Origin of the sequence: Winogradskyella pacifica (assembly GCF_013403915.1) — a bacterium.
GTDB lineage: Bacteria > Bacteroidota > Bacteroidia > Flavobacteriales > Flavobacteriaceae > Winogradskyella > Winogradskyella pacifica.
Genome location: NZ_JABFDI010000013.1, coordinates 1 through 57,671 on the forward strand (window position 1 = coordinate 1; position 57,671 = coordinate 57,671).

Annotated in this window: 49 protein-coding genes and 3 tRNA genes (1 of these 52 running past the window's edge); 21 read left to right on the forward strand and 31 right to left on the reverse strand. The window is 33.1% G+C overall.

The genetic code is table 11. The features are described 5' to 3' along the window. Nucleotides 1-674 precede the first annotated feature (674 nt). The 6 genes from thrS (at nt 675) to HM984_RS12090 (ending at nt 8,318) form a co-directional block, all read left to right on the forward strand. Nucleotides 675-2,615, forward strand: a complete 1,941-nt coding sequence (thrS, locus tag HM984_RS12065) for a threonine--tRNA ligase (protein ID WP_179349338.1) — start codon at nt 675-677, stop codon at nt 2,613-2,615. A 35-nt stretch (nt 2,616-2,650) separates the two neighbouring features. After that, the gene (gene infC, locus HM984_RS12070; RefSeq protein ID WP_115809705.1) at nt 2,651-3,199 is read left to right on the forward strand and encodes a translation initiation factor IF-3; all 549 of its coding nucleotides are present in this window, start codon (nt 2,651-2,653) and stop codon (nt 3,197-3,199) included. Nucleotides 3,200-3,260: 61 nt separating this feature from the next. Further along, nucleotides 3,261-3,458, forward strand: coding sequence for a 50S ribosomal protein L35 (gene rpmI / locus HM984_RS12075; RefSeq protein ID WP_020897364.1), 198 nt, complete (start codon nt 3,261-3,263; stop codon nt 3,456-3,458). Nucleotides 3,459-3,561: 103 nt separating this feature from the next. Then, nucleotides 3,562-3,906, forward strand: a complete 345-nt coding sequence (rplT, locus tag HM984_RS12080) for a 50S ribosomal protein L20 (protein WP_115809703.1) — start codon at nt 3,562-3,564, stop codon at nt 3,904-3,906. A gap of 167 nt (nt 3,907-4,073) precedes the next feature. Then, a complete protein-coding gene (locus HM984_RS12085; RefSeq protein ID WP_179349339.1) occupies nt 4,074-7,331 on the forward strand; it encodes an amidohydrolase family protein in 3,258 nt (1,085 codons plus the stop codon). A gap of 183 nt (nt 7,332-7,514) precedes the next feature. Further along, nucleotides 7,515-8,318, forward strand: a complete 804-nt coding sequence (locus HM984_RS12090; RefSeq protein WP_179349340.1) for an HAD family hydrolase — start codon at nt 7,515-7,517, stop codon at nt 8,316-8,318. Here the strand turns inward: HM984_RS12090 and HM984_RS12095 are convergent. The 15 genes from HM984_RS12095 to tgt all read right to left on the reverse strand — a co-directional run bounded on the left by HM984_RS12095 (nt 8,292) and on the right by tgt (nt 25,898). Beyond that, nucleotides 8,292-8,714, reverse strand: a complete 423-nt coding sequence (locus tag HM984_RS12095) for a secondary thiamine-phosphate synthase enzyme YjbQ (protein WP_179349341.1) — start codon at nt 8,712-8,714, stop codon at nt 8,292-8,294. The two genes, HM984_RS12090 and HM984_RS12095, sit on opposite strands and share 27 nt — an antisense overlap. A gap of 17 nt (nt 8,715-8,731) precedes the next feature. Beyond that, nucleotides 8,732-9,010: an EF-hand domain-containing protein gene (locus HM984_RS12100; RefSeq protein ID WP_115809695.1), complete on the reverse strand. Its 279-nt coding sequence runs from the start codon at nt 9,008-9,010 to the stop codon at nt 8,732-8,734. A gap of 459 nt (nt 9,011-9,469) precedes the next feature. Further along, nucleotides 9,470-12,193, reverse strand: a complete 2,724-nt coding sequence (locus tag HM984_RS12105) for a LamG-like jellyroll fold domain-containing protein (protein WP_179349342.1) — start codon at nt 12,191-12,193, stop codon at nt 9,470-9,472. Between the two features lie 358 nt (nt 12,194-12,551). Beyond that, nucleotides 12,552-13,220 (reverse strand): LytR/AlgR family response regulator transcription factor, encoded by a 669-nt coding sequence (locus HM984_RS12110; protein ID WP_179349343.1) that lies wholly within the window; start codon nt 13,218-13,220, stop codon nt 12,552-12,554. Next, nucleotides 13,213-14,910 (reverse strand): tetratricopeptide repeat-containing sensor histidine kinase, encoded by a 1,698-nt coding sequence (locus HM984_RS12115; RefSeq protein WP_179349344.1) that lies wholly within the window; start codon nt 14,908-14,910, stop codon nt 13,213-13,215. Before HM984_RS12115 ends, HM984_RS12110 begins: the two co-directional genes overlap by 8 nt. Before the next feature lie 77 nt (nt 14,911-14,987). After that, on the reverse strand, nt 14,988-15,695 hold the full coding sequence (locus tag HM984_RS12120) for a T9SS type A sorting domain-containing protein (protein WP_179349345.1): 708 nt from the start codon (nt 15,693-15,695) through the stop codon (nt 14,988-14,990). An 83-nt stretch (nt 15,696-15,778) separates the two neighbouring features. After that, nucleotides 15,779-16,963: an asparagine synthetase B gene (locus HM984_RS12125; RefSeq protein ID WP_115809761.1), complete on the reverse strand. Its 1,185-nt coding sequence runs from the start codon at nt 16,961-16,963 to the stop codon at nt 15,779-15,781. Between the two features lie 146 nt (nt 16,964-17,109). Continuing rightward, complete coding sequence (locus tag HM984_RS12130; RefSeq protein ID WP_257018496.1) at nt 17,110-17,835, reverse strand: sulfotransferase-like domain-containing protein; 726 nt, start codon at nt 17,833-17,835, stop codon at nt 17,110-17,112. Next, a complete protein-coding gene (locus HM984_RS12135; RefSeq protein ID WP_179349347.1) occupies nt 17,828-18,745 on the reverse strand; it encodes an aminotransferase class IV in 918 nt (305 codons plus the stop codon). Before HM984_RS12135 ends, HM984_RS12130 begins: the two co-directional genes overlap by 8 nt. A gap of 61 nt (nt 18,746-18,806) precedes the next feature. Next, entirely contained in the window at nt 18,807-19,841 is a 1,035-nt protein-coding gene (locus tag HM984_RS12140) for an AI-2E family transporter (protein WP_179349348.1), read from the reverse strand. A gap of 70 nt (nt 19,842-19,911) precedes the next feature. Beyond that, nucleotides 19,912-21,447: a replicative DNA helicase gene (gene dnaB, locus HM984_RS12145; protein ID WP_020896943.1), complete on the reverse strand. Its 1,536-nt coding sequence runs from the start codon at nt 21,445-21,447 to the stop codon at nt 19,912-19,914. A 168-nt stretch (nt 21,448-21,615) separates the two neighbouring features. Next, a complete protein-coding gene (locus HM984_RS12150) occupies nt 21,616-22,569 on the reverse strand; it encodes an acetyl-CoA carboxylase carboxyltransferase subunit alpha (protein ID WP_115809681.1) in 954 nt (317 codons plus the stop codon). Nucleotides 22,570-22,715: 146 nt separating this feature from the next. Next, nucleotides 22,716-23,624 carry a DMT family transporter gene (locus HM984_RS12155; protein ID WP_115809679.1) on the reverse strand — a complete coding sequence of 303 codons (909 nt, stop codon included), beginning with the start codon at nt 23,622-23,624 and terminating at the stop codon, nt 22,716-22,718. Continuing rightward, nucleotides 23,611-24,633 carry an LptF/LptG family permease gene (locus HM984_RS12160; RefSeq protein WP_245940339.1) on the reverse strand — a complete coding sequence of 341 codons (1,023 nt, stop codon included), beginning with the start codon at nt 24,631-24,633 and terminating at the stop codon, nt 23,611-23,613. The genes HM984_RS12155 and HM984_RS12160 overlap by 14 nt, the downstream gene beginning before the upstream one ends. 134 nt (nt 24,634-24,767) lie before the next feature. Continuing rightward, complete coding sequence (gene tgt, locus HM984_RS12165) at nt 24,768-25,898, reverse strand: tRNA guanosine(34) transglycosylase Tgt (protein ID WP_115809675.1); 1,131 nt, start codon at nt 25,896-25,898, stop codon at nt 24,768-24,770. A 293-nt stretch (nt 25,899-26,191) separates the two neighbouring features. On the opposite strand from tgt, the gene HM984_RS12170 reads away from it, so the two are divergent. From HM984_RS12170 to HM984_RS12180, 3 genes are all read left to right on the forward strand, one after another. Next, nucleotides 26,192-27,037 carry a transketolase gene (locus HM984_RS12170; protein ID WP_115809673.1) on the forward strand — a complete coding sequence of 282 codons (846 nt, stop codon included), beginning with the start codon at nt 26,192-26,194 and terminating at the stop codon, nt 27,035-27,037. A 95-nt stretch (nt 27,038-27,132) separates the two neighbouring features. Further along, nucleotides 27,133-28,086, forward strand: a complete 954-nt coding sequence (locus tag HM984_RS12175; protein ID WP_115809671.1) for a transketolase family protein — start codon at nt 27,133-27,135, stop codon at nt 28,084-28,086. 54 nt (nt 28,087-28,140) lie between these two features. Continuing rightward, a complete protein-coding gene (locus HM984_RS12180) occupies nt 28,141-28,740 on the forward strand; it encodes an outer membrane beta-barrel protein (protein ID WP_179349349.1) in 600 nt (199 codons plus the stop codon). Nucleotides 28,741-28,820: 80 nt separating this feature from the next. Here the strand turns inward: HM984_RS12180 and HM984_RS12185 are convergent, their stop codons facing one another. Then, on the reverse strand, nt 28,821-29,876 hold the full coding sequence (locus HM984_RS12185) for an FKBP-type peptidyl-prolyl cis-trans isomerase (RefSeq protein ID WP_179349350.1): 1,056 nt from the start codon (nt 29,874-29,876) through the stop codon (nt 28,821-28,823). Nucleotides 29,877-30,010: 134 nt separating this feature from the next. Here HM984_RS12185 and HM984_RS12190 point away from each other — a divergent pair, with 134 nt between their 5' ends. The 3 genes from HM984_RS12190 to HM984_RS12200 are packed head-to-tail and all read left to right on the forward strand — an operon-like array spanning nt 30,011 to nt 31,507. Further along, the gene (locus HM984_RS12190) at nt 30,011-30,385 is read left to right on the forward strand and encodes an RNA-binding S4 domain-containing protein (RefSeq protein ID WP_115809665.1); all 375 of its coding nucleotides are present in this window, start codon (nt 30,011-30,013) and stop codon (nt 30,383-30,385) included. Nucleotides 30,386-30,416: 31 nt separating this feature from the next. Next, nucleotides 30,417-31,004: a methyltransferase domain-containing protein gene (locus HM984_RS12195; protein ID WP_179349351.1), complete on the forward strand. Its 588-nt coding sequence runs from the start codon at nt 30,417-30,419 to the stop codon at nt 31,002-31,004. Further along, on the forward strand, nt 31,004-31,507 hold the full coding sequence (locus tag HM984_RS12200) for a phosphoribosyltransferase family protein (RefSeq protein WP_115809661.1): 504 nt from the start codon (nt 31,004-31,006) through the stop codon (nt 31,505-31,507). Before HM984_RS12195 ends, HM984_RS12200 begins: the two co-directional genes overlap by 1 nt. On the opposite strand, the gene HM984_RS12205 is transcribed toward HM984_RS12200, so the two are convergent. Further along, nucleotides 31,499-32,020 (reverse strand): shikimate kinase, encoded by a 522-nt coding sequence (locus HM984_RS12205; protein WP_179349352.1) that lies wholly within the window; start codon nt 32,018-32,020, stop codon nt 31,499-31,501. The two genes, HM984_RS12200 and HM984_RS12205, sit on opposite strands and share 9 nt — an antisense overlap. Nucleotides 32,021-32,150: 130 nt before the next feature. On the opposite strand from HM984_RS12205, the gene HM984_RS12210 reads away from it, so the two are divergent. The 7 genes from HM984_RS12210 (at nt 32,151) to HM984_RS12240 (ending at nt 36,556) form a co-directional block, all read left to right on the forward strand. Next, nucleotides 32,151-32,223 (forward strand) — tRNA-Lys (locus HM984_RS12210). Between the two features lie 293 nt (nt 32,224-32,516). Beyond that, a tRNA-Lys gene (locus HM984_RS12215) sits at nt 32,517-32,589 on the forward strand. A 54-nt stretch (nt 32,590-32,643) separates the two neighbouring features. Then, nucleotides 32,644-32,727, forward strand: a tRNA-Leu gene (locus tag HM984_RS12220). A gap of 145 nt (nt 32,728-32,872) precedes the next feature. Further along, complete coding sequence (locus tag HM984_RS12225) at nt 32,873-33,778, forward strand: MerR family transcriptional regulator (RefSeq protein WP_179349353.1); 906 nt, start codon at nt 32,873-32,875, stop codon at nt 33,776-33,778. After that, the gene (crtID, locus tag HM984_RS12230) at nt 33,778-35,238 is read left to right on the forward strand and encodes a bifunctional phytoene desaturase/3,4-desaturase (RefSeq protein ID WP_179349354.1); all 1,461 of its coding nucleotides are present in this window, start codon (nt 33,778-33,780) and stop codon (nt 35,236-35,238) included. Before HM984_RS12225 ends, crtID begins: the two co-directional genes overlap by 1 nt. 19 nt (nt 35,239-35,257) lie before the next feature. Beyond that, nucleotides 35,258-36,097, forward strand: coding sequence for a phytoene/squalene synthase family protein (locus HM984_RS12235; RefSeq protein WP_179349355.1), 840 nt, complete (start codon nt 35,258-35,260; stop codon nt 36,095-36,097). A 12-nt stretch (nt 36,098-36,109) separates the two neighbouring features. Continuing rightward, entirely contained in the window at nt 36,110-36,556 is a 447-nt protein-coding gene (locus HM984_RS12240; RefSeq protein WP_115809651.1) for a sterol desaturase family protein, read from the forward strand. Between the two features lie 5 nt (nt 36,557-36,561). Here HM984_RS12240 and HM984_RS12245 read toward each other — a convergent pair whose 3' ends face one another. From HM984_RS12245 to HM984_RS12290, 10 genes are all read right to left on the reverse strand, one after another. After that, the gene (locus HM984_RS12245) at nt 36,562-37,152 is read right to left on the reverse strand and encodes a TlpA family protein disulfide reductase (protein WP_179349356.1); all 591 of its coding nucleotides are present in this window, start codon (nt 37,150-37,152) and stop codon (nt 36,562-36,564) included. 73 nt (nt 37,153-37,225) lie between these two features. Next, nucleotides 37,226-38,104, reverse strand: a complete 879-nt coding sequence (locus HM984_RS12250) for an anti-sigma factor (RefSeq protein WP_179349357.1) — start codon at nt 38,102-38,104, stop codon at nt 37,226-37,228. Between the two features lie 71 nt (nt 38,105-38,175). Continuing rightward, entirely contained in the window at nt 38,176-38,847 is a 672-nt protein-coding gene (locus HM984_RS12255) for a Crp/Fnr family transcriptional regulator (RefSeq protein WP_179349358.1), read from the reverse strand. A gap of 107 nt (nt 38,848-38,954) precedes the next feature. Next, entirely contained in the window at nt 38,955-41,213 is a 2,259-nt protein-coding gene (locus HM984_RS12260) for a T9SS type A sorting domain-containing protein (protein WP_179349359.1), read from the reverse strand. 118 nt (nt 41,214-41,331) lie between these two features. Then, a complete protein-coding gene (locus HM984_RS12265; protein WP_115809641.1) occupies nt 41,332-43,602 on the reverse strand; it encodes an aconitate hydratase in 2,271 nt (756 codons plus the stop codon). Between the two features lie 206 nt (nt 43,603-43,808). Then, on the reverse strand, nt 43,809-46,586 hold the full coding sequence (locus HM984_RS12270; protein WP_179349360.1) for a bifunctional aconitate hydratase 2/2-methylisocitrate dehydratase: 2,778 nt from the start codon (nt 46,584-46,586) through the stop codon (nt 43,809-43,811). Nucleotides 46,587-46,923: 337 nt separating this feature from the next. Next, on the reverse strand, nt 46,924-47,877 hold the full coding sequence (locus HM984_RS12275) for an AAA family ATPase (protein ID WP_179349361.1): 954 nt from the start codon (nt 47,875-47,877) through the stop codon (nt 46,924-46,926). Between the two features lie 6 nt (nt 47,878-47,883). Then, complete coding sequence (locus HM984_RS12280; protein WP_245940336.1) at nt 47,884-49,323, reverse strand: peptidylprolyl isomerase; 1,440 nt, start codon at nt 49,321-49,323, stop codon at nt 47,884-47,886. Beyond that, entirely contained in the window at nt 49,286-50,137 is an 852-nt protein-coding gene (locus HM984_RS12285) for a peptidyl-prolyl cis-trans isomerase (RefSeq protein WP_179349362.1), read from the reverse strand. Before HM984_RS12285 ends, HM984_RS12280 begins: the two co-directional genes overlap by 38 nt. Before the next feature lie 12 nt (nt 50,138-50,149). After that, nucleotides 50,150-52,093, reverse strand: a complete 1,944-nt coding sequence (locus HM984_RS12290; RefSeq protein ID WP_179349363.1) for a peptidylprolyl isomerase — start codon at nt 52,091-52,093, stop codon at nt 50,150-50,152. A 251-nt stretch (nt 52,094-52,344) separates the two neighbouring features. On the opposite strand from HM984_RS12290, the gene HM984_RS12295 reads away from it, so the two are divergent. Together HM984_RS12295 and HM984_RS12300 are read left to right on the forward strand one after the other, a co-directional pair. Next, nucleotides 52,345-52,803 (forward strand): SRPBCC family protein, encoded by a 459-nt coding sequence (locus tag HM984_RS12295; RefSeq protein ID WP_115809631.1) that lies wholly within the window; start codon nt 52,345-52,347, stop codon nt 52,801-52,803. 39 nt (nt 52,804-52,842) lie between these two features. Continuing rightward, nucleotides 52,843-53,076 carry a hypothetical protein gene (locus HM984_RS12300; protein ID WP_115809629.1) on the forward strand — a complete coding sequence of 78 codons (234 nt, stop codon included), beginning with the start codon at nt 52,843-52,845 and terminating at the stop codon, nt 53,074-53,076. Between the two features lie 39 nt (nt 53,077-53,115). On the opposite strand, the gene HM984_RS12305 is transcribed toward HM984_RS12300, so the two are convergent. From HM984_RS12305 to HM984_RS12320, 4 genes are all read right to left on the reverse strand, one after another. After that, the gene (locus tag HM984_RS12305) at nt 53,116-54,258 is read right to left on the reverse strand and encodes a lycopene cyclase family protein (protein WP_179349364.1); all 1,143 of its coding nucleotides are present in this window, start codon (nt 54,256-54,258) and stop codon (nt 53,116-53,118) included. A gap of 73 nt (nt 54,259-54,331) precedes the next feature. Continuing rightward, nucleotides 54,332-55,216 (reverse strand): patatin-like phospholipase family protein, encoded by an 885-nt coding sequence (locus tag HM984_RS12310; protein WP_115809625.1) that lies wholly within the window; start codon nt 55,214-55,216, stop codon nt 54,332-54,334. Between the two features lie 28 nt (nt 55,217-55,244). Beyond that, complete coding sequence (locus HM984_RS12315; RefSeq protein ID WP_115809623.1) at nt 55,245-56,150, reverse strand: patatin-like phospholipase family protein; 906 nt, start codon at nt 56,148-56,150, stop codon at nt 55,245-55,247. Between the two features lie 5 nt (nt 56,151-56,155). After that, nucleotides 56,156-57,671 carry the 3' portion of a M1 family metallopeptidase gene (locus tag HM984_RS12320; protein ID WP_179349365.1) on the reverse strand. The gene runs 458 nt beyond the window's last position, so only the last 1,516 of its 1,974 coding nucleotides appear in the window; its start codon lies beyond the right edge, outside the window — the gene reads right to left on this strand; its stop codon occupies nt 56,156-56,158.

Consider the following 57,671-nt stretch of genomic DNA (forward strand, 5'->3'; position numbering starts at 1 on the left):
TCTTGTTTTAAATCAACCGTTTCCAGTTGATTCTTACGCTGTCAATTCAATATGTTAATGAACTTTTTCTTTACTTTCTCTTAACGTTGTTTCGCTAAGCGGGTGCAAATATAAAACCCTTTTTTCACTCTCACAAACTTAATTTGAAAAAATATTTAATTCTTTTTTCAAGCTTAATTTTTCTGGAAATGAACGTACGAAACGCAACATATTGTTTTTGTTTCGGGGTGCAAAAATAGAACCCTTTTTCATTTCCACAACACATTTTTGCTTTTTATTTCTATTTTTATTTTAAAACCTTAATTCCGTGCAATTTAACAATATTAAAAAGTTCTTGTTTTATTCTAACCCCTAGCGAATACTATACTTTAATATAAAAAACGGCTTTCAATAGCACAATACCTTTATGAATTACAACTGCATTAGCGGTAGTAGCGGCATCCTTTTTTTAGGTCTATATATAATGACATGATAAGAACATAATACTATGAGACAACATATTCTACACTAAAGTAAACCTAATAAAAAAAGATACAGCGGATGACGCGACGCTTTTGCTACTAAAAAGCAAAAGCGGAATGCCCTAAAAGGACTATACAATATTTATAGAAACTTCACTTTGTCTATTCCTTATATAGGTATATCTTTGTAGGCTAAAATTTATACTATATATAATGATACAAATTACTCTACCAGATGGTTCGGTTAGATCTTTTGAAAAAGATGTAACTCCTTATGAAGTGGCTGTAGACATTAGCGCAGGATTTGCCCGTAATGTTATTTCAGCAAAATTCAATGACACAGTTGTTGAAACTACCACTCCACTAACCACTGATGGTAGTCTTACCTTATATACTTTTAAAGACGATGCAGGTAAAAAAGCATTTTGGCATTCTTCTGCCCATGTGTTGGCACAAGCTTTAGAAGAACTATACCCAAACGTAAAGTTATGGGTTGGCCCAGCTATTGATAATGGTTTTTATTATGATGTTGATTTAGATGAAGGCTCTATTTCTGAAAAGGATTTTAAATCTATCGAAACTAAAATGATAGAAATCGCTAGAGGTAAGCACGACTTTAAAATGCGTGAGGTTTCTAAAGCTGAAGCCTTATCCTATTATAAAGGAAAGAATGACTATAAAGTTGATTTAATTGAAAACCTTGAAGACGGCACTATTAGTTTCTGTGATCACTCAAGTTTTACAGATCTTTGTCGTGGTGGCCACATACCAAATACCGGTATAATAAAAGCTGTTAAAATATTAAGTGTTGCTGGGGCTTATTATAAAGGTGACGAAAAGAATAAGCAACTCACAAGAGTTTATGGTATTTCTTTCCCGAAACAAAAAGAGCTAACAGAATACTTAGAGCTTTTAGAAGAAGCTAAGAAAAGAGACCACAGAAAACTTGGTAAAGAATTAGAGCTTTTTACATTTTCGCAAAAGGTAGGACAAGGTTTACCGTTATGGTTACCTAAAGGTGCTGCATTACGCGAACGTTTAGAGAACTTTTTGAAAGCAGCACAAAAGAAAGCTGGTTATGAAATGGTGGTGACCCCGCATATTGGAAGTAAGGAACTTTATGTAACTTCTGGTCACTATGCAAAATATGGTGCCGATAGTTTTCAGCCTATAACGACTCCTTCTGAGGGTGAGGAATTCCTTTTAAAACCAATGAACTGCCCACATCATTGTGAAATTTATAACACAAAACCATTTTCCTATAAAGAATTACCAAAACGTTATGCGGAATTTGGAACGGTATATCGCTATGAGCAAAGTGGAGAATTACATGGTTTAACACGCGTTAGAGGTTTTACTCAAGATGATGCCCATATTTTCTGTACACCAGATCAGTTAGACAAAGAGTTTAAAGATGTCATAGATTTAGTACTCTATGTTTTTGGATCTTTAGGTTTCGAAAATTTTACAGCTCAGGTTTCATTAAGAGATCCTGAAAATCCGGATAAGTATATCGGAAGCGATGAAAACTGGGAAAAAGCAGAACAAGCTATTTTAAGTGCTGCTAAGGATAAAAATTTAAACTTTGTTGTAGAAACGGGTGAAGCTGCTTTTTATGGTCCAAAGTTAGACTTTATGGTAAAAGATGCCCTTGGACGCCAATGGCAATTAGGAACCATACAAGTAGATTACAACTTACCTGAACGCTTTGATTTGTCTTATAAAGGCAGTGATAACGAGATGCACAGACCGGTTATGATTCACCGTGCTCCTTTTGGAAGTATGGAACGTTTTATAGCGATATTACTAGAGCATACTGGTGGGAATTTCCCGCTTTGGTTAATGCCTGAGCAAGTAATTGTACTCTCTATAAGTGAGAAATATGAAAAATACGCTGAAAAAGTTTTAATTTCGCTAGAAAATGACGAAATTCGCGCCCTCACAGACAACAGAAATGAAACTGTAGGTAAGAAAATTCGCGAAGCTGAAATGCAAAAGTTTCCTTATATGATTATCGTTGGTGAGCAAGAAGAAAAGGATAATACAATAACAGTGCGTCAACATGGTGGTGAAGACCTTGGCACAATTAATGTAGAAGACTTTATAAAAATAGTAAAAGATAGAGTTAGTAAAAGTTTAAAAACTTTTAAATAATATTAAGTTTAATTTAAAATACAGAAGCCATAGCAATACGTAGAAACAGAAAGAATTTTACAAGACGTGTATCTCAAGAAGATAAACACCGTATAAATTCTAAAATCAGATCTGAAGAAGTAAGATTAGTCGGAGATAATGTCGAAATAGGTGTTTATCCTGTTAAACAAGCGTTATCCTTAGCCGACGAACAAGGTTTAGATCTCGTAGAGATTTCGCCAAATGCGAACCCTCCTGTTTGTAAAGTTATGGATTATAAAAAATTCCTTTACGAGCAAAAGAAACGAGAAAAATCATTAAAATCTAAAGCAACAAAAGTAATCGTTAAAGAAATACGTTTCGGTCCTCAAACAGATGATCACGATTACGAGTTTAAAAAGAAGCATGCTGAAAAATTCTTAAAAGATGGAGCGAAATTAAAAGCGTTCGTATTCTTTAAAGGACGATCTATTGTCTTTAAAGAGCAAGGTCAAATTTTATTACTAAAATTGGCTCAAGATCTTGAAGAATATGGAAAGGTTGAGCAAATGCCTAAGCTTGAAGGAAAGCGAATGATTATGTTCATTGCACCTAAGAAGAAGTAATTAAAAGCTGAATTTTCAGCGATACGATAATAAGCGAAACGTAAATTAAAAAGAGGAGAAAATGCCTAAAATGAAAACAAAATCGAGTGCTAAGAAACGTTTCAAACTAACTGGCACTGGTAAGATTAAAAGAAAGCATGCTTTTAAGAGTCATATATTGACAAAAAAATCTAAAAAGCGTAAGCTAAAATTGACTCATGATGGTTTAGTACATAAAGCAGATGAGAACAATATTAAAACAATGTTACGTTTAAAGTAATAGTGTTTTAATCGGTTAAAACAAATTATAAACCCTGGAGTTAGGCAAAACAATTTAGCAAGTGTCAATTTAGACCGCCTACTACAAAAAAACAATTAAGAGAATGCCAAGATCAGTAAATTCAGTAGCAAAAAGAGCCCGAAGAAAAAAGGTTCTTAAGCAAGCAAAAGGTTACTTCGGAAGACGTAAAAACGTTTGGACAGTAGCAAAAAATGCGGTTGACAAAGCGATGCAATATTCGTACAGAGACCGTAGAGTAAAAAAGAGAACATTCCGTTCGTTATGGATTATGCGTATTAACGCAGGTGCAAGACAGCATGGAATGAGCTATTCAAAATTTATGGGAGGATTAAAATCTAATAATATTGACTTGAACCGTAAGGTACTTGCCGATTTAGCGATGAATCACCCAGATGCTTTTGAAACTATAGTAAACAAAGTAAAATAGGCTTTTAGCCAAATTAATAACAACATTTCGCTTATAAAATCCGATTCATTAATTTGAATCGGATTTTTTTATGCCTAAATATTAAAAACTAAACCATTTACATAAGCGCATACTTACACAAAATTCCTTTTTTATTTTTAACTTACGCTTTAATAAAAACCAATTACATGAAGCGTATTCAACTCATTGCAACCCTCATTTTACTTGTTACTTTTAACGCTTATACCCAAGACCAAGAAAACCCCAAACCTTGGGATGTTTCAAACCCAGAAGGGGATTGGAATTTTAAAGACCTAAAACTATCAACTGACGAAGGGACTTGGATGAATTTAGATATCAGTCCTGATGGAAAATCTATTGTTTTCGATTTACTAGGGGACATCTACATCATGGATATCAAAGGTGGTAAATCTAAAATATTAAGAGAAGGTTTGCCTTTTGAAATACAACCACGATTTAGTCCTGATGGTAAACATATTTCATTTACGAGCGATGCAGGTGGTGGCGACAATATATGGGTTATGAATACCGATGGTTCTGATGCAAAACAAATTACAAAAGAAGATTTCAGGTTATTAAACAATGCTATTTGGACACCAGACGGAAATTATCTTATTGCTAGAAAGCATTTTACTTCTGGTCGCTCTTTAGGAGCTGGTGAATTGTGGATGTATCATAAAACTGGTGGTAGTGGCTTACAGCTTACTAAAAAGAAGAATGACCAACAGGATGTTAACGAACCGACCATATCGCCAGACGGGAAGTATTTGTACTATAGCGAAGACGTTTATCCTGGAGGTGCTTTTCAATACAACAAAGATCCTAACAGCCAAATCTATGTCATTAATCGTTATGATATGAAAACAGGAGAAACCATGAGAATTACTGGTGGTCCTGGTGGAGCTGCACGTCCTCAAATTTCTAGAGACGGAAAAAAACTAGCTTTTATAAAACGTATACGTACTAAAACTGTTTTATATATTCATGATTTAGAAACAGGTGAAGAATGGCCTGTTTATGATCAACTTAATAAAGACCAGCAAGAAGCTTGGGCTATTTTTGGAGTGTACACCAACTTTAATTGGATGCCTAATAATGAAGACATCGTGATTTGGTCTGGCGGAAAAATTAATACGATCAATATCAATTCGCTCACAGTATCCGAAATTCCATTTCAAGCTAATGCTACTATTAAAATTGCTAAAGCTGTTGAATTTGACACGCCTGTAGCACCAGATACTTTTGACGCTAAAGTTATTCGTCATGCGACCACGTCACCTGATGGAAAATCAATTGTATTTAATGCGCTTGGGTATTTATATACACAAAAATTACCAAACGGAAAAGCTAAACGATTAACGACAGGCACTGATTTTGAATTTGAACCGACCTTTACACCCGATGGAAACACCATTACTTATGTGACTTGGAATGATCAAAACCTTGGTGCTATTTATTCGATTCCTTCAAATGGTGGAGCTGCTACAAAATTGACTTCAGAAAAAGGCATTTATAGAAACCCATCGTATTCTCATAACGCTAAACATATTGTTTATCGAAAAGAAGGAGGAAACAACGAGCAAGGTCGGACGTTTTCAAAAAAAGCAGGTTTGTATGTGATGAATAGTGACGGCACAAACACCAAATTTGTAACCAAAGAAGGAGATTACCCAATGTTTAATGCCGATGATACACGAATTCTATACCAGAATGGTGGCCAGTTTTTTGGGGCTTTAACTAAAGAATTGAAAAGTGCTAACCTTAATGGTTTTGAGGAACGCACACTTGTCAAATCAAAACATGGCAATATTTTGGTACCGAGTCCTGATAGAAACTGGATTGCTTTTGTTCATTTGCATAAAGTGTATTTGGCTCCTATGCCTAAATCGGGACACACTTTAGACTTAACTGATAAAAGTAAATATGTTCCAATTACACAACTTTCTAAAGATGCAGGTATCAATTTACATTGGTCTAAAGACAGTAAAACATTACATTGGACCTTAGGCAACCAGTATTTTTCAGCTAATGCTTCCGAAGATACCAAACTCGTTGAAAAAGGCATAAAAATTAATTTAGAAGCTAAAACTGATAAACCTTCAGGAAGAATTGCTTTAAAAGGAGCGCGACTGATTACTATGGAAGGTGATGAAATCATAGAAAATGGCACCATCGTTATTAACAACAACACTATTGAATCTATTGGAAATACTTCAGACATCACAATACCTTCCGATGCGAAAGTCTATGATGTTTCAGGAAAAACAATAATGCCAGGAATGGTTGATGCGCATGCACATATTGGTGGCTTTAGATATGGATTAACCACACAAAAGCATTGGCAATTTTATGCTAATTTAGCTTATGGAGTTACAACCTCTCATGATCCATCTGCGCATTCTGAAACGATTTTTGCACTTTCCGAATTACAAAAAACAGGAGAACTTGTTGGGCCACGCCTCTACTCTACTGGGTTTATACTTTATGGAGCTGATGGAGATTTTAAAGCGGTCATCAATAATCTTGAAGATGCACGTTCATCTATTAGAAGAACCAAAGCTTTCGGTGCTTTATCTGTTAAGAGTTATAACCAACCAAGACGAGAGCAACGACAACAAGTATTACAAGCCGCCCGCGAAGAAGGTATTTTTGTTGTTCCGGAAGGAGGCTCAACGTTTTATCACAATATCACCATGGTCATGGATGGCCATACTGGTGTTGAGCACAACATTCCTGTGGCTCCTGTATATAAAGATGTTTTAGAGCTTTGGGGTAACAGTAACGTGGGTTATACACCAACACTTATTGTGAATTATGGTGGTATGAATAGTGAAGTCTATTGGTATCAAAAAACCAATGTATGGGAAAATGAAAAGCTTCTAAAATATACTCCAAGAGCAATTATCGATTCACGTTCTAGACATCGTGTTATGGTTCCGGATGAAGAATATGAAAACGGTCATATTTTGGTTTCTAAAACAACTAAAGCACTTAGTGATGCTGGCGTAAAAGTAAATCTTGGTGCACATGGTCAGTTACAAGGACTCGGAGCACATTGGGAATTATGGTCACTTCAACAAGGTGGTATGACAAATCATGAAACCTTAAAAGCTGCCACTATAAATGGAGCTAATTATATAGGTGCAGGTAATGATATCGGTTCGCTGAAAAAAGGAAAATTAGCCGATTTAATTGTAATGGATAAAAACCCTTTAGAAGACATTAGAAATTCTGAAAGTATTATTTACACCATGATTAATGGTCGATTATATGATACTGAAACTATGAATGAAATAGGAAATCATCCAAAGGAGCGCACTGAGTTCTATTGGGAAAACAATAAATATAACCAAGCGTTTCCTTGGCATGAGGAATCGCAAAGTTTTACACGAGAAACCTGTGGTTGTCATGTAGGTTCTCACTAAAAAATAAAGAGTCTGTCTAAAGAGTCATTACTTGCTTTCAAACTGAGCGTAATTGAAGTTTTAATGTTTTAAAAATCATTGCATTTCGACTGCGCTCAATGTGACATTTAAAACTAAGAAATACTTTTTCAGACGGCTTATTTTGATTTTACTTAATTTGAATACAATTTTTAAGGATACAATATGAAAGACGTTAAAATGGTAGTCACAGATATGGACGGTACATTGCTAAACTCTCATCACGAAGTGAGTTCCAAGTTCTTTGAACTATTTAAAGACTTAAAACAACAAAACATTCAATTTGTTGCTGCGAGTGGACGACCTTATTATAGCATTGTTGAGAAACTTCAACCTATAAAAGATGATATTATAATCGTTGCAGAAAATGGAGGTTTAGTCATTAAAAATGAGGACGTACTGCTTTCTAATCAGCTAGATCCAAATAGATTATTAGAACTTTACACCTTAGTTACTAATATTGAAGGCGCCTACCCTATTTTCTGCACGCAACATCGGGCATTTATTCTTAGAGCATCGGATGAACTGGTAAAGACATTTTCTGAATATTATTCTGTTTACACCATCATTGATACTTTTGAAGATATTACAGATGACATCATTAAAATAGCGTTGTATCACACCACAAATTCAGAAAAACATATTTTCCCATTCGTAAAACATTTAAAACCAGAACTCAATGTTGTGGTTTCCGGAAATCATTGGGTCGATATTTCTGAAGCTATTACTAATAAAGGAAATGCTCTAAGCTTTTTACAAGAGCAACTCAACATTTCACCTTCTGAAACGATGGTATTTGGAGATTATAATAATGATTTAGAAATGTTGACATGCGCCAAATATAGCTATGCGATGAAAAATGCGCACCCTAATGTGAAAACTGTGGCTAATTTTGAAACAGAATCTAACGATAATAATGGTGTAGAATTGGTTTTAGAGCAATTAATTACCGAAAGCCGTAAGCACTAGTTGCCTTCCTGATGCTCTATTTCTATGCTCACAAAGATAGATGCCTTGCCAAATTCCGAGATTTAACTCACCATTAGTAATGGGCATTTGCACAGAGGTTCCCATTAACGATGCTTTTATATGTGCAGGCATATCATCAGGACCTTCGTAAGTATGTTGGTAATAGTCCTGATTTTCTGGAACCATTTTATTGATATGGCTTTCAAAATCTAATCTTACCGTTGGATCTGCATTCTCATTTATGGTTAAACTTGCCGAAGTATGCTTAATAAATACTTGCAATTGCCCAACATTAATTTGCTTTAACTCTGGAAGTGCTCGTAAAATATCTGAAGTAATGAGATGGAAACCTCTAGAAAATGCTTGAAGTTTAATCTCTTTTTGAAAAAAATTCATATTACTATAAGCTGATTTTATTTTGATTCGCCTGAAATTTCATCAATAGCAGATTTAAACTCTTTCCAATTAATAAGGTCATCACCATCTTTATCGTAGCCTTCGATTAATTTAGAAGACACCATACCTCGAATAAACCCGGTAATTTCAGCTTGTTTTAATAATTTTACAATTTCATCTTTACTCAATTTTCCATCACCATCTTTATCAAAAAATGCAAAGGCGTCTTCGGGTGTGTTAAAATGATTGGTAATTAAGATTTGAATTTTGTGGAGTATGGTTTCTTTTGATAACATATCTAATGGATTTTATTAAAAATAAGAAATAATGCTATGAAACTCTGATGTATTAACAAACAAAAAAAAGGTCGCCTCACAGCCACCTTTAATTTAGTTGATTAAAAACCCTACTTCTTAATCACCGTTACCGAAATTTACCCAAACCTCGGCTTAATATAAAATAATTAGATTCAATATAAACACCTTAGATTTTAACGAATGGCTCTTTATTAAAATAGTTCATTCTTCTACATAATTTAAAAGCTTAGATCTACCATAACTATTGAGCCGAACAAAACTAAATTTATATCAATAACTTACAAATAGTCAGGTTTGAAATGCAGTGTTTTGTATGTGAATGAACTATTTTGTTTTATTCTTTCCTTTTTAGCAGTCATTCCTATACATAAATTAGAAACAAAATAGCGATACTCAAAAAAGAGTATCGCTATTTTAACTACATCAAATTTACTTATATTACTTTTTTACTATTCGTTTTATAGTTTCATTTTCGTCTATTTTAATTTTTAAGACATAGATGCCTGCTTCATATTGATTTAAATTAATTATAAAATTATCACTTGTATTTACATTGTTTAAAAGCAAACGTCCATTTAAATCGTACACGGTAATTTTAACTTCCTTAATACTTGGTAGCATAATAGACACTTGACCATCTGTTGGGTTTGGGTACACTTTAATAGCATTCAATATATTACGATCTCCAACTCCTAAAACTTCTTCAACTGTAACAACAATCTCTACACGTTCGCTGTAACAACCGTCATCACTAACACTAGCGACCCAATACGATGTTGAACCAATAGTTTCTGTACTAGGAGTTGGTGCTTCTGAATCAGGAACTCCTCCTGTTTCAGCTTCATACCAAGCTAAGTCTAATCCACCTGAAGTTGCAGTTAATACACTAGCATCATCACCTTGACTGTAAGTCACTAATGCTGTTACTATTGGCACTTCTGGAATGTCTGAAATAATAACATTAACCATAGTTCTTTCGCTTTCGCAACCATTTGCATTAGAATCTGACACATAATAAGTCCCGGTTTCTAAATCGGTAGTAGCAATTAAAGCCGTATCATTAGTTTCGGAGTTGTACCATTTTAATGTCGACCCTATAATTTCTAAATCCGTTACTGTTGCACTTCCACAAAATGTCTGTGTATCAACTGCTGGTGCTGTTGGTATAACGACACCAGATGTAAGTGGAGATCCCATTAACCAGTTTGATGTTGTTCCAAATAAGGTAAAATTATTTAAAATACCATCGTTTCCATTTCCTGTGGCATCCACTAGTTGAAGCTCTGAACTATTATAATCCGCATTTAAGCCATGATTGAATTTATAATACGCTACCAAACCTTCTTCTACTCCTTGTAGTTCACAATTTTTACTTTTGTTGATTTGATTAGCCGTTCTTGCTATGTTCCAAATTCTAACGTCATCAATAGCTGCATCCAAAAATCGATCATTAAATTGTGGATCTTTTCCTATATTAAGATTTCGGTACGCATTACCAATATTCATTGTGAAATCTTGAGAAGCAACTTCAATACCATCTACATAAATTTTTGCTGTGGTTCCATCATAAACACCTGCAATATGATGCCATGTATTTAAACTTATACTGTTTTCAGGTGAATTTGTTTCGTTCCATCCAGAATTTCCTAAGGTAAAATTAACAACACCATTACCTCCTGCTCTTAGCATATAACCCGAATTAAAAGGACCATTAGCGTCATCTTTATTAATAATATTTCCTAAATAAGCTTGTGATGCAAAAGAATTAAACTTAACATAAGCTTCTAATGTAATGGTATTACCTGTAATTCTTACACTTGCATCATCACCACAATCTATAAAGTCGTGTGAATTTCCAAAATTAAGGTAAGTTGCAGGTGTACTTATAGGAGACCCAGCTAACCAATTACTAGTTGATCCTAACAATTCAAAATTATGTAATGTTCCATGAGTTGTATTTTCAGAACTATCTAAAAGTACTGTTTCTTGAGTATTGTCTTGGCTATCTAAACCTTGATTAAAATTATAATATGCAATTAAACCTGTTTCATCATTTTGTAATTCAACGTTTTTAGATTCATTTAATTCTTCAACAGTTCTTACTACATTCCATATACGGACTTCATCAATAGAGCCATTAAATAGGTAATTGGCATCATTATAAGATCCTATATTCACTTCATTTCCATTAATTGATGGTAATACATTAGTATTCGTAGCTACTAAAGATCCATCTTTATATAATTTTAAAGTTTGTGACGGGCTATCATAACTAACAGCCACGTGATACCATGTATTAAGTTCTAATATATTTGAATCTTCTACAGCATTCCACTGACCATTATGGCCAGCCGATAATATACCATTCGGTACCCATAACGCATGTTGTCCAAAATTATCAGAACCTGAAACTATATTATTCTCGGCAGCAAATTCATTAAGATAAATCCATGCTTCTTTAGTATAAGACTCAGTTAATATATTACCACAATCGATATAATCGTCTACTCCATCTAAATTTAAATGTGTCGCTGAAACATCAATCGGTAAAATTGGATTGAAATCTTGCCAAACTGCTGTATTTTGGTATGCAGCTACAGCACTATAAGGTACATATAAAGTTCTATTTACTGATGGCCCAAAGTCATTATCAAAAACAGATGGGTTAATTACTAAAGGAGTAGTACTATTACAAATGACAGTAGTTAAACTATGGCACATTCCAAAAGCTCGTGGACCTATAGAAGTTACAGAATTACCTATATTAACTGTTTGTAAACTTGTGCAATGATCAAATGCTAGTTCTCCTATAGAAATCACTGAATTAGGAATTGTAACAGAAGTTAAGCTATGGCACATAGCAAAAGCTGCAGTCCCTATCGAAGTCACCGAATCAGGAATTAGGACTGAAGTTAAGTCTAAAGAATCAAAAAAAGCAGCTTCACCTATAGCAGTGACTTCATAAGTATTTGAATCGTAGATAACCGTTTCTGGAATCATTACAGTTTTAGACATCATCATAAAATTTTGCCCTACTTCAACCGTAAGTGGATCTGAGACTGAAGTTATATTATAATTAATGCCATCAGCATTAAAGGTTTGTCCATAAGACGTTAATTGGAATAAAAGCACCAACGTAAATAAGTAAAATTTTAGTTTCATAGGTTATAGATTTAGTTTGAATTAATAATCATTCAAATCTATATAATTACCGATGAAATACATTTTTAACGTGTCCAAATGCAATACTATGTATATAAATGGTATTTCAATCCCTAATATTTTCATTTAATGACAAAAAAAAGCAGCCCTACCATAATGGTAAATGCTGCCTTTTGCTATTAATCAGATTATAAAGAATGGTTGGTTATCCGTTCAACCACTAATATATGGCTAAACTATTCCTTATCTTTTAAATTTGGGACGAGATGCAATACTTTGTATGTAAGTCACTGTTTTTGTTTTGGTTGAGACAAATGATCCTATACTTAGATCTTAATACTCAAAAAATTGATAATGGCTACTTAAACTGTTTTGCATAGGTTCTAGACAATGGTATTTCTACATTGTTAATTTCAAGTGTGTTTGTTGTAATACGCTCTACTTTATTTTTATTTACTAAAAAGGACCGATGCGCTCTTGCAAATGTGTGCAATGGCAATTGCTCTGCTATAGTACTCAACGATTGTCTTATACTATATTTTTTTGAAATAGTATAAATACTACTATAATTACCATCAGCTACAAAATATCTTATATCTGAATATTTAACATTTACCGTATCATATCCATCTTTAAATTGAAAATTCTGATTTTCATTTTTCTGAATGACAATACCTATGGATGCCATTAAATCTACTTTCTTTATAGGCTTTGTTAAATAACCATATGGCTTTGTTTTTATGGCTTCGCTCATTAAAGCAAAATCTTGCTGACCCGTGATAAAAATAACAGCGGCATTATCATTTTTGTTTTGAGATAAGGTTATGCCTTCATTTTTACCACTTAAATTAATATCCATCAATATAATCTCTGGTACAAAGGTTTTCATTTCAGCAATTGCAGTATTGGCATCATTTGCGATTTCAATATTTTTAAATCGTTCTTCTTGTAAAATCTCTGAAATGTATTCGGCTATAATAATGTCATCTTCAATAATAAGTATTTTGGTGTTTTTAGGGTTATGCATTACTTATGTCTTTTTGAAATGAAAATGTAAAACCATTTTCAGTATTAATAGTATACTCAATTTTAAGTTGTCGACAGATTTTATCTATCAGTTTTGGTTTTATTTCTTGCGTCATAATAACCGTTCCATTATCTGAATACAGAAAACTAAGCTTATTTTCTTTAACACGTAATTCAACATTAATGGTTTTATTATCCTGATTATTAAAAGCATGTTTTATAGAATTTATAGATAATTCGGTAAGTAATAATCCAAAATACATGGCATAGTCTGATGGAATTTCTACAGTGTCTATTTTAAAATTTGTACTAATGTTATTTTCGTTAAATACGTCTAAAAAACTTTGTTTAACATCGTTTAGATAATTTGAGATTTCTATTTTCTCTTTATCATTATTTTTATATAAGTGCTTGTGAAGTGTTGAAATGGCTTCTACTTTTGTCAATATATTTTTAAGTTGAAAACTATTTTCGGTAGACGCTTTTTTCAATTGATCTGAAATAAGAATGACCACCAATTGCAAATTATTATTAATTCTATGGTTGGCTTCACTTAGTAAAAACTCGTTTTCTTTAGATAATATTTTTAATTGCTTGTTACTTTCTTTCGCCCCTTTTAAAACATAGGCAATTAACAATGTTACTATAATAACAACAATCAATAGACTAACAATAGCATAAAACATAACCGTGTTAGAGGCCAAAGCTTTATTTTTATTTTCAATTTCGAGGGCATTAATTCTAATTTGATTCTCTTTCTCCGATAATTTGTATTTTTCCTCAAGTTCAAACAGAAATTTATTATGCTCTAGTTTATAATATTTATCTGTAAGTTTTAATCTTACTTTTAAATATTGATAAGCCTTGATTGTATTGCCAAGCTTTTCGTAAATATTTCTTATGTTATCGGTGAGTAAAATTTCGCCATAAAACAATTCATTTTTTTGGGCAAAATCTAAGCCATTCAACGATTCTTCTAAAGCCTTAGTATACTGCTTATCCTTTATTAAGACGCGGGTATAATTAATATAAGCATCAATTTTATTCTGAATTAACTGATGCCTTTCAGCAAAATCAATAAGTTCTTCTAAATTATGTATTGCTTTTTTAAAATCCTTTTCCTTTTCATAAACGCCTGAAATTTCTAGCATAGAATAAAATATTCCATTTTTATCATTCAGTTCTTTTGAAATCTTTAATGATTTCTGAGCATATAAAAGTGTAGAATCTGGTTGGATAAAATACTCTGAAAACAAGGCTGCTTTTCTACTGTAATATTTTGCTAAATATATAGGAGCAATTTTATGCGTTTCTAAAATCAATTTAGCAGCTTCTAAATGCTTTATCGATTCAGCGAATAAGGTTCTCTTTCTATAAAATTCAGCAATCTTTACATGGTATAAAAATTCTAACTCTTTATTTTTAGAAATTTTAATAGCTTCAAATGCTTTTAAATAGTAGGTATTAGCTGTATCGTAATTCAGTTTTAGCTTATATATTTCTGCTAAACCTAATAACAAATGAATTTCCTCTACTTTGATACTGGTGGTTTCGAGATTTTTGTTGTAGTAAAAAAGTGCTTCATCCAATTTGTTTTCAGATATTAGATTTTGTCCAAAATCTATAATATCTTCGGTTTGACTATGTGACGCATTACAAACAAAAAAAAGCATGATAATTAAGTACTTCATATTATGCTTTATGCTTATTTTTTTTTAGAAATTAAATAGAAATTACTATAACAATCCAATGATTCAGTTTCCACTAATTAAGCTTTTATAATTTTTTGAATACGTGTATCGTTTGCAGAACTGATTTTAATAAAATAAATGCCTTCCGTTAAAATTGAAACATCAACGGATTCCTCAATTGTTTTCTGTTGTAAAACTGAATTTCCATAAATATCATACAATACAACATCTAAAACCTCGCTATTAGGCTTTGAAATAAATAAGTTATCTGAAACTGGATTGGGATAAATCTTCAATTCTGATAAAATTTGATCTGAATTTGATAAACTCACATTTCTATAAGTTGCTATATAACCTGGAAAATTCTCTAATCTTAACTGAGTAAAATCAGCATTAGAATTTAAGGTGATGGAACGACTTGTATTGGCTGCTACTTGGTTAAAAAAAAGATTTTCAAGATTAATTTCACCTGAAGTATCACATACAGCAAGTGACTGCACAAAACTATTTGGTGTTAAAGTATTTTGTTCAGCATCATAGGTATAATAGCCATTAAATCCATTACACGCTCCAAATCCCTCAAAAGTTAAGTCGCTATTAATGGTGAGTTGAGGAATATAATCTGGCTGCACATCCTCATAATCCCAAACGACACCGTCTAGATCTGCTTCCAATTGATGCAAATACCAAGTGCCATATAGATTAGAATCCTGTGCGTTTATGTTCTTTATAAAGAACAGAAAACAAAAAAATATAATTAACCGCTTTGTAGTTTTAGAATTCATAAATAAGAGTTTAGACTCTAAATTTACTCTTTTTTTAATACTTGTAAAATTTGATTATCTCTAATCAAAGTAAATAAGACAGATTACGTTTTCTGTTTTTTCTTTTTAGCTGCTGGAAATAACACGTTATTTAAAATTAATCGGTACCCAGGAGATGTAGGATGTAAGTCTAATTCTGTTTTTGGATCACCTACTCTATGTGTGTAATCTTCTGGATCGTGACCGCCGTAAAAGGTAAAGAAACCTTTTCCTTTAATACCATGAATGTATTTGGCTTCACCATTGGTTCTGTTTTCTCCCATGACCAAAACATTCGATTTAATTTGGTCTCTACTAAACGAGGTTGTTTGCCCCATAAACCCTTTAACTAAAGCGGTGTGATTTTGAGTTAACATGGTTGGAATGGGATCCCATTTGGCAGAATATTCCATTAATGAAAAATAATCTGTAGTCTTTGGTATTTGACGTTTCTCAGTCATGTCTATCGAAGAAAACTCATAAACATTAGGACTCCGTTCTAAAATATAATCCTTAAAAGCAAAGGTTTTATTAAAATCGATTTTATTCTGATAGCCTGGATCGCTACCATCTCCATCAAACATAGGCTCACAAATATCTATGCCTTCAGCTGACAAAGCAATATCAAAACTATCGGTTGCAGAACACATGGCGAACATAAATCCACCTCCAACAACATAATCTCTAATTTTTAATGATACGGCTAATTTTTCCTCAGAAACTTTGTTGTAACCTAAGCGTTTAGCCAAGGCTTCAGCTTCTTTTTTATCTTCAATATACCAAGCAGCTGATCGGTAAGCGCGATAAAATTTTCCGTATTGTCCTGTAAAATCTTCGTGATGTAAATGCAACCAATCGTATAGTAATAATTCATCGTTTAAAACCTCTTCGTCGTAAATGGTTTCATAAGGAATTTCAGCATAAGTTAAAACCATAGTTACCGCATCGTCCCATGGCTTTAATCCTTTAGGTGTATAAACAGCAATTTTAGGTGCTTTTTCTAACACAACTGCTTCTTGATTTACGGCAGGACTCGCAATATCTTCTAAAATTTGAGCTGCTTGTGCCTCTGAAATCACTTCAAACGAGACTCCTCTAATTTGGCATTCGCGTTGAATAATATCTGCATCAGGCAATAAAAACGAACCGCCTCTATAATTAAGAAGCCATTTTACTTTAAGTTCACGTTCTAAAGTCCAGTAGGTTAAACCATATGCTTTAAGATGGTTCTTCTGTGTTTCAACATCCATTGGAATAAGAATATAGGATGCGTAAGCATTGGCACTTAAGAAGAGTGTAAAAATTATAATGAGTAAATTTTTCAAGTTCATGGAATTAGAACGAAATATAAGTATTTTTTAGTCTTTAGAGACTCGTTTTATCATTCTTTTAAGACCTAAATCGAATATGTAATAAGTTCATCGTAATACGGAAGGCATTCATTTAGTAACGGTTTAAGATGCCGAGGAAAAGCTTCCTTTTTTTCTTTATACATCATAAAACCACTCGATTGATGTACGTTTTTGTACCAATATTTAGCCCAAATACCATCTTCTATAAGTTGCTGCGGTTGCCAGGACAACATGTTTGTATCGAACGGAATTTCAGCAAATTCACATAATTTTTGAAGTGTCCGCTCTGGATTTAATAATACCTTTTTAGAATCTAATACTACAAATGGGATATTTTGTGTTTTAAAATAATCAATTAGCTCTACATGAAGCGCATAACCGACATCGTTTAACGTTGGGTTTTCTATGACCTTATCAAAAGACGGTAACATCTCTTTAGGATGTCTTGTTAAAATGATATTAATAGTGTTCCTCATAAAATCACGATTTAATCCCAACAGATGATGCGTCATGTGTTTAAAAAACAGGACTGGTTTTTCGGTATTATCAAGCATCATTTTAACGACTTCGTCTCCATCATTTTCCATCGTATCTAGAATGAGTTGAGATCCTGGATGATACTTTTGAGCTTCCGGATGATTTTTTAAATAGTAACCGTATAAGGGCTCATCAAACACTTTGGTATCTTTTCGTTGTGCAAAAGCATACATTAAGGCTGTTGAAATATTTCGTGGTCCAGACCATAAACACATACGTTTTATACTAGTCATTATTCACCGTATTTTCTATTAAGGCTTCGTAAAGTCTATTGAGGTTTCTCGTTACATTACCATAATTACCTTCACCGATCTGTCTCCCATCAATTTTCACTACAGGTGTTAAACCACCAAAAGTTCCTGTTACAAAGGCTTCATCCGCACCGTAAACATCAAATAACGAAAAGTCTTTTTCAAAACAAGGTATATTATTAGCTTTACAAACTTCGATTACTTTGGCTCTGGTGATACCATTCATACAATACTTACTTGTAGAGGTCCACACTTCACCTTTATTAACTATAAAGAAATTAGTGGCATTGCAAGTTGAAACGAAACCATGAATATCTAACATTAAAGCTTCATCTGCACCTGCTTGTATGGCTTGTATAAGCGCTTGAACTTCGTGAAGTTTACTATGACAATTTAATCTTGGATCTAAATAATCTGGTGATCCTCTTCGGATTGTGCTTGTAAAAAGCGTAATTCCTTTTTCCTTAGAATCTTTTGAAGCCGTTTTATATTCAGGGATAATAACCACGTTTGGTCCAGAAATGGTAAGACGTGGATCTTGAGATGGTGTTTTTTTAATACCACGGGTAACCATGATTCTGACATGCACACCATCGGTCATCTTATTTGCTTTGAGAGTTTGCATTACTTTAGCCGTTAATTCTTCTTTTGAAAAAGGCAAATACATACCAACCGATGCAGCAGACGTCCATAACCGATTAAAGTGATCGTCTAAAAAGACCAATACTCCATGATGTAGTCGTAAGGCTTCCCATATCCCATCTCCTACTAAATAACCGCTATCAAAAACGGAAATTTTAGCATCGTTTCTTGGAAACAATTGATCGTTAATAGAAATTAGAATATCGTTATTTCTGCTATCTTCTATAGCATTGTGCGTACCATGAACCATAATTAAAAATTTAGTATCGAAAGATACTTAAAATTATAATTTGATTACAAAAACAACGCTCTTAGTCCAAAGGCGATTCACTGCCCGAAAGTAAGCTAGCGATAACCTTGGTGCCTTCGAACTGTTCTAAAATAATTTTGATAAAAACGGTTATTGGAATTGCCATAATCAATCCAGGAATTCCCCAAAGGAAGCCCCAAAACATTAACATTACCAATACTGCAATCACATTTATAGAGAAAGATTTCCCCATAAAAATTGGTTCTAAAACGGCACCAAAGGTGACTTGAACCATAGAAATCGCAAAAATAAAGAAGAACAATGTACTTGACGGATCGAGTTCTACAAAAGCAAAAATAGATAAGAATATTACAGAAATAAACGAGCCTACCATTTGCACAAAATTAATAGCAAAGGCGAATAATCCCCAGAAAATAGGGAAACTAACATCAAAAAAGACACACATTAATCCGGTGAATAATCCTGTAAGCGCACTCACTAAAACTTTTACTTTAATAAACTTTATAAGATCTTTTTCAATCTTCATAAAGGTCTTAATAGATGTGTGTTTTCTTTTTAACAACGTACTATTAAGTAGTTTATGCACGTTAATGGATTCTGCTAACCACAGCACTACAAAGAAAACAGTCATTAATAAAGTGGTTAAAAATGAATTGAGAAAGCCAAGCGTAGATCCTAAATTTTCTTTTTCAAAAAGCTGCCCTATAATGCCATGTTCTTGTTCTATTTCAATTCCGAAATTATCTAATAAATAGATTTTTAAGTCTGCTGTTTTTAATTCGGCTTTAGATAAAAACTCAGTGTTATTTGCTAATATTTGTTTGCTAGATAACTGTACTAATTCAATACCTAGTTTAAGGCCTAATGCCACCAATAACAAAACGATAATAATACTTACAATTTTAGGTACATTTCTACGTCCCAACCATCGCATTAATGGCAAGAATAACAAGGCAATAAACATTGAGAAAATCAATGGGATAAATATAAACGACAAGATCTTTAGTAAATAAAATACTAAAGGCACTACTATAATTAACAGCAACACATTGGTTGTACGTCTTTGTTCTAACATGAGGCAAAATTCTTTTTAACTAGCGGTCAAAGATAAGTTAAAATACACTTTTTATATCCTTAAAATGCTGTTAAAATGGTACGCCATCATCCTCTGGTCCTCCAAATGCATCCGAAGCAGAAGGGAACTTATCTGGTGTAAATGTATTATCATTAGCAGCATCGTTCATTTTAGAATGAAACTCTGCACCAAAAGGTGTATCAAAATCATCTAAATTATCAAACTTACCTAAGTGTCCAATAAATTTCAAACGTATGTTTTCTAAACCACCATTTCTGTGTTTTGCTACAATAAATTCACCTTGACCTTCGGTTGGAGAGCGTTCTTCATCATCCCATTCATCAATCTTATAATATTCAGGTCTATAAATAAAGGCTACAATATCCGCATCTTGCTCAATCGCTCCAGATTCACGTAAATCGGATAATAAAGGACGTTTACTACCTCCACGCGTTTCTACCGCACGAGATAACTGAGATAAGGCAATTACAGGAATACTTAATTCTTTTGCTAAGGCTTTAAGGTTTCGAGAAATCATCGATATTTCTTGTTCACGATTCCCCCCTTTTTGACTTCCACCTGCTGTCATTAATTGCAAGTAGTCAATCATAATCATCTTAATACCATATTGAGACGCTAAACGACGTGCTTTTGCTCTTAAATCGAAAATAGAAAGCGACGGTGTATCATCTATAAACAAAGGTGCTTGCTCTAAGGTTTTTACTTTTACGTTAAGTTGCTCCCATTCGTGCTTTTCTAATTTACCTGTTCTTAACTTTTCAGAAGATAAGCCAGTTTCACTAGAAATTAAACGCGTAATTAATTGAACTGAAGACATCTCCAGAGAGAAGAACGCAACAGGCGTATTACTATTAACAGCAACATTCCTTGCCATGGTTAATGTTAAAGCTGTTTTACCCATACCAGGACGTGCAGCAACAATAATTAAATCACTAGGTTGCCAACCCGAGGTTAATTTATCGAGCTTATCAAAACCAGAAGCGACACCACTCATCCCTTCCTTATTAGACATTTCCTCAATTTTCTTTTTCGCTTGAATTACTAAACTTTGAGCAGACTCCGTAGATTTCTTAACGTTACCTTGGGTGACCTCGTATAATTTAGCTTCAGCGGTATCTAAAAGATCAAAAACATCTTTCGTTTCATCATAAGCTTCTTCAATAATTTCGTTTGAAATCTTTATTAAACTTCTCTGAATATATTTTTGAAGAATAATACGTGCATGAAACTCAATATGTGCAGAAGAAGAGACGCGTTGTGTTAAGGAAATAAGGTAAAAATCACCGCCAGAAACTTCTAGCTTTTGATCTTTCTTTAATTGACTAGAAACGGTTAATAAGTCAATAGGCTCACTATTTTCAAACAACTTAAAAATGGCCTCAAAGATATGTTTATGAGCATCTTTGTAAAATGCATCAGGACTTAAAATGTCAATTACTTCATCAACTCCCTTTTTATCAATCATCATCGCCCCAAGCACAACCTCTTCTAAATCAGTTGCTTGAGGAGGTATTTTGCCCTTCTCTAAATTAATGATAGTGCTTTTATCAACTTTGTAGCCTTGTACTGGATTGGGTTGTTTCATAAGTAGCAAAAGTAGTTAATTAGTGTTGAGGAAATGAAGAAGCACGCTTGACGATGTCAACAGGTCTTCAACAATTTAACTGTTAATAACTTGATTATATTGTTAATAGTGCCAAAAAAAACCGAAGCTAAAACTTCAGTTTTTTTTAGTTTCCTATATTTAGTGGATTTAGTCTTTATAGACTCCCATTGCATCGTATTTTTCCATACGTTGGTTCACTAAATCTTTTGGTGATAAGTTTTTAAGCTCTTCATAAGATTTAATAATGGCGTCTTTTACTGCAGAAAATGCTTTGTCTCTATCAGTATGAGCTCCACCAAGTGGTTCTTTAATAATAGAGTCGACAAGCTTCATACGTTTCATATCCTTAGCAGTAAGTTTTAAAGCCTCTGCTGCTTGTTCTTTGTATTCCCAGCTTCTCCATAATATTGAAGAACAAGATTCTGGTGAAATTACCGAATACCACGTATTCTCTAACATCATAACGCGATCTCCTACTCCAATACCTAAAGCACCACCTGAAGCACCTTCACCAATAATAATGGTGATAATTGGTACTTTAAGACGTGCCATTTCTAAAATGTTTCTAGCAATAGCCTCTCCTTGTCCGCGTTCTTCAGCTTCTAAACCAGGATACGCTCCTGGAGTATCGATTAGCGTCACAACAGGAATTCCGAATTTCTCGGCAGATTTCATAAGGCGTAAGGCTTTACGATACCCTTCCGGATTAGACATTCCGAAATTACGATATTGTCTTGTTTTGGTATTAAATCCTTTTTGCTGGCCAATAAACATGTACGATTGGTCTCCTATTTTACCTAATCCACCAATCATGGCTTTATCGTCCTTTACATTTCTGTCTCCGTGTAATTCTAAAAAAGTATCACCACAAAGTGCTTTAATATGATCTAACGTATAAGGTCTATTAGGATGACGAGACAACTGTACTCGCTGCCAAGCTGAAAGATTTTTGTAAATATCTTTTTTAGTTTCAGCAAGTTTCTTTTCAATCTGCTTACAGGTTTCAGTGACATCTACATCACTTTCTTTACCTATAATTTCACACTTATCTAGCTGATCCTCTAATTCTTTTATTGGTAATTCAAACTCTAAATATTCCATACAATTTGAAGTTAGTTTTGTTTAGTTAGTTTTCTTAGGTACAAACCTACGTATTCTTATTTCTATTTTATAAAAAATAGATAAAAAAGTAGGCACACAATATTCAATTTACAAAAATAGAATTTATTAAAGAAACTATGAAAACTTTAAGTGTTAATACTATTTGTTTTCCTTTTTCGTCTTTGATAATTTTTGAAAACTGCATCAAATAAAACAGTTCCCAACACAAGTATAGCGCCCAAATAGAACTGTGGCGACATTTTTTCTGTTTCAGGAAATAGCATCAAAGCGATAGCAATACCATAGACTGGCTCTAAGTTATAACTTAAAATCACAGTAAATGGACTTATATAACGCATGACTTCTACTGAACCTATAAACGCATAAGCTGTACAAACTGACGCTAAAATGAATAAGTACATCCAATCTGAATTGGATAGTGTAAAAAATTCTGCATTAAAGCTTTTGCCTGTTAAAAGAATGAAAATCGTAAGAAAAACGACTCCACTTATAAATTCATAAAATGAAATAACGGTTGCACTATGCTTCTCTATAAAAAGTCCATTTATTACCGCAAATAAAGTCGAGAATAACGCTGAGAACAATCCTAAAATAATCCCATTAATGTACCCCATTTCGCTACTAGTAATTAAAACAACTCCAAGAATGACAATGATTCCGAAAATAATTTCATAACCTAAAATACGGCGTTTAAAAAAGATGGGCTCAATGAAGGACGCAAAAAATGCCCCCGAAGAGAACATGGCCAAAGCAATAGAAACATTGGCTTGATTTATGGCTTCGAAAAACGTAATCCAATGCAATGCTATAATAACTCCTGCTGCAGAAAATTGCCAAAATGTTTTTGATGAGATTTTTATATTTATTCTTACAATTTTAATATAAATAAACATTAAAATTCCGGCCATTGCCATTCTATACCAAACCAATTCTAAAGCACCAATAGTAATTAATTCTCCTAGTATTGCGGTAAAACCAGCAATGACCACAAGAAAGTGTAAATGTAAATAATGCTTTAATTTAGCGTTTGGCATTTTGCAGCAGATATATGGCTAAAATACCAAATATTACATTAGGAAACCATACAGCAACGATCGCAGGAAAATTAGATTGCTCTGCCATGACACCAAAAACCTTATCGAAGAAAACGTAAATCATTGCAATGGCAATACCAAAAGCTAAATTCACTCCCATACCACCTCTACGCTTTATAGAAGATACAGCCACAGCAATTATAGTTAGAATAAATATGGAAACTGGTAAACTCCATTTTTTTAATTTCACCACTTCATAACGCCCTATATTAGGTGAACCTCTTCGTTTTTCTGCAGCGATAAAATCAAGGAGTTCCCCATAAGATTTTGTTTCTGCGGCATATTCTACAGGTGTTAAATCTTCGAGCTCAAATGGAAATTGTACTGTTTTATGAGTCTCTTTCTCTACCGTTTCAATGCCATTATCAAATGACCGCTTTAAATAGGTCGTAAGTTTATAAGCACTATCCTTTTCAACATAACTAATTCTATCTGCAAAAATTTTATATTTTAATTCATTACCTTCAAAATGCTCGTACGTGAAATTTAAGCCCGATTTAGTTTTAGGTATAAAATTACTTACATATATATAATCGTGATCATTAATTTGTTGGTAAACATCTTTTGTTTGCTGAACTGACTTGTTCTTTTTTAGGTACTTAAATTTAAACTCATTAAACCCTTGACTTGCTATTGGAGCTAAATACATACCTAAAAACAACGCGAATCCTGCTACAATAGAAGCACCAATCATATACGGTCTTAAGAATCTTGAAAACGAAACACCAGAACTTAAAAACGCGACAATTTCTGTGTTATTTGCCAGTTTGGATGTAAACCAAATAACCGATAAGAATAAAAATAACGGAAATAAAAGATTCGCAAAATATACCGTAAAATCTAAATAATAAAATGCGATCTCCCCAAACGGCACATCATTTTCTAACATTTTACCTACTTTTTCTGCTAAATCTACAGTAATCCCAATAGGGACAAAAAGTAGTAACATCATTAGAAATGTAAACAAATACCGTTTTAATATGTACCAATCTAGGATTTTCAAGTGTCTTCTTTAGTTGTTTAGTTGTTTAACAGAACTTATCGTTTTAATATTAAATTCAGTTTCAAATTTAAGTTCTATATCTACAAACGGTTATCCATTTGTTTTACCATTTTGTCTTTCCAAGCTCTAAAATCACCTGCAATAATATGCTTTCTGGCTTCTCTCGTCAACCAAAGGTAAAAACCTAGATTATGAATGGTTGCAATTTGCTTACCTAATAATTCATTAACAGTAAACAGGTGTCTTAAATAGGCTTTGCTATATTCTGTGTCTACAAATGTAATTCCCATTTCATCTACAGGCGAAAAGTCATTAGCCCATTTTAAATTTTTAATATTAATTGACCCATGAGCAGTAAACAACATACCGTTTCTGGCATTACGTGTTGGCATTACACAATCAAACATATCTACACCTAACGCAATATTTTCTAAAATATTGATTGGTGTCCCAACTCCCATTAAATACCGTGGTTTGTCTTCTGGTAGAATATTACAGACAATATCTGTCATCGCATACATTTCTTCTGCTGGCTCACCTACTGATAGTCCACCAATTGCATTTCCTTCAGCACCTGCATTTGCGATATATTCAGCAGATTGCTCTCTTAAATCTTTATAACAACTACCTTGAACAATCGGAAAAAACGTTTGTTCATAGTCATACTTAAAAGGTGTCTTTTTTAGATGCGTTAAACAACGCTCTAACCAACGATGCGTCATATGCATAGAACGTTTAGCGTAATTATAATCACATGGATACGGTGTACATTCATCAAAAGCCATGATAATATCAGCACCAATACTGCGTTGCACTTCCATCACATTTTCTGGAGTAAACACGTGGTAACTACCATCAATATGCGATTTAAACTTTACACCTTCTTCTTTTATCTTTCTATTTGAAGACATAGAGTATACTTGGTAACCACCAGAATCGGTTAAAATATTACGGTCCCAATTCATAAATTTATGTAAGCCTCCAGCTTGTTCTAAAATTGGAGTTTGAGGTCTTAAGTAAAGATGATATGTATTTCCTAGAATTATATCTGGGTTAATATCATTTTTAAGCTCCCTTTGGTGCACTCCCTTTACGGAAGCTACAGTACCAACTGGCATAAAGATAGGAGTTTCTATAGTTCCATGATCTGTTGTTATTGTACCAGCTCTTGCCTTGCTTTGTGTATCTTTTGCTACTCTTTGAAATTTCATGTGTTTGTACTTATTATTTTTCAGGAGACACATGTTGTACGCTATTAATCATTAATAATTTTAGCATACTCGTCTCAAGAATTGTAAGTCAGACGGCAAATATAAATAACTCTATAGTATTCCCTCTTAAATTAAATTTAAAAAAATAATCTTCCAATAATCTATTATTGTTTTCAGCTATTTTCAGCATATTGTTAGCAAATCATACAATTCGTTAATAAGTGCTCCTTTTCAACTTTTGAAAAACCTTAGTAAAAAGTTACTTTTGTAGCATAAAACTTAAGCAACATAACATGCCAAACATTAAAGAATTAACTGATTTAACTACTCAAGTTCGTAGAGATATTATACGAATGGTACACAAGGTAAACTCTGGTCATCCTGGCGGATCATTAGGCTGTGCCGAATTTTTTGTTTCTCTATACCAAGAGCTGATGGAAACTAAAGACGGTTTTGATATGGACGGAATTGGGGAAGATTTATTTTTTCTTTCAAACGGACACATTTCACCTGTCTATTATAGTGTGTTGGCAAGATCTGGATATTTTCCTGTTGAGGAATTGAATACTTTTAGACTTATTAATACACGTTTACAAGGACACCCAACGACACATGAAGGGTTACCAGGCATTAGAATTGCTTCTGGTTCTTTAGGGCAAGGTATGTCTGTTGCTATTGGAGCAGCACAAGCCAAAAAACTAAACAATGACGATCATTTAGTATACAGTCTTCATGGTGATGGGGAACTTCAAGAAGGTCAAAACTGGGAAGCTATTATGTACGCTTCTGCTAAAAAAGTGGATAATTTAATTTCAACTGTAGATTTAAATCAACAACAAATTGATGGTTCTACAGACGATGTTTTACCAATGGGAAGTCTAAGAGCAAAATTTGAAGCCTTTGGCTGGACCGTTTTAGACATCGAAAAAGGTAATGACATTGAAGCTGTTATTAAAGGCATGAAAGAGGCTAAATCTTTAACAGGAAAAGGAAAACCAGTTTGTGTTTTATTACATACGGTTATGGGTAATGGAATTGATTTTATGATGCACACACACGCTTGGCATGGTAAAGCACCAAACGATGAGCAACTTGCTAACGGTTTAGCTCAGAATCCTGAAACTTTAGGAGATTATTAAACTCCTTCTTAATAGATTGAGATTAAATCTCTCTATAAAGGAAGGACTTAAAAATGAATACTAATTAAAAGATACCCACTTTCGTGGGCATAGGAATGAAAACATACACATACACAGAAAAAAAAGATACAAGAAGTGGATTTGGTGCTGGTTTAGCAGAATTAGGCCGTACAAATCCTAATGTCGTAGCCTTATGTGCTGACTTAATTGGATCTTTAAAAATGGACGAATTCATTAAAGAGAATCCTGAACGTTTTTTCCAAATCGGAATCGCAGAGGCTAACATGATGGGCATTGCTGCTGGTTTAACTATTGGTGGAAAAATACCTTTTACAGGAACTTTTGCTAATTTCTCTACTGGTCGCGTTTATGATCAAATTCGCCAATCAATTGCCTACTCTGGTAAGAATGTAAAAATTTGTGCATCTCACGCGGGATTAACTTTAGGTGAAGATGGAGCTACACATCAAATTTTAGAAGATATCGGATTAATGAAAATGTTACCAGGAATGGTAGTTATTAATCCATGTGACTATAACCAAACAAAAGCGGCAACTATTGCTATTGCTGATTATGATGGCCCAGTTTATTTACGATTTGGTCGTCCTTCTGTCCCAATTTTCACTCCTGCCGATCAGAAATTCGAAATTGGTAAAGCTATTAAATTTACAGAGGGTACGGATGTCACTATTGTTGCCACTGGTCATTTAGTTTGGGAAGCTCTAGAAGCATCAAAAGCATTACATGAAGCTGGTATTTCTGCGGAAGTCATTAATATTCACACTATAAAACCTTTAGACGACAAAGCTATTTTAGACTCTGTTGCTAAAACAGGTTGTATCGTTACTGCTGAAGAGCACAATCATCTTGGCGGCTTAGGAGAAAGTGTAGCTAGAGTTTTAGCACAACACCGTCCGACACCTCAAGAATTTGTTGCTACAAATGATACTTTTGGAGAGTCTGGTACACCAGCACAACTGATGGATAAGTATGGTTTAAATAGCGAGGCTATTCAAAATGCTGTTAAAAAAGTACTGAAAAGAAAATAATTTTGATTTGGTATCGTTTTTGAAGCAAGTACCTAATCTTATAAAACGAACATTATGAAAAATTTAAAAAAAACAGTTATCGCAACTGTGGCTTTTGCTTTTGTTGGATTTTCAATGACAGCTCAAAACGGAAATTCTTTTGGAATTAAAGGGGGCTTAAATTATAGTGCCAATGGAGATTATTTTGAATCTGCTAGTGCTAATGCAAAAAACCCGGATCGCAACATTGGCTATCATATTGGCCTTTTCGGAAAAATAGGTAACAAATTGTATTTGAAACCTGAGCTCGTTTATACAGCTACCAAAAGTGATTATAGCAATGATGAATTTTCAGTTAAGAAAATTGATGCTCCAGTACTTGTAGGGGTTCAAATCATAGGACCTCTAAGTGTCTTTGCAGGCCCATCATTTCAGTATATTCTAGATACAGAATTTGATGGTATTAATATAGACAATGTTGAAAACGACTTTTCTGTTGGATTAAACTTTGGTGTCGGACTTAGCTTTAATAACATAGGAGTAGATCTCAGATATGAAAGAGGTTTTAATCACAACGAAGCTACTTTTATTGATACTAATTTAGGTACTGGAATTGTAAGTAGAATAGACACGAGACCAGATCAGTTAATATTAAGTTTATCTATTGCGCTTTAGACAAAGCTAAAAAAAAGCAAATAAAAAGCCGCTCAAAAATTTTGAGCGGCTTTTCTTATTTTAAGAATTTAGTTTAGATACTAAATCTCGTTGTAATTAATTGTAATTGTTGGATCTAAATAATCTGGTGTACCATCATTATTAGAATCTACAATAGTTACTGTTTTAATCGTGATAATATCTCCAATTTTAACTCTACTTATTTCAAATTCATTAGCAGCAAGTATTGGCTCATCTTCATTAAGACTTGTATCAACCGTATAAGTTGTAGGAATCAATTCATCTCTAGTTAAAACAAGATCTCCATCATCATCAACATCCACAAAATCTGGAGAAAGATCTCCATCTGAATCGTCATTAACAACATCTAAATCGTTATCTAAATCTTCAATATATGAAGGGATTCCATCCCCATCATGATCTTCTACTTCATACTGTAATAATTCAAATTTAAAAATAAGATTGTCATATGACGACCCTGTAGTAGAACCTGAAAAATAACCCAAACCAGAAGGCACAAACATGACACCTAAACCTGGATTAACAAAACTAAAAATACCTTCTTCGTCAATTTCGTAACTAGAAGACACATTAAAGGATGGCATTACAAGTTGCCATGCTTTTATAACACTAGTTGTTACAAAACCTCCTAATTGTAAATTAAAATCTACAGGTGTTACACTAGAGTCAAAAACTTCATAATTACCTTCTAAGGCATCATTTACAGAACTTCCTTCGTACCTTACACGGATTTTATCTACAAAAGTAGGTGAACTATCACCACCTCCTTGGTTAATGTTTAGTACATAGTACTCATAAGTAGCCTCTAAGTATTCCGTTGTGTGCGTTGTCACCGCATCTAGTAATAAGGTATGGCCGTCTGGCACTACTTCACCATCAGCTAATCCTTCTATTAGAATATCTGTGTATTTATGATTTGAACCCGTTTCAAAAAAACCTGAGTTATAATAATGTGTAGATAAGTATAATAATATAGAATCTCTATCTTTAACTTGTTGCTCTGTTCTATCTGCCTCAACGAAAGTAACTGTATTATCATCATCACTTTTACAAGAGATTACGACCGTAGATAACACCATTAATAAAAGGCTGAATTTTAAAATTTTAATTTTCATATAAATTTATATTGAACGCATAAAACCACCACAGTTGATATACGAAGTTCATTATTGCTTATTTTTAACGCGCAAGATACAATAATATAATATTTTTGCACTACAAGATTAACGTAGTTTTTAGTAAAAAAGATATGCGAATTGATAAATATTTATGGTGTGTACGCTATTACAAAACACGAAGCATTGCAACAAAAGCATGCAAAAAAGGACAAGTAAAAGTTAATGGTGCGGCAGTAAAACCATCGAGAGAAGTGTTTCCTACCGATAAAATAGAACTAAGAAAAGACCAAATCATTTATCAGCTTACTGTTAATGATTTACCGCCCAATCGTGTGGGCGCAAAATTAGTTGATCTATACAGAACAGACACCACTCCCAAATCTGCGTTTGAGGCACAAGAGCTCTTAAAATACAGTAAAGATTATTATAGAAAGAAAGGTGCAGGACGACCTACTAAAAAGGATAGACGAGATATTGATGACTTTCATGAAGATGACGAAGAGTAACCTTGTGGCATTTTTAAAATAATATTATTATATGGACTTAATAGATCAAAAATATTGGGAGGAACGCTACGCTACACATAAAATAGGTTGGAATGTTGGCTATACGTCTACTCCACTAAAAATTTATTTTGATCAACTTAAAGATAAGACCGTAAAAATTTTAATTCCTGGGGCAGGTAATAGTTATGAAGCCGAATACTTATGGAATAACGGTTTTAAAAACGTTTATGTATTAGATTTTGCGAAACAACCTTTAGATAATTTTAAAAAGCGTCTACCAGAGTTCCCTCAAAATCAACTTTTAAATGCTGATTTTTTTGAATTAGACGATAGCTTTGATCTTATTTTTGAGCAAACCTTTTTTTGCGCGCTACATCCTAGCTTAAGAGCACACTATGTTGAAAAAATGTTTCATCTACTAAAAGCTAAAGGGAAGCTTATTGGTTTATTCTTTAATTTTGAATTAACTGAAGATGGTCCACCATTTGGAGGGAGTCTCTCAGAATACAAAGCGCTTTTCGAACACAAGTTTCATCAAAATGTATTAGAACCTTCAATTAATTCGATAAAAGAAAGACAAGGTAATGAACTGTTTTTTATCTTTGAAAAAAAGAGCTAATGGCACTTACAAAAAATACAATTTTAAGTCATAAAGAAATTGAGCATAAAATAAAACGTATTGCATATCAAATTTATGAAAGCAATGTTAATGAAACAGAGCTCATTATCGCAGGCATAGAAAGCAATGGCTATCTTCTTGCCAAAAAGATAAAATCTAATTTGGATAAAATTTCTACTATTGAATCTACCTTATGTAAGGTGATTATAAACAAATTAGAACCAACAGATCCAATTAAAACCTCAATACCTAAAGAAGAGTATACCAATAAATCTATTGTGCTTATTGACGATGTACTAAATTCTGGTAGTACATTAATATATGGTATTAAGCACTTTTTAGACGTACCTCTAAAACAGTTTAAAACTGCGGTTTTAGTAAATCGTAATCACAAAAAATATCCTGTTAAAGCTGATTTCAAAGGCATTTCCCTTTCAACCTCTTTATTTGAACACGTAAATGTTAATTTATCTAAACAACCTTACGAAGCCTATTTAGATTAAATGCGTTACAAGATCTTCTAAAATTTCTTGTTTCGCTTTATGATCTGTGTCGAGTGTAAATTGTGATTTACTATAATATTGATTGCGCTCAAATAAGTGCTTACCTATAAACTCTAATAATTCAGTTTCAGAATTTAAATGACTTATTAAAGGTCGTTTTTCTCTTTCTGTGAATAAACGTTTTGACAAAAGTGGTATGGACAGCTTTAAATAAAAACTAGTTACATTAGTATTATTAATTATCAAATCCATGTTTTTGCCATAACAAGGAGTGCCTCCTCCTAGCGCTAAAACAATATTTTCAGAAGAATTTATAACCTCATTTAAATATTCGGTTTCTTTTCTTCTAAAGTAAATTTCACCTTTTGTTTTAAATATTTCAGAAATTGACCCTTTTTCTTTGTCAGAAATGTAATCATCCAAGTCTAAAAAACTGTACTCCAGAGCTGTAGCCAATTCCTTACCAATAGTTGATTTTCCCGACCCCATATATCCTATTAAAACTATAATCATAGCACTTATAAATTGATTATTAAACCCATAGGTTTGTTCACAACAAAAAAACGAAAAAAAAATTTAAAAAAGTGTTGTTAAATTAAAGAAAGCTTATATATTTGCACCCTCGTTAGAGAAAAGCATATAAGACCAGTTAGCTCAGTTGGCAGAGCATCTCCCTTTTAAGGAGAGGGTCCTGGGTTCGAGCCCCAGACTGGTCACTAAAAAAAGTTAAGCATTACGCTTAACTTTTTTTTGCTTAAAATTCAATCTATTCACCTAAAACAAGGTATCATCAAAAATAATAACGTGATAAAATAATAAATAGTAAACAACAAAAATTACGTTATTACTTTATTAACTTTTTCAAATACAAACAATTACACCTTTCTAAAATGTTGTTTATTGTATCTAAAATTTTAAACTGATAAAAAAAATAAAATTTTTTCAAATTCTAGTCTTTGTATTTGGATAAAGGTTTTATATTTGCACCCTCGTTAGAAAAAAACATAACGACCAGTTAGCTCAGTTGGCAGAGCATCTCCCTTTTAAGGAGAGGGTCCTGGGTTCGAGCCCCAGACTGGTCACTAAAAAAAAGTTAAGTATAATGCTTAACTTTTTTTTATTTACTTCATTATTTTGCGCACGTGGCGGAATTGGTAGACGCGCCAGCTTGAGGGGTTGGTGGACATTAGTCCGTGGAAGTTCGAGTCTTCTCGTGCGCACAATTACTCAAAAAAATTATTCTTACCTACCTAAGTAAATTCAAGTTTCTACATCACCGTACATTCTTTTTTTATATAATTTTTGTTAATTCTAAACTTCGTATTGGTATAAACCTTATTTTTGTTTAAACATTTTTAAAATAAAATGAACAATATTAAGGATAGGTTTAGTATAAAGGATTTAGAAAACCTAACAGGGATTAAAGCACACACTATAAGAATTTGGGAAAAGCGTTATAATTTGCTAGAGCCTAAACGCACGGAAACAAATATTAGGTATTACGACTTAGCTAGTTTTCAAAAGCTTCTTAACGTCAGCTACCTTAATAATAATGGATACAAAATTTCTAAGATTGCTACAATTGATACGCAGAAAATTCCGCAATTAGTTAGAGAAATCGCAACAGAAACTAATTTAGAAAGCCATGCTATAAATGCTTTCAAACTGTCAATGCTAAATTTTGATCAAGCTTTATTTTACAAAACTTATGAGTCGCTGCTAAAAGAAAAGACATTTCAAGACATTTTTTACGATATATTTATTCCGTTTTTAACTGAAATCGGACTATTGTGGCAAACAGATACTATAACACCTGCACACGAACATTTTATTTCTACACTTATTCGCCAAAAAATATTAATAAGTACAGAAAAAATACAATCCAAACAAATTCTTAAATCTGACAAAACCTTTGTTCTTTATTTACCTGATAATGAAATACACGAACTCGGTTTAATGTTTCTTAATCACGAAATTGTAAGACATGGCTATAGATCTATCTTTTTAGGACCAAGTGTTCCTATGGCGAGTTTGCTAGAACTTAAGAATTACTACGAAGACATCATTTTTGTATCCTATTTTACGATAAAACCTGAAAAAGAAAACCTCGTAAATTACCTCAATGAGTTTGATGACCTTATTTTAAAAACCTCAAAAACCAAGTTTTGGGTATTAGGCCGCATGATAAATGAGCTTAACAAAGACCAATTCCCTAAAAATATAAGAGCATTTAATTCTATTAAAACACTAACTCAAGAATTGCAAGATTAATGCGTAAAACGATTTCCATAATAGGCTCAGGGTTTTCAGCGTTATCGGCAGCATGCTATTTAGCTAAAGCTGGTTATACCGTTTCTATATACGAAAAAAACGATACGGTAGGCGGAAGAGCTAGACAACTCAAAAAGGATGGTTTTACTTTTGATATCGGTCCAAGTTGGTATTGGATGCCAGATATATTCGATAAGTTCTTTAATGATTTCGGAAAAAGCACAAGTGACTACTATCAACTTGATAAATTAAGTCCTGCTTATAAAATTTTCTTTTCTGATGATGTGATTACCATTGGTGACCACATGGATAAAATTTGTGACGAGTTTGAGCGTATTGAAACCGGCAGCTCCAAACCACTTCGTAAATTTATAGCAACAGCTCAAGAAAATTACGACATCGCTATAAATAAAGTGGTTTTAAAGCCTGGTCTTTCACCTTTTGAATTGGTGACAAAAGAAACTATTACGCGCTTAGATCGCTTCTATAATACCATTAGCAAAGAAGTCCGAAAGAACTTTAAGAACCCTAAACTGATTTCAACTTTAGAATTCCCTGTTTTGTTTTTAGGTGCTAAACCAAATCAGACTCCTTCATTTTATAGTTTTATGAATTTTGCCGATTTTGGTTTAGGTACATGGCACCCCAAAGGAGGCATGTACGAAATAGTTAAAGCTATGAAAAGCCTAGCGGAAAGCTTAGGAGTAAACATACATACCAATAGCAACGTAGAAAAAATTAGTGTTGACAACAAGAAAGCGAAAAGCATTACGGTAAACGGAACTATTATTAATTCTGACATTATTTTAAGTGGTGCAGATTACCACCATTCTGAAACGCTTTTAGACGAAAACTATAGACAATACAGTGAGTCGTATTGGGAAAGCAGAACATTTGCACCTTCGTCCCTACTCTTTTATGTAGGCTTCAATCAAAAGTTGAAAAATTTAGAACATCACAATTTGTTCTTTGATACCGATTTTGAGAATCATGCGGAAGAAATTTACGATAATCCAAAATGGCCTAAAAATCCATTATTTTATGCTAACTTTCCTTCAGTAACTGATGCAAGTATGGCTCCTGAGAATTGTGAAACCGGATTTTTTCTAATTCCAATTGCTCCAGGACTTGAAGACACACCAAAATTACGTCAGCAATATTTTGATCTTATCATAAATCGTTTTGAATTAAGAACGGGACAAAATGTTAAAGCACATATACTTTTTAAAGAATCGTATTGTGTTAATGATTTTATTGACGATTACAACTCTTATAAAGGAAACGCTTATGGTATGGCCAATACGTTAATGCAAACCGCCTTTTTAAGACCAAAATTAAAAAGTAAAAAAGTAAATGGACTCTATTTCACAGGACAACTTACTGTGCCAGGGCCAGGAGTTCCTCCGGCTTTAATTTCAGGTAAGCTCGTGGCTGAACTGATTCAAAAAAACGAAGTTTAATAGCAAACATAACCATCATATGAAATTAATTTTTGACAACGTTTCTCATACCTGTAGTAAGGCCGTTACAAACGCTTACAGTACATCGTTCTCTATGGCTACAAAAATGCTATCGCACACCATAAGACAAGATATTTATAATATCTATGGCTTTGTAAGATTTGCTGATGAAATAGTAGATTCATTTCATGATTATGATAAAGAAAAACTCTTTAACATGTTTGAAAGTGATTTAGAAGCCGCTTTAGAAAACAAGATTAGTCTTAATCCTATTTTAAACGCGTTTCAAGAAACCTATCATAAATATGATGTTGAGAAACATATGGTAGATTCTTTTATGGACAGTATGCGCTTAGACCTTCATAAAAAAGACTATTTAACTGATGAAGAATACAAAACGTATATTTATGGCTCAGCGGACGTTGTAGGCTTAATGTGCCTTAAAGTTTTTGTAAAAGGAGATATTACGAAGTATAATGATTTAAAAGCATCAGCGATGAGCCTTGGTTCTGCATTTCAAAAAGTGAATTTTTTACGCGATTTAAAAGAAGACTTTGAAGATTTAAGCAGAACTTATTTTCCGAATACAGATTTAAATAAGCTTGATGAAGCTTCTAAGAAGGCTATCATCAGTGAAATTGAAGCTGATTTTGCTAAAGGATTAGAAGGCATTAAAAATTTACCTTTAGAGGCTAAATTTGGTGTATTTATGGCTTATAGATATTATAGCAAATTATTAGATAAACTCAAAAAAACACCAGCACTACAAATAAAATCGACTAGAATCAGAGTTCCTAACTACAGAAAAATAGAGCTTCTAACACGTAGTTATGTAAAATATCAATTAAATTTACTTTAAAATAACAACGCAATGCAAATAGCTTTTTGGATTTTAATATTTCTTGCTACATTTTTCATTATGGAATTTAATGCGTGGTTTACGCACAAGTATATTATGCATGGTTTTTTATGGAATTTACATAAAGATCATCATCATAAAGATCACGATAGTTGGTTTGAACGCAATGATGCCTTTTTTATATTTTATGCATTAGTAAGCATAACATGCTTTTATCTTTGGAGTTATGAAAACGTTTGGTATACGCTTCCTATTGGCTTAGGTATTTTGGCTTATGGTGTAGCCTATTTTGTTGTTCATGATATTTTTATTCATCAACGCTTTAAATGGTTGCGGAATGTTGACAATAAATACGCTAGAGGTTTAAGACGTGCACATAAAATACATCATAAACACTTAGGTAAGCATAAAGGAGAGAACTTCGGAATGCTCATAGTGCCTTTTAAATATTTTAAGTAGTTTATTTATTCGGAAAGTAACTCGTCTAGCTGTTTTCTGACTTTAGTACTATTCCAATTTACGGCTCCAGTCTCATCAACAACAATTTCGCTAGCCTTGTTTAAGATAAATGTTCTTGGTATTGAATGTGCTCTCAATTCCTCTGGAACTTCACTTAGAGGCCTAAATACTTCAAAATTAAAACTCTTTTTTACTTTAAACTTTTCTACGGTTTCAAAATCTTCATTGGTAACAAATAGAAATATAACTTTATCCCCATAATCATCATATAATTCTTGAAGACTTGGCATTTCTGCAATACATGGAGGACACCAGGTCGCCCAAAAGTTAATTAATACCACTTTTCCTTCTGTAGCGTTAAAATCTAACCTATTACCAGTATCAGATATTAAATTCCAATTTAAATTACTTACCGTTTTTCGTTCTACTTTATCTATAAGTGTTGCTGTATTAATGTAGCTAAACCCCTTATGAAAGAAGACCTGAATTGGTTCTCTCGTTTGCGGAATCACAAATAAAATAATTAGTAAAATCGCTAAAACATTATAAATTCTATTTTTAGTCGTTTTATCTTTAGCTGTTTTATCTTTAGTCATAACGTAATTAAATTAAAGAAGCGCAATACCAAAAATAGGTATCACGCTTCAAATCTAACAATTTAAATTTGCTTTAATTTCTTGTTACAGAACCTGAAACAACCGCAGTTGGCCCTACCCCCATAGAAATAGTTGTATGAACCGCTGCGTCACTAGGTACCACATGTGCCAAAGGCTTTAATGTAAAAGGCGCTGGGCTATTATCTGGACTAGGCTCAACTGATATTACAATTGTAGCTTCTCTTAAATCTGTTGGAAATGTTATTCCTGCTGGTGCATTTTGTAAAAAATCTTCACCAGGGAAACTTGGCCCATCTCCTGCATCTCCTTTAAAAACTGAAGTCGTTGCATTATCGTCTGCTAATGTTGGATCTGTAAATGTCCCTGTACTAATTGGTGTGCCATCTAAGACAGCCCAACCTTCATATTTCCAACCCTCTGTTAATGTTGGCAAGTCTAAACCTGCAACAGCACTTCCACTAGAATTATCTAAAAACCAAACTCCACTTTCTTCATTAGTATCATCTGCATCTGTTGGTGTAGCTAAAATATAACTACCTGTAGCCGTTTCAAAATTTGCAACTATACCATTAGAATCTACACTAGCCAAAGCCCCTGAAAAATCACCCGCTAGAATTTTTGTTGCTGCTGGTAAAGGATCAGAATCCACTGCTGGTTCAATAGACAACACAAATGTGGTTGCTACCTCTAATTGTTCTGAATTAACACTAAATGTCTGTGGAAAATCTACACTACTAAATGTCCCTGTAGATACCGGAGATCCGTCTACAATAATCCATCCTTCATACACAAAATCATCTCCTAACGCTTCTAAACCATCAAGGTTAAGAGTTAAATTTGAATCTACAGAACTAGTATTATCGTCATCATTACTGCACGAACTGGCAAAAAACCCTAATGCCAATACTGCTAAAATCATTTTTTTCTTCATTGCTTTTTTACTTTAAAATTATATTTCAAAATTAATATCTCAAAGCTTAATGAAATGTTAGACAGCTAACACTATGCTGATTTTTTTAAGATTCTTATTTCATTTCTGTTAAAATCTAAATAATTTTCTTCTTTGAGTTCATTTAACAGAATATTTATTGTTGGTCTAGAGGTGCCTATCAATGATGCTATATCCTTTTGAGTATAAGGATGATTAATAACATGATCACCTGTTTTTTCACAGTCATGACCAAAATCGATACAAAGTTCATCTAAAAACTCAATTAAGCGTGTTTTAGTGTCTTTAAATAATAGCAATTGTAACCTACGTTCTAGTTTTTTAAACTTTAAACCAATAAACTTATAGACTTTAAAACTAAAATTTTGGTTATCTCGCATTAAGCCATGCATTGTATCAACGCTTATAGGACATATAGACGTTTCATTATCTACAGATTGTGCAAATTCATCACGCTTATCGTCTCCTAAAATCGCTTTCTCGCCAAATAATTCGCCCTTAGTAAGAATGGCTTTTACGATTTCATTTCCTTCTTCACTATAATAGCCAATTTTAACTTTTCCATGCGCTATCAAATAGATTTTATTAGCTGCATCTGCTTCAATATAGATGTAATCTTTCTTTTTGTAAGAACAAAAATTATGTTCATTAGCGTAAATTTTGACTTTATGAGGACAGAGCACCTTGAATAGGTTAACATTGTCAAAGAACCACAGTGACTGCATTACGAGGACGTATTTGTTAGATATGTTAATTGTCGCGATAAATCTAGCATCCTAACATAAAAAAGCCCTTGATTTCTCAAAGGCTTGCTTGTATAAAACGTTAAAGATTATTCTTTAATAATCTTTTTTGATTCAAATAGACCTTTATCATCTTTAACCTTCACAAAATAAACACCCTTTTCTAAAGACGATAGATTAAGTTCTAAGGTTGAAACGTGTTGCTTCTTTTGCGTTAATACCATTTTGCCTAGAATATCAAAAACACCAACTTCCACAGTAGATTGTTCTGAATTAAAACTTAAACTCACCACATCTTTTGAAGGATTTGGATATAATACATATTGAGAATTAAGACCATTTTCAGCTAAACCTAAAGCTGCTACAAATTCTGTATTAAACGTATTCGTAATTACAGGTGCATTAAAATCGAAAATAATACCCGCCGTATTTGGTACAATATCACCTATTTCATAGCCTGCTAATGGTTTAATTTTATAGTATACAAATCCATGACTATTAGCTTCATCAGTAGCTGCATCGGCTAAGTTAATAGTATTGAATTGCCATGTTAAGGCATCAAAATCACGCTCAATTCCATACGAATGACTCGCTCTTAACATCTGAAATGTTGATTTATCTAACTTTGGATCTAAAATATTCTCGATAGTTACGTTGATAGCACTAGCAGTTCCTACATTTTGAAACCTAATGGTATAATATAAATAATCATCTTCTGTGAAACTTACATGTTCAATTTCAGATCCATGCGATTCGTTAATATCATTAGGGTCATAAGAACCTATAATAATTTCCGATAAACTAGAGGTATTATTTTCAATGACCACATCATTTGCAGCTGTTGTATACTCAGCCTTATTAGTAATAAAATCTCCTAAATTGGCTGAAGCGGAGACTAATGTTTCAATATAAATCACTTCACTTTCACCAGGTAATAAGTTTGTAAAATCTATAGTAAATCCATTCGGCGTTGGCGTAATTAAATTTCCTGCACTTAACCCTGACGCTCCGGTATAGGTTACTGACGGATCTGCAGTAAACACTACAGTACCAGAACTGACTGTGGACTCTCCATAATTTCTTACAATTAACATGTTTTTGTACGTAAATCCGGGTCTCGGTGCCTGCCAATAAGAAAGTAAATTAACTGAAATATCATCACAAGCATCTTGAACCAATAAATTCATTTGTGATATTTGCACGCATGCCGAGTTTGAGCTGCTTTCTACTCTAACATAAACAACTCCACTACTAGCGATATAATTATTAGGCGAAGTAATAGCGTTTGTATTACTGTCAGCATCCATCAAAGTCGTATAGTAACTAATATTATATTGAAACGTACTTAAACCAGATAATACCAATGAATTTTGACTCGTTAAATCGAATACACCAATACCATCAGTAGCAGAACCACTTGACGCATCACAAACGATATAATCTAATTCTGTATTTGGCGTTGGACTTGAGATAGACAACAATTGAAATTGAATAATACTACTATCCGCAAAGCAACCAAAATTTACATCATCGGGATTATAAACTCTTGCATAAATAGTTTGATTTGGAGATAACGGAACATAAGTTGAAGCATTTGTTATTGGGGTAGCCAAATTTATAGCATCATTATAATTAACAAAGTAACTCACCACTGCTTGTTGATCACCAAGAATTTGATCATCATTAGTTGTTAAGTCAAAAACCACATTTGAAGAATCCGTAGAACAATTCCCCATGTTTGGAACCCAATTTGCATACAAATAAGAATCAGAGGCGACTTCTACTGGTATGATATCTACACATGCTCCACTATTTTCTTCAACACGAATATATATCGTAATGGCAAAGTCATATATAAAAAACTCGTATGAATTGTTCTCATTTCCTAGAGTAGCATCTTCCTCTAATTCGTAATATTTAGTAGTAATATTAGAAACATTTGACAACGTATTCTCAATTTGCAATTCCTCAATAAAAAAATTATTACACTGTACATATTCAAAATTAGTATTGCTATCACTCTTTATAATTTGAACCCAATCAACATGGTTGCTACCATCAGATAATATGGCTCTTACTTTATAAAACCCACGTTCATTATCAGCACCTGTTATTGTAAGTAAAGGATTCGTTCCGCCAACAATTTCTTCATTTGCAGAACTAAATGAGAATCCGTAATACCATTGATAGGTAATATTTGTGTCTGATGTATTTACAACGGTGCCATCAAGTTGCAGAGAACCACCATCACATAAATATAGCATATTTGGTAATTCGATGACTTGTGCAAGAATTTCATTTGTTTGTAGCAACAAAATGAAACCAAATAAGAGTAGTAGTTTTTTCATAAAATTGAATTATAAAAACGAATATACTCTTTTTAATTTAGCGCTACCTCCCTTACTAATCGGCATAAAAAAAATCCGTTAGAAATTCTAACGGATTTTAATTACTATGAGTTAACAACTAAGCGTTGTTCTCTTTTTTTATTAAATTAAGAGCAGAACCTTCATTGTACCATTCAATTTGAGCTTGATTATACGTATGATTCAAAGCAATAACATCTTTACTTCCATCTGCATGAACAACTTCTAAATGTAATTGTTTATCCGGTGCAAATGCATTTAAATCTGTAAAGTTGAAGGTATCATCTTCTTGAATTAAATCGTAATCAGCTTCATTATCAAATGTTAAACCTAACATCCCTTGCTTTTTAAGGTTTGTCTCATGAATACGTGCAAAAGATTTTACAATAACCGCTGCAACACCTAAATGTCTTGGCTCCATTGCTGCATGTTCTCTAGACGATCCTTCACCGTAATTATGATCACCTACAACAATTGTTTTGATACCAGCTGCTTTATATGCTCTTGCTGTATCTGGAACACCACCAAACTCACCTGTTAATTGATTTTTAACAAAATTGGTTTTCTTTCCATAAGCATTAACAGCTCCAATTAAACAGTTATTAGAAATATTATCTAAATGCCCTCTAAATCGCAACCATGGTCCAGCCATAGAAATGTGATCTGTTGTACATTTACCGAATGCTTTTATTAATAATTTAGCTCCATTAATTTCATTACCAATTGGCTCAAATGGTGTTAATAATTGAATACGTTCTGAATCTGGGTCTACAGAAACGACAACTCCACTTCCATCTGCAACTGGCGCTAAATAACCATTTTCTTTAACTTCAAAACCTTTTGGAGGCAATTCCCATCCTGTTGGTTCTGTAAACATCACTTCCTCTCCTTCTTCATTTATTAATTTATCCGTTAAAGGATTAAAATCTAAACGACCTGCAATAGCAATCGCAGCTGTTAATTCTGGTGATGCTACAAAAGCATGTGTATTTGGATTCCCATCGGCACGCTTAGCAAAGTTTCTATTGAAAGAATGTACAATACTATTTTTAGGTGCATTTTTAGGATCACTATATCTTGCCCATTGTCCTATACAAGGACCACAAGCATTTGTAAATATTTTAGCGTCTAATTTTTCAAATATTCCAAGAATTCCATCGCGCTCTGCAGTAAATCTTACTTGTTCAGAACCTGGATTAATTCCTAATTCAGATTTCATTTTTAAACCTTTATCTAGTGCTTGTTGCGCAATAGAAGAAGCCCTAGATAAATCTTCGTAAGATGAATTAGTACAAGAACCGATAAGTCCCCATTCTACTTGCATAGGCCAATCATTAGCTTTTGCTTTTTCTGTCATATCACGACCTACTTCTGTCGATAAATCGGGAGTAAAAGGGCCATTTAATAATGGGCCTAATTCAGAAAGGTTAATTTCGATAACTTCATCAAAATACTGTTCTGGATTAGCGTAAACTTCATCATCTGCTGTTAAGTAAGGTCTAATAGCATTGGCTGCATCAGCAACATCTGCTCTATCTGTAGCACGTAAATAACGCTCCATAGAATCATCATAACCAAAGGTTGATGTGGTTGCACCAATCTCAGCTCCCATATTACATATTGTTCCTTTTCCTGTACAGGACATAGACGTTGCACCAGGTCCAAAATATTCTACGATTGCTCCTGTTCCACCTTTTACAGTAAGAATTTCAGCTACTTTTAAAATCACATCTTTAGGTGCTGTCCAACCTGAAAGTTTTCCTGTTAATCTTACACCAATTAACTTAGGGAATTTAAGCTCCCAAGCCATTCCTGCCATTACATCAACGGCATCAGCTCCACCGACTCCAATGGCAACCATACCTAATCCTCCTGCGTTTACAGTATGTGAATCTGTACCAATCATCATTCCTCCAGGAAATGCATAATTTTCTAAAACAACTTGGTGAATAATACCTGCTCCTGGTTTCCAGAATCCAATGCCATATTTATTTGATACCGATTCTAAGAAATTAAATACCTCACTACTGGTTTGATTAGCGTGCTTTAAATCTGTTGCAGCTCCATCTTTAGCCTGGATTAAGTGATCACAATGCACTGTAGTTGGTACTGCTACTTTTGGCTTACCAGCTTGCATAAATTGCAATAATGCCATTTGTGCTGTTGCATCTTGACAAGCAACACGGTCTGGAGCAAAATCTACATAATCCTTTCCTCTTGTAAATGCCTTATTTGGTGTTCCGTCCCACAAATGAGAGTATAAAATCTTTTCTGAAAGTGTTAATGGTTTATCAACAATGTCTCTAGCAGCATCAACGCGCTCTGTCATGTTAGCATAAACCTTTTTAATCATATCAATATCAAATGCCATGGAATATCAGTTTTTAATTAATTTTACTAATATACAAAATGCAATATGACTTTAAAAGCGTTCATTACATATAATAATGATAGTGGAATAAGTATTTTCTATATCATAATTATTCTAAATTAAAAATAACATTATCTTAAAACAAGATTATAAAAAAAGCCTGAATCTAAGATTCAGGCTTTCACTTATATAAAATAAAATTTCAATTATCTTACTAATTGCTTCGTTGAAGGTTTAAACTTCGTTAAAACAATACCGTCTACTGCAGCTTCATATTCTGCAAGTGTAGGAGTTCTACCTAAAATTGTAGACAATACAACAACTGGAGTAGATGATAATAATGACTCCCCTTTTTTCTCACCAGAATCTTTTACAACTCTACCTTGGAATAAACGTGTTGATGTTGCCATAACCGTATCTCCTGGTGCTGCCTTTTCTTGGTTACCCATACAAAGGTTACATCCTGGACGCTCTAAGTATAACATATTTTCGTATCCTGTACGTGCTACTCCTTTTGGTGCGTTATCATCGAATTCGAAACCTGAATATCTCACTAAGACCTCCCAATCCCCTTCAGCTTTTAACTCATCTACAATATTATATGTCGGAGGAGCTACAACTAATGGCGCTTTAAATTCAACTTTACCATGTTGCGCTTCAATGTTCTTTAACATCTGCGCTAATATTTTCATATCACCTTTATGAACCATACAAGATCCTACGAATCCTAAGTCTACTTTTTTAGTGCCACCGTAAAAAGATAAAGGTCTAATATTGTCGTGTGTATAACGTTTAGAAACATCCTCGTTATTTACATCTGGATCTGCAATCATTGGTTCAGAAATTTCATCTAAATCAATAATAACTTCGGCATGATACTTGGCGTTAGCATCTGGTCTTAAAGATGGTTTGATACCTGTTTTAAGCTCAGTAATTCTAGTTTCTGCTTTATCTACAAGACCTTTAAGAACTTGTTTCGCATTGTCCATTCCTTTATCAATCATGATTTGGATACGACCTTTTGCAATCTCTAAAGATTCAATTAAGGTATCATCTTCAGATATACAGATAGACGCTTTCGCTTTCATCTCTGCTGTCCAATCTGTAAATGTAAAGGCTTCATCTGCAGTTAAAGTTCCAATATGCACTTCGATAATACGACCTTGGAATACATTTTCGCCTCCAAATTGCTTCAACATTTGAGATTGTGTAGCATGAACCACATCACGGAAATCCATATAAGATTTCATTTGTCCTTTAAACGTCACTTTTACTGACTCTGGAATTGGCATTGTAGCCTCACCTGTAGCCAATGCTAAAGCAACTGTTCCTGAATCTGCTCCAAAAGCAACTCCTTTAGACATACGTGTGTGCGAATCTCCACCAATAATAATGTCCCAATCACCAACAGTAATATCGTTCAATACTTTATGAATCACATCTGTCATTGGGAAATATTTCCCTTTAGGATCACGACCAGTAATTAAACCAAAGTCGTTCATAAAGCTCATTAATCTTGGTATGTTAGCTTTAGACTTATCATCCCAAACAGACGCTGTATGACAACCCGATTGGTAAGCACCATCAACAATTGGAGAAATCACTGTAGCAGCCATCATCTCTAATTCTTGAGAAGTCATTAAACCTGTAGTATCTTGAGAACCTACTATATTTACTTCTACTCTAACATTAGAACCTGCATGTAACGTTTTACCAGGCGTCGTTCCTACAGCATTTTTATTGAATATTTTTTCAACAGCTGTTAAGCCTTGTCCTTCAATAGATACTTCTTTTGAAGCTGCATATACTTGAGGAATATCTATTCCTAATATTTTACAAGCTAATGTTTGTAATTTTTTACCAAATACAACAGCGTAAGAACCTCCTGCTTTAATAAACTCCATTTTAGGCGGAGTTAACGCCGTAGAAATATCTTTTAATTCTTCACCGTCTTTGTATAATTTTTTTGTTTTTGTATTAATTGTTAATACTGTACCTGTATCAACAGAATAGGTTTGCTTTAAAACGGGTTCGCCATCTTTATCTACAATAGTATTTCCTTCTGCATCTATTTGCTTTTCCCAGTTTTTTAAATCGATACCAATACCTCCAGTTACACTAACCGTTGTTAAGAAAATCGGTGCAATTCCATTTGTACCAGCAATTACTGGAGCAAAATTGATAAATGGCACATATTTACTAAAAGGAACACCTGTCCATAATGCAACATTATTTACACCAGACATTCTTGAAGACCCAACTCCCATGGTTCCTTTTTCGGCGATTAACATTACACGCTTATCTGGATGCTGCTCTTTTAAAGCCAACAATTCATTTTGCATGTCTTTATTATGCTCAAACATACATTGACCATGTAATTCTCTATCTGATCTTGAGTGTGCATCTGCACCAGGAGATAATAAATCTGTAGAAATATCTCCAACACCAGCGATATAAGTTACGATTTCTATCTCTTCTTCAACATCTGGTAGCTTCGTAAAGAATTCAGCCTTAGCATAACTTTCTATAATATCTTTTGCAATGCTACTTCCTAAATTGAAAGCATTTTCTAAACGTTCCGTATCTGCCTCATATAAAAACACTTGTGTCTTTAACACTTTAGCAGCGTCTTCTGCAATAGCAGCATCGTCTCCTAAAGCTAAATCTAATAACACCTCTACTGAAGGTCCACCTTTCATATGCGCTAATTGCTCTAAAGCAAAAGCAGGAGTGATTTCTTTAACAACAGATTCACCTAAAATAATTTCTTTTAAAAACTTAGCTTTAACACCAGCTGCCCTAGTTGTACCAGGTAAAACATTATAGATAAAGAAATTAAGAGAATCCTCTCTATATTCGTTATTTAAATCTTTAATCTGATCTATAATCTGACTAAGTAACTCAGCACCATCAATCGGCTGAGGATGAAGTCCTTGAACTTTACGTTCTTCTATTTGCTTTAGGTAATCTGTATAAATGTTCATATAATATATAATAGAATTCTTTGAATGTTTTTACATTTTTTTTTAACCGAAACAAATCTACACATTTTAGATATATGTAACATTATTGACTATTCTTAAAATATATCGTATAATTAATTTTAATTATCGCAACATAATCACGTAAAAATCTAATAACAAGGCTATTAAGCGCAAAGTGAGCACGTTTTATTATTTAGAATAAGTATGAATTAAAATTCGGCTTTAAAGGAGATATAAATTTCGAAAACACGCATTTGATAGTGATAGAAATCAACAAACAAAAGAGTTCAATAAAATTAGAAAAAAGGCTGAGCTATAATCTTAAGCTACATTTTGGTTAAAACAGACTTTGAATGATCTTTTCGTCTGTAACACCCTCAGCTTCTGATTTGTAGTTTTTAATAATTCTATGTCTAAGAATTCCGGTTGCTACGGCTTGTATGTTTTCAATATCTGGTGAAAACTTACCATTTGTAGCCGCATGCGTTTTAGCTGCTAGAATTAAATTCTGAGACGCTCTTGGTCCTGCTCCCCAGTCAACAAATTCTTTTACGATCTCTGCTGCAGAATCTGCTTTAGGTCTCGTTTTAGCCACTAATGACACTGCGTATTCTATAACATTATCTGCAACAGGAATACGACGAATTACATTTTGAAAATCAATAATTTCTTGCGCTGTAAATAAAGAATTTACAGTCATTTGAACATCTGTAGTGGTCGCTTTTACAACATCAACCTCTTCTTGAAACGAAGGATATTCTAAATTAATAGCAAACATAAAACGGTCTAGCTGTGCTTCTGGTAATGGGTAGGTTCCTTCTTGTTCTATTGGATTTTGAGTTGCCAATACAAAGTATGGTAAACTTAATTTATACTGATGACCAGCTACAGTTACCGAGCGTTCTTGCATGGCTTCTAATAAAGCTGCTTGCGTTTTTGGTGGCGTTCGGTTAATCTCATCTGCTAAGACAATATTTGAAAAGATTGGTCCTTTAATAAATTTGAATTGTCTGTTTTCATCTAATATTTCGCTACCAAGTATATCACTTGGCATTAAATCTGGAGTAAACTGAATACGTTTAAAATTTAAGCCTAATGCTTGTGCAATGGTATTTACCATTAATGTTTTTGCCAAACCAGGCACTCCGATTAAAAGCGAGTGACCTCCGGAAAAAATAGAAATTAATATTTGATTTACAACTTCATCCTGACCTATGATAACCTTAGCAACCTCTTGCTTTAGTGCAGCATATTTCTTGACAAAATTTTCAATTATTGCAACATCAGACATACTCTATTATTTTTTTAACCAGTTACTTTGAAAATCACAATCTCTATACTCACCATTAATTTTAATGTAAGTATCAATAATGGTTTCTTTTTGCCATTTTTCAACAGCTTTAACTTGTTTGTCTTGTAAGGCTAAATTTTTAATTTTTAAGTAATCTTTTGCAAAATCGGCTTCGTGATCGTCAATACGATCAGTTACCGTTAAAATCTTGAATTTTATAGTATTTACACGATCTTCATCTTGTAAGACTTCACTAATTTCTCCATCTTTTAAATCTTGAATTTGAGAATACAACTCTGGTTCCATTCGTGTTAATTCAAAATTGAAATCTTGTGTAGTTGGATTTGTTAATTGACCACCTTCAAATTTAGTTTCCTTTTCGTCACTAAATTCTCTTGCTGCTTGTGCAAATGTTAATGAGCCATCCATGATTTTAGCTCTAACCTCTTTAATTTCGTCATTTGCTTTTTTAATAGCTTCTTGAGATAATTTTGGACGTAATAAAATGTGTCTAACATCATATTCTTGTCCTCTAACTTTTTCTAAAAACACAATATGAAAACCAAAATCAGTTTCAAATGGCTCTGAAATTTCACCTTCTTGCATATTAAAAACGGCATCCCTAAACTCTTTAACCATTCTTGGTTGCTTTCTGTTCATGGTCGGTAACTTACCACCATCACTTTTTGATCCGTCTTCAGAATAAAAGATCGCTTTAGTTACAAAACTAGAACCGTTTTCTTCTATGTCTCTTTTGAAATCATTTAATTGATCTATTACAGCTTGCTTAGCATCTTCTGTAACTTCTGGAATAATTACAATTTGAGCTAACTTTAATTCTGTTCCAAAAATAGGGCGTTCTTCTTTTGGGATATCGTTAAAAAACGTACGAACTTCTTCTGGTGTTACTTCGATATCTCCAATCACTTTAGATTGCATTTCTTGAGCAAGATATCCGTTCTTATTAATCTCATACATTTCATCACGTAAAGCCTTCTCTGAATCTTTTTTATAAAATTCTAATAAACCTTCCATGTCTCCTTTGGTCTGCGCCAAAATACCTTGTATTTGTTGTTCTGTACGCGACTTAATAAACAACTCATTAACAATTACACTATCTTGAATAGCTTGGTGTGCGTATAATTTATTTTCTAACAAGCTTCCAAAAAGTTCACATCTCGTTAAATCTTTAAGATCTGCTCCTTGCGCCTGAAGTTGTGCAATTTCTCTATCTAAATCAGATTCTAGAATAATAAAATCACCTACAACAGCTGCTACACCATCTGCTTTAATTCGAGTTTTGTTTACTAAAGTATCTTTAGTTTTTTCAACTTTTGGTGCTTCGTCGTCAATGATTTCTTGGGCGTTGCTGAAGTTGAATGAAATAAAACCAACCAAAAGGGCTGCTTTAATTATAAGTTTGGAATTTATTTTGTTTGATGGCATCTTTTGTAATATCATTTTCGAGTTGCTTGATGAGCTCTAGTTTTCGCTTATTTATAACAATTTTTTTGATTGACGAATTCACATAATCTAAAGGTGCGTAGTCGTTTTGAAGTCGCACATCGTTTACTAACATCAAATATAGGTTTAATGAATCTTTGAGCTGTAAGAAATTAGTTTTTTTTAACAGTTCATTTTTATTGGTGTTATTTAAAATTGGAATTTTCTCTGTAACCCTACTTAATTTCAACCAAAGAGAATCGTTTAACGAATACGATCTAAACTGTACAGAAATGGAATCTAAATACACTTTATCTTTATAACTAAAGCGTTGAAAACGTTTCTTTATTGTATCTAAATTAATTGGATTAAGTGGCAAACTTATATACCTAAATTGTATTAAGTTATCATTCAGCTTAAACGATTCTTTATTCTCATCGTAAAAAAGCTGTGCTGTTTCGCGCTTTACTACAGAATCAATATTTTTTTTAACTAAACCTTCTAAATACGCTTTGGTGTATAAATCATTTTTATACTGCTTTACTAATTTAGAAAATTCATTTTGCTTGTCCTCAGAAAGATTTACTAAAGCACCATCCATTAAAAGCAAACGTCTAGCCCAACGATCTACATAAGCATTAACCATTAAAGTACTATCTTCTTTAGAAGTGCCTTTGGGTACTAAATCCTTGATATCTTCTTTGTATAGGTAGTTTTCATTAACGCGCGCCACAGGATCTAGACCATCTGATTTTTTAAAATAATCACAGCTAGTTAAAAGTAAACAAAGGCAAAATATGTATAAAAAATATTTCAAAAAGTATATAAATTAGTTTCCTATTTTAGCTTTAATAGCATTAAGTGTTTCTTGATTCACTTCTACATTAAAACGCGCGTATAAATCAGTAACCCAATTGGTTTCGATCTCAGTTTGGTAATCATTAATCACGTTACCTTTTGCTTCATCTAATGATTTTTGTCCTGCTGGTAAAATTTCCACAACATCAATAACATGAAAAGCATCGTGATGTTCATAAACAGCTGAAACACCTTTTGTAGCTTTAAAATCTGAAGGCAGAACAGGATTATCTAAAGTGTAAGTTCCTTTCGTAAAGATAACGTTTTGCTTATCGTTTGTATTTAATTTTTCGTTAATAACAACCTCTGAATCCCCCTTCTTCATCATTTTAAGGGCTTTCTTTACATTAGATTTATCTGCTGAAGATGCGATAACAACCTCTACTCTATCACTCCATTGGTATTTCGATTTATTTTTACTGTAATATGATTCTATACCTGTAGAGTCCTGAGAAGCTTTATTCCAAATTTCTTTTTCCATTAAATCAAACAACAACAATCCGTCTCTATACTCTTTAAGAATATTGGCATACTCAATATTTTCTACCTCTAAATTATCTTCTCTGTATTGTAGAATTGAACTTTCAATAAAGCTCTCATATTCCTTCTCTACAATAGTAGTAAAAGGTGTTGCTTTACCTGAGTAAATTCGTTGTGCCGTTATTAAATGTTTTCCAAAGTCTTCATAAGTGAAAATCGTCTCATTTATAGAAAACAGCGTTTCATTAGCTTTAAAAGCTGCTGGTAAATTCCAATTACGGTTATAAAACTCATCGGTAAGAATAGACGTAAAATATCCTTTAGCTTCAGAATTATAGGTTACATCATACTTATTCTTTAGCTTAGTAATCATAGCTTCGTTAATTAACTTTGATCTAGAGTCCCTTTTTACTTTTGATTCAAAAGATTCTTTTAAATTTTCTAAAGGCTCAATTGGCTTTAAATTAATTCGTTTAACAATATGCCAACCATAGGCAGTCTTGAAAGGTTGAGTTACATCTCCATCATTCTTTAATGCAAAAGCAGCATCCTCAAACTCTAAAGAACTTAACTGCCCGCTTTTAAATGGTGCAATTTTACCACCTTCTCTAGCAGAACTCTTATCTTCTGAAAATTGTTTCGCTAAGGACTCAAAGCTTTCTCCTTGGTTTAACTTTTTATAAATATCATTAATTCGTTTTTCAGGATCGGCTAATGAGTCTTGAGAAACTAAGTTAACCATAATATGAGCTACCGTTGCTGTACCTCTAGATGATCTTTTATCATCAACTTTTACCACATGATAACCAAATTGGGTTCTGAATGGCATTGAAATTTCGCCAACATTAGTATTATACGCTGCCGTTTCAAATTCATAAACCATTTTAAAGGCTGAGAAATACCCTAGGTTTTCTAAAAAAATAGTTTTTCCGTTATGCATTTCAGCTTTCACTTTATCAAACCCTTCTTTTAAAGCACGCTCCCTTAAAGCCAAAACTTCATTATAAGCATTTAAAGTGTCTTTTGATGTTGCGTCTAAACGCACTAAAATATGGGACGCATTAATATCTATATTACTACGATCGTAAGCTTCTTTTACTAAAGCTTCAGTTACTTTATTCTCAGAAATGTAATTTTTAATTAACTGCTGCTTATATCTCAAAAACTCGCGTTGGTAGTTTTTATCTTCATCTAATTTTAAACGTTTAGCTTCTTTAAGCTTTAACTGGTATTCTGTAAATAATTTTAAATAACCATCAATATCCTTTTGGTTTTCATCTTGTACTAAATCTAAATTTTTGTTATAGACTCTTAAAAACTCCGAAGCCATAACTGGCTCTCCATTAACTGTAAGAAGTACTTGATCTTTTTCTTGTGCAAAAGAAAAACTAAGTGCAAAAAACACTAGAAACAAACATTTAATATTAAGCTTCATAATTTAAACTTGATTTGAATTGATATAAATAACTCACTTTTAAAACTCAGCAAAAGTAACATAAATAGCGTATTTAGCAAGTGGATTAAATAGCATTATTTTTAATAGTTACTGCTAGTTACATCGTAAAAATCACTACAAAAGTACATGTCATAATATTTTGCGATGATTTTAACAATTAAAAGTGTGCAACAACGATTAGATAACACTTTAACTATCGCTTTTTATACTTTTATCAAAACTTCAAGAGCATGCAGTATACCACTGAAATATTAATTGATAAACCTATTTCAGAAGTTATAAAAAAATTTAATTCTGCCGACAACTTAAAACATTGGCAAGAAGGCTTGGTTAGTACGGAACATATTTCAGGTATTCCGAACCAACTTGGTGCTAAAATGAAATTAAACTTTAGTTTTGGAAAACGTAAAATGGAAATTATAGAAACCATTACAAAACAAGAGTTCCCTAATGAATTACACGTTACTTACACAACTAAAGGAGTACGCAATGTTCAAGAAAATTATTTTAAAGCTTTAGAAAACAACACCACAAAATGGACCTCTATAACAGATTGCCAACCAACGAGCTTTAAGATTAGTTTAATGTTGTTTTTAATGCCTAGCGCGTTTAAAAAGCAGACAGAAACATATATGACTAATTTTAAGAAATTTGTAGAAGAAGGTATTTCTATTGACAAGTCTAATTAAGAGCAACTACTTTTTATAAATATTCAACACAATTAAACGATGCGAAAATTAAAATTAATATGGGATTTTAAAGGGCCAGCAGGACAAAAGACAGCTGAACACCATGTTATACACTTAAAAGAATATATTGAAATTAATAAACTAGACATTACTATTACTGGTGTTGAAACGCTTAGCGACATGCATAGTATAGCTTATTTGGTGGTTGATGAGTCAGAGATGAAACCTATACGAGATACTTTAAAGCCCCATAGAGGACAAGTGTATTCTTAAATTGAGGTATTTGAAATATACTTCTTAAAATTTGAAGTCTTAAAATAGCCGTTTAAAAAAGGCTTGAATAAATCGTTTTGGCGGGACTGATAGAATAATTTTTAAATCTTCGAACAATGTTGACTCTTCATCTAAAAACTTAAAAATAGTTTTAATATTCGTCTTTCTAAACATCGACGAAAACAAAGCAGCACCTTCCTTATTATGATTGGCTAATACATCTAACAATATAAGATCATAAAAGCCATATTTATCATTTTTATGAAAATTAGATAAATCCTCAGCTTTCTTTAAAAAAGACACGACGGCTTTTGTTTTTTTTGAAGTGTTTGTAAAGGTGTAACCAGAACTTGCTTTTGTCCAACCGCCAGCTGTCCCAATATTTAGTATATGCCTAGAATTTAAGTCGCTAAATTTGAAAGATGTCATCGGAATATTACCCTGTTCCTTTTCTATAATTTCGTAATCTATAATATTTCGTTCACTCAAATAATCTTTAATAGAAGCCTCATATTCAGAATGCTTTAATAAGTCTTTTGAAAACAAGGTATACTCAAACAAAGCTGTGTGTTTATCTATTGGTAACACATACATAAAACGTGTATTTCCGTTTTGAGGCACTGTAAAATCCATAATAGTGGCAGCAGAATCGTCAATTAATTCAGTTTTTGTTTTCACAAACCAACCGACAAAATGCTGGTGTATTAAAGGGTATTTATCTTGTGAAGTGTAAGTTTCAGGATTTGGTAAACTATTAAAAACCTTAGAACCTAAATAAGTATCATTTTCTCCAATTACCTGAACTCCCGTTTCTATTTCCGAAAAGCTATCAATAGTATCTTCAATAAAACTAAAATTAGATTTAGACGTTATAGTGTTCCATAATGATTTGTAAAATACTTCGCTTCTAATCATTTTATACCGATACGGCGCAATCGAAATAACTTTAGAAAACGTATCGCTTCCAAAGTAAACATTATTCCAAGTTTTAACTAAGAAATCATCCCATTCTCCTGGCCCTTCTTCCCAAAAACACCAAGTTCTATCATTGCCCTTATCTTTTATTTGGTCTATAATTACAATAGATTTATCATTAAAGAATGGGTCTTTTGACATTCTGTATGCCAGCATTAATCCCGAAGCACCTGCTCCTAAAATGATATAATCGTATTTTAATTCCATTTTGATAACTCTCTAATTGCAATTGAATTTTTAAACGGCAGAATGATACTCCTGCTTTTTAGAATAAAAACATTTATTTATCATGACGTTTTTCGGCATACTCATAGCCTTCTCTCCACCATTTCTCCATTAATCGTTTACTAAAAATAAGTGAATTCTCAGTTAGACTTGTAGGCGTGTAATATAAATTGAGTTTTACATTTTTATTTCGTGCAGCTAACTTTCCGATGATGATATCATTTCGTTCTACCTGATCTAGTAGATGTCCAAACAAACTAATCATTAATGAAAACGGGTTTTTTCCCAATACTTTTTGTTTCCCTAAAGTTTCGGCTTCTAAAACAATGGCATCAACTTCTGTAGCCCCACGCTGAATCGCTTCTCTAATTGGTATTACAGAGCCTAATCCACCATCTGCATATTCGTAACCGTCTACTTTTGCCAAGGACATAAACGGAATATAATTACATGAAATCCATATCCAATTACAAAATTCCTCGTATGAACATTCTTGAATAGATTTATATTCCACACGATTCATAGATAAATTAGAAACCGTTACTACTACATCGTGCTTATCTTTTCTGATTTTTAAGTATTCCTCATAGGTCACATTTTTTCTAATATGACGTCTTAAGGCTTTACTTTCCCCAAAAGTTCGTTTACGTCTAATAAACTGCCATAATGAATTTATAAAATCAATAGACACATATTCTCTATCTCCTTTTTTATGTTGTACAAAAGGACTTATACTAAAAATATCGTGCTGCTGTACGTTGGTAAAAATATCGTACAACTTGCCGATCTCGTTGACCGCTAAATGCGGTATTAATAGGCTTCCTGTTGATGTGCCCAAAAACAAATCGTAATTATGTTTTTCGCGCTCCATTAAGTACTGCGCCACTCCGCCTGCAAATGCACCTTTACTTCCTCCACCAGATATTACTAAAGCTCGCATTTAATTATATATGTTTGTTATTGTTGATTTATTCTGTTTCTAAAGGACTTACTTCCTCGTTTTTATACTTGGCGTAATTAAGGCCACTTTCCCACCATTTAGTCATTTTAACTTTATCAAAAACTAATGAATTGGTTGTTAAAACTGTTGGAGTATAATAAAAATTAATGATGGCGTTTTGATTTGACGCTACAAACTTACCGATTTTAATATTTTGGCTCTCTATTCTATCTAACATAAACGCAAACATGTTAGTCAGTAAGGAAAACGCATTAATCGAAGGCATTCTATTGAGTTGACTTATTTCCGTTTGTAAAATAATGGCATCTATTGTTGTTGCTCCTCGTTTTATAGCTTCTTCTATAGGAACCATAGATCCCAACCCTCCATCTGCATATTCACAGCCATTTTTCTTAGCTAGAGACATAAATGGCGTATAATTACAGGATATCCAAATCCATTCGCAGAACTCATCGTAATTAAAATCCATAATAGACTTATATTCAACTTGATTAAGTGATAAGTTAGAAACCGTAACTACAATATCTACATGACTTTCTTTAAGTGCAATAAACTCCGCTTTGGTTAATGTTCTTTTAATGAGTTGCTTTAAGTTAAGACTTGTCCCAAATGTTTTATACCCTTTTAACAAATTTAGAAGTACTGTAAAATGATTAATCCCTATAGTTTCAATACCATTTTTCTTTTTAATAATAAAAGGACAACTATCAAATATTGCATCATTATTTACACTAGTGTAAACTTGTTTTATTTTATCGACGCGGTTTAATCCTAAATGAGATACTAAAAGACTTCCTGTTGACGTCCCAATAAACAAATCGTATTTATGTTTTTTATTCTCAATTAAATACTGCGCCACACCACCTGCAAATGCACCTTTGCTTCCACCTCCAGATATCACTAATGCTCGCATTAATTTTATTTTTGTTGTAGTTTTTCAGACAATTCTTTAGCAAACTTAACCATTCGCCAGTTGTGATGTGATTTTGCTTTTTCTAAATTAGATAGACATTCTTCTGAACAAGACTTCATTAAATTTAGATAATTAAAAGCTTTAATTCTTACATCTGTATTATATTTTTCAGCAGTATATCCCTTTAACTCATCAAATAACACCTGTTTGTTGTCGGCATCATAATAAGGTGTATTCAAATTTAAAACAATCCATAACATTCGAACATTCTTATCACTGAAACCAATTGTTTTTCTCGTTTTAGAAAGGTATTTAGAACGTTCTAATGGGAAATTAACCCATAGATTATACAAAGCATTTTCTACCGTAATGTACGATTTATCATTGAGCAAAGACTCATAATCTGATTTTATACTTTCAGGAATTTTGGTCACATGTTTAGATATGGCTTGTCGGACTTTAAAACTATTATTAAACACCTCTGGCGTCACCAATTCTGGTACTTGCGAAATAACCTTCACTTTTGCTTCGTCTGAAACATAATACTTAAGATATTCTTCACATTTAGACGTTTTTGCTTCGCAATCTACCATGGCATATTCATTGATAAACGTAGATTGACGTTTCAAAATATCGTAGGCTTCTTCATAAGGAAAGGCTTTATTTTTAATCCAATAATTAACAAAATGAGATAAGGATTGACCGTATTGCTTTTCAACTTGAGAAATAAAATCAGCGGTTTCAACATTTCCGAATTGATGCTTTTCTAGATAATTTTTAACAGCTTTCTTAAAAACGACATCTCCTACCTTATCTTTTAAAGCATGCAAAACCCAAGCTCCGCGTTGGTAGAATGTTAAGCTACTCGATTTAGGATCTAAGAGTGATGTCCCGTTTCCTGAAAGATCTTGTCTGCTTAGCTCTAAAACGGACTTTAGTAATTTATAGTAGAAATAATTATCCCCAAAAATATCGCGTTCTGCCAAAAGCGCATAATACGTTGCAAAACCCTCCTGTAACCAATGATGCTCGCCAGATTTAGCAGTCACCAAATCACCAAACCATTGATGCGCTAACTCGTGCGCATTAATATTAACGTAGTTCTTGTCATTAAACCCAATTTCATCAACCACAAAAGCATCTGAGAAAATAGTAAGGCTTGTATTCTCCATACCTGCATATAGAAAATCGTGAACAGGAACTTGCTTGTAGTTTTGCCAAGGATAAGCAAAACCTATTTCTTCTTCTAAGAAATTAAACATCTGTTCAGAATAGCGATAGGTTGGCTCCACCTTGAGGGAATCTTCTGGGTAATAGTAATACTCTAAAGGAATACCGCTTTTAGACGTTTTAGTTTTTTTGTTGTATTTACCATAAACCATAGCTAGTAAATAGCTAGACATCGGTTTTTGCATTTGGTAAGAAACCTTTACCAAACCATCTTGCAACGGACTATTAATTGTATTTAAACCATTTGCGATGAAACGATATTCAGATTGCTTAACGGTACTTAAATTGAAG

Excerpts from the sequence above, each read along its gene's own strand:
- HM984_RS12170 (WP_115809673.1), top strand. The coding sequence starts at position 26,192 with ATGCCAAACATTAAAGAATTAACTGATTTAACTACTCAAGTTCGTAGA.
- HM984_RS12125 (WP_115809761.1), bottom strand. The coding sequence starts at position 16,963 with ATGGATGTTGAAACACAGAAGAACCATCTTAAAGCATATGGTTTAACC.
- HM984_RS12310 (WP_115809625.1), bottom strand. The coding sequence starts at position 55,216 with ATGCGAGCTTTAGTAATATCTGGTGGAGGAAGTAAAGGTGCATTTGCA.
- HM984_RS12130 (WP_257018496.1), bottom strand. The coding sequence starts at position 17,835 with ATGACTAGTATAAAACGTATGTGTTTATGGTCTGGACCACGAAATATT.
- rpmI (WP_020897364.1), top strand. The coding sequence starts at position 3,261 with ATGCCTAAAATGAAAACAAAATCGAGTGCTAAGAAACGTTTCAAACTA.
- HM984_RS12300 (WP_115809629.1), top strand. The coding sequence starts at position 52,843 with ATGCGAAAATTAAAATTAATATGGGATTTTAAAGGGCCAGCAGGACAA.
- HM984_RS12315 (WP_115809623.1), bottom strand. The coding sequence starts at position 56,150 with ATGCGAGCATTAGTGATATCTGGAGGTGGAAGCAAAGGTGCATTTGCA.
- HM984_RS12120 (WP_179349345.1), bottom strand. The coding sequence starts at position 15,695 with ATGAATTCTAAAACTACAAAGCGGTTAATTATATTTTTTTGTTTTCTG.
- HM984_RS12185 (WP_179349350.1), bottom strand. The coding sequence starts at position 29,876 with ATGAAAATTAAAATTTTAAAATTCAGCCTTTTATTAATGGTGTTATCT.
- tgt (WP_115809675.1), bottom strand. The coding sequence starts at position 25,898 with ATGAAATTTCAAAGAGTAGCAAAAGATACACAAAGCAAGGCAAGAGCT.
- thrS (WP_179349338.1), top strand. The coding sequence starts at position 675 with ATGATACAAATTACTCTACCAGATGGTTCGGTTAGATCTTTTGAAAAA.
- HM984_RS12225 (WP_179349353.1), top strand. The coding sequence starts at position 32,873 with ATGAACAATATTAAGGATAGGTTTAGTATAAAGGATTTAGAAAACCTA.
- HM984_RS12205 (WP_179349352.1), bottom strand. The coding sequence starts at position 32,020 with ATGATTATAGTTTTAATAGGATATATGGGGTCGGGAAAATCAACTATT.
- HM984_RS12270 (WP_179349360.1), bottom strand. The coding sequence starts at position 46,586 with ATGAACATTTATACAGATTACCTAAAGCAAATAGAAGAACGTAAAGTT.
- HM984_RS12085 (WP_179349339.1), top strand. The coding sequence starts at position 4,074 with ATGAAGCGTATTCAACTCATTGCAACCCTCATTTTACTTGTTACTTTT.
- HM984_RS12140 (WP_179349348.1), bottom strand. The coding sequence starts at position 19,841 with ATGTTAGAACAAAGACGTACAACCAATGTGTTGCTGTTAATTATAGTA.
- dnaB (WP_020896943.1), bottom strand. The coding sequence starts at position 21,447 with ATGAAACAACCCAATCCAGTACAAGGCTACAAAGTTGATAAAAGCACT.
- HM984_RS12100 (WP_115809695.1), bottom strand. The coding sequence starts at position 9,010 with ATGTTATCAAAAGAAACCATACTCCACAAAATTCAAATCTTAATTACC.
- HM984_RS12250 (WP_179349357.1), bottom strand. The coding sequence starts at position 38,104 with ATGAAGAAAAAAATGATTTTAGCAGTATTGGCATTAGGGTTTTTTGCC.
- HM984_RS12090 (WP_179349340.1), top strand. The coding sequence starts at position 7,515 with ATGAAAGACGTTAAAATGGTAGTCACAGATATGGACGGTACATTGCTA.
- HM984_RS12175 (WP_115809671.1), top strand. The coding sequence starts at position 27,133 with ATGAAAACATACACATACACAGAAAAAAAAGATACAAGAAGTGGATTT.
- HM984_RS12245 (WP_179349356.1), bottom strand. The coding sequence starts at position 37,152 with ATGACTAAAGATAAAACAGCTAAAGATAAAACGACTAAAAATAGAATT.
- HM984_RS12160 (WP_245940339.1), bottom strand. The coding sequence starts at position 24,633 with ATGTTACTACTTTTTGTCCCTATTGGGATTACTGTAGATTTAGCAGAA.
- HM984_RS12305 (WP_179349364.1), bottom strand. The coding sequence starts at position 54,258 with ATGGAATTAAAATACGATTATATCATTTTAGGAGCAGGTGCTTCGGGA.
- HM984_RS12275 (WP_179349361.1), bottom strand. The coding sequence starts at position 47,877 with ATGTCTGATGTTGCAATAATTGAAAATTTTGTCAAGAAATATGCTGCA.
- rplT (WP_115809703.1), top strand. The coding sequence starts at position 3,562 with ATGCCAAGATCAGTAAATTCAGTAGCAAAAAGAGCCCGAAGAAAAAAG.
- HM984_RS12200 (WP_115809661.1), top strand. The coding sequence starts at position 31,004 with ATGGCACTTACAAAAAATACAATTTTAAGTCATAAAGAAATTGAGCAT.
- HM984_RS12155 (WP_115809679.1), bottom strand. The coding sequence starts at position 23,624 with ATGCCAAACGCTAAATTAAAGCATTATTTACATTTACACTTTCTTGTG.
- HM984_RS12290 (WP_179349363.1), bottom strand. The coding sequence starts at position 52,093 with ATGAAGCTTAATATTAAATGTTTGTTTCTAGTGTTTTTTGCACTTAGT.
- HM984_RS12115 (WP_179349344.1), bottom strand. The coding sequence starts at position 14,910 with ATGAAGTACTTAATTATCATGCTTTTTTTTGTTTGTAATGCGTCACAT.
- HM984_RS12190 (WP_115809665.1), top strand. The coding sequence starts at position 30,011 with ATGCGAATTGATAAATATTTATGGTGTGTACGCTATTACAAAACACGA.
- HM984_RS12180 (WP_179349349.1), top strand. The coding sequence starts at position 28,141 with ATGAAAAATTTAAAAAAAACAGTTATCGCAACTGTGGCTTTTGCTTTT.
- HM984_RS12295 (WP_115809631.1), top strand. The coding sequence starts at position 52,345 with ATGCAGTATACCACTGAAATATTAATTGATAAACCTATTTCAGAAGTT.
- HM984_RS12105 (WP_179349342.1), bottom strand. The coding sequence starts at position 12,193 with ATGAAACTAAAATTTTACTTATTTACGTTGGTGCTTTTATTCCAATTA.
- HM984_RS12150 (WP_115809681.1), bottom strand. The coding sequence starts at position 22,569 with ATGGAATATTTAGAGTTTGAATTACCAATAAAAGAATTAGAGGATCAG.
- HM984_RS12135 (WP_179349347.1), bottom strand. The coding sequence starts at position 18,745 with ATGGTTCATGGTACGCACAATGCTATAGAAGATAGCAGAAATAACGAT.
- HM984_RS12265 (WP_115809641.1), bottom strand. The coding sequence starts at position 43,602 with ATGGCATTTGATATTGATATGATTAAAAAGGTTTATGCTAACATGACA.
- HM984_RS12195 (WP_179349351.1), top strand. The coding sequence starts at position 30,417 with ATGGACTTAATAGATCAAAAATATTGGGAGGAACGCTACGCTACACAT.
- HM984_RS12110 (WP_179349343.1), bottom strand. The coding sequence starts at position 13,220 with ATGCATAACCCTAAAAACACCAAAATACTTATTATTGAAGATGACATT.
- crtID (WP_179349354.1), top strand. The coding sequence starts at position 33,778 with ATGCGTAAAACGATTTCCATAATAGGCTCAGGGTTTTCAGCGTTATCG.
- HM984_RS12260 (WP_179349359.1), bottom strand. The coding sequence starts at position 41,213 with ATGAAAAAACTACTACTCTTATTTGGTTTCATTTTGTTGCTACAAACA.
- HM984_RS12235 (WP_179349355.1), top strand. The coding sequence starts at position 35,258 with ATGAAATTAATTTTTGACAACGTTTCTCATACCTGTAGTAAGGCCGTT.
- HM984_RS12280 (WP_245940336.1), bottom strand. The coding sequence starts at position 49,323 with ATGCCATCAAACAAAATAAATTCCAAACTTATAATTAAAGCAGCCCTT.
- HM984_RS12255 (WP_179349358.1), bottom strand. The coding sequence starts at position 38,847 with ATGCAGTCACTGTGGTTCTTTGACAATGTTAACCTATTCAAGGTGCTC.
- HM984_RS12095 (WP_179349341.1), bottom strand. The coding sequence starts at position 8,714 with ATGAATTTTTTTCAAAAAGAGATTAAACTTCAAGCATTTTCTAGAGGT.
- HM984_RS12240 (WP_115809651.1), top strand. The coding sequence starts at position 36,110 with ATGCAAATAGCTTTTTGGATTTTAATATTTCTTGCTACATTTTTCATT.